54 protein-coding genes and 2 other annotated features (1 of these 56 running past the window's edge) are annotated in these 57,671 nt (G+C 42.3%); of the genes, 49 read left to right on the top strand and 5 right to left on the bottom strand.

The annotated features are described in order from the left end of the window. The 4 genes from accA to J0K78_RS13770 form a co-directional block, all read left to right on the top strand. On the top strand, positions 1–59 hold the final stretch of the coding sequence (accA, locus tag J0K78_RS13785; protein ID WP_206947583.1) for an acetyl-CoA carboxylase carboxyl transferase subunit alpha. The gene continues 904 nt to the left of window position 1, outside the view; the window shows 59 of its 963 coding nt (coding positions 905–963); its start codon lies off the left edge, out of view; its stop codon occupies positions 57–59. A 219-nt stretch (positions 60–278) separates the two neighbouring features. Continuing rightward, the gene (gene pfkA, locus J0K78_RS13780; RefSeq protein ID WP_206947582.1) at positions 279–1,238 is read left to right on the top strand and encodes a 6-phosphofructokinase; all 960 of its coding nucleotides are present in this window, start codon (positions 279–281) and stop codon (positions 1,236–1,238) included. Between the two features lie 28 nt (positions 1,239–1,266). Continuing rightward, positions 1,267–3,030 (top strand): pyruvate kinase, encoded by a 1,764-nt coding sequence (gene pyk / locus J0K78_RS13775; protein WP_160916216.1) that lies wholly within the window; start codon positions 1,267–1,269, stop codon positions 3,028–3,030. 111 nt (positions 3,031–3,141) lie between these two features. Further along, positions 3,142–3,534, top strand: coding sequence for an FxsA family protein (locus J0K78_RS13770; RefSeq protein WP_160916215.1), 393 nt, complete (start codon positions 3,142–3,144; stop codon positions 3,532–3,534). A 148-nt stretch (positions 3,535–3,682) separates the two neighbouring features. Here J0K78_RS13770 and ytvI read toward each other — a convergent pair whose 3' ends face one another. Further along, entirely contained in the window at positions 3,683–4,795 is a 1,113-nt protein-coding gene (gene ytvI, locus J0K78_RS13765) for a sporulation integral membrane protein YtvI (RefSeq protein WP_206947581.1), read from the bottom strand. 263 nt (positions 4,796–5,058) lie between these two features. On the opposite strand from ytvI, the gene citZ reads away from it, so the two are divergent. The 25 genes from citZ to J0K78_RS13640 all read left to right on the top strand — a co-directional run bounded on the left by citZ (position 5,059) and on the right by J0K78_RS13640 (position 31,415). Next, on the top strand, positions 5,059–6,177 hold the full coding sequence (citZ, locus tag J0K78_RS13760) for a citrate synthase (protein WP_206947580.1): 1,119 nt from the start codon (positions 5,059–5,061) through the stop codon (positions 6,175–6,177). A gap of 110 nt (positions 6,178–6,287) precedes the next feature. Further along, the gene (gene icd, locus J0K78_RS13755) at positions 6,288–7,562 is read left to right on the top strand and encodes an NADP-dependent isocitrate dehydrogenase (protein WP_206947579.1); all 1,275 of its coding nucleotides are present in this window, start codon (positions 6,288–6,290) and stop codon (positions 7,560–7,562) included. 23 nt (positions 7,563–7,585) lie between these two features. Then, positions 7,586–8,524 carry a malate dehydrogenase gene (gene mdh / locus J0K78_RS13750; RefSeq protein WP_206947639.1) on the top strand — a complete coding sequence of 313 codons (939 nt, stop codon included), beginning with the start codon at positions 7,586–7,588 and terminating at the stop codon, positions 8,522–8,524. Between the two features lie 75 nt (positions 8,525–8,599). After that, entirely contained in the window at positions 8,600–9,076 is a 477-nt protein-coding gene (locus J0K78_RS13745; RefSeq protein ID WP_206947578.1) for a MaoC/PaaZ C-terminal domain-containing protein, read from the top strand. Between the two features lie 263 nt (positions 9,077–9,339). After that, the gene (locus J0K78_RS13740; protein ID WP_206947577.1) at positions 9,340–10,035 is read left to right on the top strand and encodes a response regulator transcription factor; all 696 of its coding nucleotides are present in this window, start codon (positions 9,340–9,342) and stop codon (positions 10,033–10,035) included. After that, positions 10,036–11,790, top strand: a complete 1,755-nt coding sequence (pnpS, locus tag J0K78_RS13735; RefSeq protein WP_206947576.1) for a two-component system histidine kinase PnpS — start codon at positions 10,036–10,038, stop codon at positions 11,788–11,790. Positions 11,791–12,623: 833 nt separating this feature from the next. Continuing rightward, entirely contained in the window at positions 12,624–13,580 is a 957-nt protein-coding gene (gene hflK, locus J0K78_RS13730; protein ID WP_206947575.1) for an FtsH protease activity modulator HflK, read from the top strand. Then, complete coding sequence (hflC, locus tag J0K78_RS13725) at positions 13,577–14,503, top strand: protease modulator HflC (RefSeq protein WP_206947574.1); 927 nt, start codon at positions 13,577–13,579, stop codon at positions 14,501–14,503. The genes hflK and hflC overlap by 4 nt, the downstream gene beginning before the upstream one ends. 190 nt (positions 14,504–14,693) lie before the next feature. Further along, on the top strand, positions 14,694–17,333 hold the full coding sequence (gene polA, locus J0K78_RS13720; RefSeq protein WP_206947573.1) for a DNA polymerase I: 2,640 nt from the start codon (positions 14,694–14,696) through the stop codon (positions 17,331–17,333). Between the two features lie 15 nt (positions 17,334–17,348). Continuing rightward, the gene (gene mutM, locus J0K78_RS13715) at positions 17,349–18,188 is read left to right on the top strand and encodes a DNA-formamidopyrimidine glycosylase (protein WP_206947572.1); all 840 of its coding nucleotides are present in this window, start codon (positions 17,349–17,351) and stop codon (positions 18,186–18,188) included. 47 nt (positions 18,189–18,235) lie between these two features. Next, complete coding sequence (ytaF, locus tag J0K78_RS13710; protein WP_206947571.1) at positions 18,236–18,838, top strand: sporulation membrane protein YtaF; 603 nt, start codon at positions 18,236–18,238, stop codon at positions 18,836–18,838. 12 nt (positions 18,839–18,850) lie between these two features. Continuing rightward, entirely contained in the window at positions 18,851–19,450 is a 600-nt protein-coding gene (gene coaE / locus J0K78_RS13705; RefSeq protein WP_206947570.1) for a dephospho-CoA kinase, read from the top strand. Between the two features lie 133 nt (positions 19,451–19,583). Continuing rightward, entirely contained in the window at positions 19,584–20,618 is a 1,035-nt protein-coding gene (locus J0K78_RS13700) for a glyceraldehyde-3-phosphate dehydrogenase (RefSeq protein ID WP_206947569.1), read from the top strand. 244 nt (positions 20,619–20,862) lie between these two features. Further along, the gene (gene speD, locus J0K78_RS13695; protein ID WP_115824217.1) at positions 20,863–21,240 is read left to right on the top strand and encodes an adenosylmethionine decarboxylase; all 378 of its coding nucleotides are present in this window, start codon (positions 20,863–20,865) and stop codon (positions 21,238–21,240) included. Between the two features lie 254 nt (positions 21,241–21,494). After that, positions 21,495–21,869, top strand: coding sequence for a cytosolic protein (locus tag J0K78_RS13690; protein WP_206947568.1), 375 nt, complete (start codon positions 21,495–21,497; stop codon positions 21,867–21,869). 38 nt (positions 21,870–21,907) lie between these two features. Continuing rightward, entirely contained in the window at positions 21,908–22,372 is a 465-nt protein-coding gene (gene nrdR / locus J0K78_RS13685) for a transcriptional regulator NrdR (protein WP_160915579.1), read from the top strand. 133 nt (positions 22,373–22,505) lie between these two features. Continuing rightward, on the top strand, positions 22,506–23,864 hold the full coding sequence (locus J0K78_RS13680) for a replication initiation and membrane attachment family protein (RefSeq protein WP_206947567.1): 1,359 nt from the start codon (positions 22,506–22,508) through the stop codon (positions 23,862–23,864). A gap of 16 nt (positions 23,865–23,880) precedes the next feature. Continuing rightward, a complete protein-coding gene (gene dnaI / locus J0K78_RS13675; protein ID WP_206947566.1) occupies positions 23,881–24,813 on the top strand; it encodes a primosomal protein DnaI in 933 nt (310 codons plus the stop codon). Positions 24,814–24,991: 178 nt separating this feature from the next. Continuing rightward, positions 24,992–25,810 carry a sporulation protein YtxC gene (gene ytxC / locus J0K78_RS13670; protein WP_206947565.1) on the top strand — a complete coding sequence of 273 codons (819 nt, stop codon included), beginning with the start codon at positions 24,992–24,994 and terminating at the stop codon, positions 25,808–25,810. Between the two features lie 327 nt (positions 25,811–26,137). Next, entirely contained in the window at positions 26,138–28,084 is a 1,947-nt protein-coding gene (gene thrS / locus J0K78_RS13665) for a threonine--tRNA ligase (protein WP_206947564.1), read from the top strand. Positions 28,085–29,036: 952 nt separating this feature from the next. Next, positions 29,037–29,160 (top strand) — a sequence feature (ribosomal protein L20 leader region). An 82-nt stretch (positions 29,161–29,242) separates the two neighbouring features. Beyond that, positions 29,243–29,746 (top strand): translation initiation factor IF-3, encoded by a 504-nt coding sequence (gene infC / locus J0K78_RS13660; RefSeq protein ID WP_160915569.1) that lies wholly within the window; start codon positions 29,243–29,245, stop codon positions 29,744–29,746. 32 nt (positions 29,747–29,778) lie between these two features. Continuing rightward, a complete protein-coding gene (gene rpmI / locus J0K78_RS13655; RefSeq protein WP_035509568.1) occupies positions 29,779–29,976 on the top strand; it encodes a 50S ribosomal protein L35 in 198 nt (65 codons plus the stop codon). A 30-nt stretch (positions 29,977–30,006) separates the two neighbouring features. Continuing rightward, entirely contained in the window at positions 30,007–30,363 is a 357-nt protein-coding gene (rplT, locus tag J0K78_RS13650; RefSeq protein ID WP_089650567.1) for a 50S ribosomal protein L20, read from the top strand. 159 nt (positions 30,364–30,522) lie between these two features. After that, on the top strand, positions 30,523–30,804 hold the full coding sequence (locus tag J0K78_RS13645) for a DUF1294 domain-containing protein (protein ID WP_160915567.1): 282 nt from the start codon (positions 30,523–30,525) through the stop codon (positions 30,802–30,804). 38 nt (positions 30,805–30,842) lie between these two features. Continuing rightward, positions 30,843–31,415 carry a TVP38/TMEM64 family protein gene (locus J0K78_RS13640; protein WP_206947563.1) on the top strand — a complete coding sequence of 191 codons (573 nt, stop codon included), beginning with the start codon at positions 30,843–30,845 and terminating at the stop codon, positions 31,413–31,415. Positions 31,416–31,424: 9 nt separating this feature from the next. On the opposite strand, the gene J0K78_RS13635 is transcribed toward J0K78_RS13640, so the two are convergent. Next, positions 31,425–31,850: a sigma-w pathway protein ysdB gene (locus J0K78_RS13635; protein WP_160915563.1), complete on the bottom strand. Its 426-nt coding sequence runs from the start codon at positions 31,848–31,850 to the stop codon at positions 31,425–31,427. A 260-nt stretch (positions 31,851–32,110) separates the two neighbouring features. Here J0K78_RS13635 and J0K78_RS13630 point away from each other — a divergent pair, with 260 nt between their 5' ends. After that, a complete protein-coding gene (locus J0K78_RS13630) occupies positions 32,111–32,593 on the top strand; it encodes a dUTP diphosphatase (protein ID WP_206947562.1) in 483 nt (160 codons plus the stop codon). 84 nt (positions 32,594–32,677) lie between these two features. Beyond that, the gene (locus tag J0K78_RS13625) at positions 32,678–33,763 is read left to right on the top strand and encodes a M42 family metallopeptidase (protein ID WP_160915559.1); all 1,086 of its coding nucleotides are present in this window, start codon (positions 32,678–32,680) and stop codon (positions 33,761–33,763) included. Between the two features lie 46 nt (positions 33,764–33,809). Here the strand turns inward: J0K78_RS13625 and sspI are convergent, their stop codons facing one another. Further along, positions 33,810–34,025, bottom strand: a complete 216-nt coding sequence (sspI, locus tag J0K78_RS13620) for a small acid-soluble spore protein SspI (RefSeq protein WP_035509556.1) — start codon at positions 34,023–34,025, stop codon at positions 33,810–33,812. Positions 34,026–34,140: 115 nt separating this feature from the next. Between sspI and J0K78_RS13615 the strand changes: the two genes are divergently transcribed. The 3 genes from J0K78_RS13615 to pheT all read left to right on the top strand — a co-directional run bounded on the left by J0K78_RS13615 (position 34,141) and on the right by pheT (position 38,727). Further along, the gene (locus tag J0K78_RS13615; protein ID WP_206947561.1) at positions 34,141–34,875 is read left to right on the top strand and encodes a TrmH family RNA methyltransferase; all 735 of its coding nucleotides are present in this window, start codon (positions 34,141–34,143) and stop codon (positions 34,873–34,875) included. 57 nt (positions 34,876–34,932) lie between these two features. Beyond that, positions 34,933–35,149 (top strand) — a binding site (T-box leader). A 101-nt stretch (positions 35,150–35,250) separates the two neighbouring features. Beyond that, positions 35,251–36,285, top strand: coding sequence for a phenylalanine--tRNA ligase subunit alpha (pheS, locus tag J0K78_RS13610; protein WP_206947560.1), 1,035 nt, complete (start codon positions 35,251–35,253; stop codon positions 36,283–36,285). 15 nt (positions 36,286–36,300) lie between these two features. Continuing rightward, complete coding sequence (gene pheT, locus J0K78_RS13605; protein ID WP_206947559.1) at positions 36,301–38,727, top strand: phenylalanine--tRNA ligase subunit beta; 2,427 nt, start codon at positions 36,301–36,303, stop codon at positions 38,725–38,727. A gap of 62 nt (positions 38,728–38,789) precedes the next feature. Here the strand turns inward: pheT and rnhC are convergent, their stop codons facing one another. Then, on the bottom strand, positions 38,790–39,725 hold the full coding sequence (rnhC, locus tag J0K78_RS13600) for a ribonuclease HIII (protein WP_206947558.1): 936 nt from the start codon (positions 39,723–39,725) through the stop codon (positions 38,790–38,792). 147 nt (positions 39,726–39,872) lie between these two features. Between rnhC and zapA the strand changes: the two genes are divergently transcribed. The 12 genes from zapA (at position 39,873) to uvrC (ending at position 53,583) form a co-directional block, all read left to right on the top strand. Then, the gene (zapA, locus tag J0K78_RS13595; protein WP_089650576.1) at positions 39,873–40,157 is read left to right on the top strand and encodes a cell division protein ZapA; all 285 of its coding nucleotides are present in this window, start codon (positions 39,873–39,875) and stop codon (positions 40,155–40,157) included. A 1-nt stretch (position 40,158) separates the two neighbouring features. Continuing rightward, positions 40,159–40,701, top strand: a complete 543-nt coding sequence (locus tag J0K78_RS13590) for a CvpA family protein (protein WP_146812625.1) — start codon at positions 40,159–40,161, stop codon at positions 40,699–40,701. Between the two features lie 103 nt (positions 40,702–40,804). Further along, positions 40,805–42,526: a DNA polymerase/3'-5' exonuclease PolX gene (gene polX / locus J0K78_RS13585; protein WP_206947557.1), complete on the top strand. Its 1,722-nt coding sequence runs from the start codon at positions 40,805–40,807 to the stop codon at positions 42,524–42,526. 18 nt (positions 42,527–42,544) lie between these two features. Next, positions 42,545–44,890, top strand: a complete 2,346-nt coding sequence (locus J0K78_RS13580) for an endonuclease MutS2 (RefSeq protein ID WP_206947556.1) — start codon at positions 42,545–42,547, stop codon at positions 44,888–44,890. A gap of 23 nt (positions 44,891–44,913) precedes the next feature. Continuing rightward, a complete protein-coding gene (locus J0K78_RS13575) occupies positions 44,914–45,321 on the top strand; it encodes a DUF350 domain-containing protein (RefSeq protein ID WP_160915545.1) in 408 nt (135 codons plus the stop codon). 813 nt (positions 45,322–46,134) lie between these two features. Next, positions 46,135–47,838, top strand: a complete 1,704-nt coding sequence (locus tag J0K78_RS13570; RefSeq protein WP_206947555.1) for a long-chain-fatty-acid--CoA ligase — start codon at positions 46,135–46,137, stop codon at positions 47,836–47,838. A 101-nt stretch (positions 47,839–47,939) separates the two neighbouring features. Next, complete coding sequence (locus J0K78_RS13565; RefSeq protein WP_206947554.1) at positions 47,940–48,530, top strand: fatty acid metabolism transcriptional regulator FadR; 591 nt, start codon at positions 47,940–47,942, stop codon at positions 48,528–48,530. 16 nt (positions 48,531–48,546) lie between these two features. After that, on the top strand, positions 48,547–49,320 hold the full coding sequence (locus J0K78_RS13560) for an enoyl-CoA hydratase (RefSeq protein WP_206947553.1): 774 nt from the start codon (positions 48,547–48,549) through the stop codon (positions 49,318–49,320). 18 nt (positions 49,321–49,338) lie between these two features. Next, positions 49,339–50,112, top strand: a complete 774-nt coding sequence (locus J0K78_RS13555) for an electron transfer flavoprotein subunit beta/FixA family protein (RefSeq protein WP_206947552.1) — start codon at positions 49,339–49,341, stop codon at positions 50,110–50,112. A gap of 25 nt (positions 50,113–50,137) precedes the next feature. After that, complete coding sequence (locus J0K78_RS13550; RefSeq protein ID WP_206947551.1) at positions 50,138–51,118, top strand: electron transfer flavoprotein subunit alpha/FixB family protein; 981 nt, start codon at positions 50,138–50,140, stop codon at positions 51,116–51,118. Positions 51,119–51,251: 133 nt separating this feature from the next. After that, on the top strand, positions 51,252–51,566 hold the full coding sequence (gene trxA / locus J0K78_RS13545) for a thioredoxin (RefSeq protein ID WP_160915536.1): 315 nt from the start codon (positions 51,252–51,254) through the stop codon (positions 51,564–51,566). Between the two features lie 217 nt (positions 51,567–51,783). After that, positions 51,784–53,583: an excinuclease ABC subunit UvrC gene (gene uvrC / locus J0K78_RS13540; protein WP_206947550.1), complete on the top strand. Its 1,800-nt coding sequence runs from the start codon at positions 51,784–51,786 to the stop codon at positions 53,581–53,583. A gap of 25 nt (positions 53,584–53,608) precedes the next feature. Here the strand turns inward: uvrC and J0K78_RS13535 are convergent, their stop codons facing one another. Beyond that, the gene (locus J0K78_RS13535; RefSeq protein WP_242517882.1) at positions 53,609–54,043 is read right to left on the bottom strand and encodes a YslB family protein; all 435 of its coding nucleotides are present in this window, start codon (positions 54,041–54,043) and stop codon (positions 53,609–53,611) included. A 291-nt stretch (positions 54,044–54,334) separates the two neighbouring features. On the opposite strand from J0K78_RS13535, the gene J0K78_RS13530 reads away from it, so the two are divergent. The 3 genes from J0K78_RS13530 (at position 54,335) to sdhB (ending at position 57,548) form a co-directional block, all read left to right on the top strand. Beyond that, complete coding sequence (locus tag J0K78_RS13530; protein ID WP_160915532.1) at positions 54,335–54,955, top strand: succinate dehydrogenase cytochrome b558 subunit; 621 nt, start codon at positions 54,335–54,337, stop codon at positions 54,953–54,955. 62 nt (positions 54,956–55,017) lie between these two features. Next, complete coding sequence (gene sdhA / locus J0K78_RS13525) at positions 55,018–56,769, top strand: succinate dehydrogenase flavoprotein subunit (RefSeq protein ID WP_160915530.1); 1,752 nt, start codon at positions 55,018–55,020, stop codon at positions 56,767–56,769. Positions 56,770–56,783: 14 nt separating this feature from the next. After that, a complete protein-coding gene (gene sdhB, locus J0K78_RS13520; RefSeq protein WP_160915528.1) occupies positions 56,784–57,548 on the top strand; it encodes a succinate dehydrogenase iron-sulfur subunit in 765 nt (254 codons plus the stop codon). The last annotated feature ends 123 nt before the right edge of the window (positions 57,549–57,671 follow it).

Below are 57,671 nucleotides of genomic sequence, written 5' to 3'. Positions count from 1 at the left end.
TAGAAAAACGTTTCTTAAAGTACAAAAATATTGGCGATTACACGTATCTTGATTTATAATAGGATGGTTCAAAATAATAAGTCCGTAAAGAAAGGTCGCACTTGGGTGCGGCTTTTCGCATCTTAACAGGATGGTAACGCTATCATTGATGAATGGAATGTTGAAGTTTTATTAATTGTATAGACTAGAGGATAGGCTATCCTTATGAAAATAGACGGAGGTTTCGATTCATCTTTGGTTGGGGACAACATAAATAGAAAACTTTTGAGGTGATGAGAATGAAGAAAATCGGAGTACTTACTAGTGGGGGCGACGCTCCTGGAATGAATGCAGCGATTCGTTCAGTCGTTCGTAAAGCGATTTATCATGGTATTGAAGTCTATGGGATCAAATATGGCTACCAGGGTTTGATTGATGGGGACATTGAAAAGATGGAGCTTGGTTCAGTCGGGGACATCATTCAGCGAGGAGGTACGAAGCTTTATTCTGCTCGTTGTGAAGAATTCAAAACTGAAGAAGGTCAGCTTAAAGGGATCGAACAAATGAAAAAACATGGCATCGAGGGCTTGATAGCCATCGGTGGCGATGGTACCTTTATGGGGGCAAAAAAAATTACGGAAAAAGGATATCCATGCATTGGTGTTCCAGGAACGATTGATAATGACATCCCTGGAACTGATTTCACAATCGGGTTCGACACAGCCCTGAATACAATCATTGATGCTATTGATAAAATCCGTGATACGGCTACATCCCATGAACGTACATTTATTATCGAAGTTATGGGTCGTGATGCCGGTGATCTTGCACTTTGGGCAGGACTTGCGGACGGAGCTGAGAGTATCATCATTCCAGAATTTGACGATGATTTTGAAGATATCATCGATCGTTTGAAGCGCGGACATGACCGTGGCAAAAAGCACAGCATCATTATTGTAGCGGAAGGTGTCGGAAGTGCTGTAGACCTTGGCCAAAAGATTGATGAGGCCGCTGGATTGGAATCACGCGTGACTGTTCTTGGTCACACGCAGCGTGGTGGTTCTCCAAGTGCCGCTGACCGTGTACTGGCAAGTCGTCTCGGTGCTTATGCGGTAGACTTATTATTGAACGGACACGCCGGTCGTATGGTAGGTATACAGCAGAATAAATTGGTGGATCATGATATTGTAGAAATATTGAATTCGAAGCATGAGATCGACTTTGATATGTATCGTCTCTCCAAAGAATTATCTATATAATGCAAGAGGCACTTGAGGAGGAAATAAAATGTTTAGAAAAACAAAAATCGTAAGTACAATCGGACCTGCTTCTGAGTCTGTAGAAAAATTGACCCAGCTGATCGAAGCAGGGATGAATGTCGCTCGTTTGAACTTCTCTCACGGAGATTTTGAAGAGCACGGAGCTAGAATAAATAATATTCGTGAAGCTTCGAAAACGACTGGAAAGACTGTAGCTATTTTACTTGATACAAAAGGTCCGGAGATTCGTACAGGTACACTTAAAGATGGAGAAGTCTATTTGGAAAAAGGCTCTACGACTTATGTATCTATGGACGAAATTGAAGGGGATGCCGAACGCTTCTCTGTCACTTACCCTGGATTGATTAATGATGTTCATCCAGGCTCCAAAATCCTGTTGGATGATGGCCTTGTTGAACTTCAAGTAGAAGAAATTGATAAAGAGAATAATGAAATCAAGACGACTGTATTAAACAATGGCCCATTGAAGAATAAAAAAGGTGTCAATGTTCCTAATGTAAGTGTCAACTTGCCTGGAATTACGGATAAAGATGCGAAAGATATCGAGTTCGGAATCGAGCAAGGGGTTGACTTTATTGCTGCATCTTTCGTACGTCGTGCATCAGATGTCCTGGAAATTAAAGAACTTCTTGAGAAGCATAATGCCAGTCACATTCAAATCATTCCAAAAATCGAAAACCAAGAAGGTGTCGATAATATCGACGATATTCTTGAAGTCAGCGATGGGTTGATGGTTGCTCGTGGAGACCTTGGTGTTGAAATTCCAGCTGAAGATGTACCACTTGTACAGAAGCGCTTGATTCGTAAATGTAACGAAGCTGGAAAGCCTGTCATTACAGCTACCCAGATGCTTGACTCTATGCAGCGTAACCCACGTCCGACACGTGCAGAAGCCTCTGACGTTGCGAATGCCATCTTCGATGGCACAGATGCGATCATGCTATCTGGGGAAACAGCAGCAGGAGATTATCCTGTTGAGGCTGTTCAAACGATGCATAATATTGCGAGCAAAACAGAAACCGGCTTAAACCACATGGCTCTATTACAAGAACGCTCTAAGCATAGCGATATGACAATAACGGATGCGATCAGTCAATCGGTTACTCATACAGCGATTAACTTGAACGCAGCAGCCATTGTTACACCTACAGAAAGTGGTCACACAGCCCGCATGATTTCTAAGTATCGTCCGAAAGCTCCAATTGTAGCGATCACTTCTGATGAAGAAGTAAATCGTAAGCTATCTCTCGTTTGGGGTGTTTATGCTGTAATGGGTCCACGTGCTTATTCTACGGATGATATGCTGGATGTTGCGGTTGAACGTAGTCTTGCATCCGGTCTTGCCATTCGCGGAGACCGTGTAGTCATCACTGGTGGTGTACCTGTTGGTGAGAGTGGTACGACGAACTTGATGAAAGTTCACGTTATTGGTGATGTACTTGTCAAAGGACAAGGCGTTGGTCAGAAGAGTGCTTATGGACGTGCCATCGTTACAAAAAATGCACAAGAAGCGATCGACCGCGTCGAAGATGGAGACATCCTGGTCACGCAAGGAACAGATCGGGACATGATGCCAGCGATTGAAAAAGCTGCCGGAATCATTACCATGGAAGGAGGTCTTACTTCTCACGCAGCTGTTGTGGGATTAAGCCTTGGAATTCCAGTAATTGTTGGAGTTAATGATGCTCTTGAATTAATTAAGGATGGTTCTGATATCACGATTGATAGTTCACGCGGGGATATTTACGAGGGTCACGCAAGCGTATTATAAAATGGAAACAAAATAAAAAAAAGGCAGAGGAGTATTTACTTCTCTGCCTTTTCTTTTCATTGTATCTGTAAAAAAGGTATAATAGAGGAAATGGAAAGAAGGGAAGATTCTATGTTTCGTTGGTTATTGCTTTTTATTTTAGTAGTACCCGCCTTAGAAATTGGTGTACTCATATGGACAGGAAACTTAATCGGACCCATCTGGGTCATTCTTTTAATTATACTGACAGGCGTTTTAGGTGCATGGCTGGCCAAAAAGCAGGGGCTAGAAACAATCAGGAACTTCCAGCAATCCGTTCAATACGGACAAATGCCTCAAGATACACTTTTGGATGGTGCCTGCATACTTGTTGGTGGAGCTGTATTGCTCACCCCTGGTTTCATTACGGATGCTATTGGATTTCTATTGTTGTTTCCGGCAACGAGGTTGCCGATCAAACGGGTCATACGAAATGCGATTCAAAAAGCTATGCAAAAAGGGACGATTACAATTTACAGAAAATAAATGCAAACTCAGAGAATCATTTCTCTGAGTTTTTTGTTTTTTTATAGACGGATGTGCTCCCGATTGTGGGTGACTCATTTATCTAAATGTTTCTGGGTTCTTTACCCGAGTAAATGACCATCAACTTTTCAAATTTTCCTCTCAATGGCTATGGTTTCCCAATGATGTAACTCCAAATTTCTTTCGTCACTCCTGTTTTCACTAATGTCTGTACCGTCATGAGGGCGATGGGACTGATCAACATTCCTAATCCACCAAACAATTGAAAACCGAGAAAAAGGCTAATGAGGAGGATGATAGGAGGGACCCCAAAATGATCGGCGAGCAATTTTGGTTCCATTGTTTGTCTTGTCAGTATCACAACCATATAAAGAATGGATAAACCGATGGTCATCATGAATTCTCCTGTGAGAAATTGATAAATGATCCACGGGATAAAAATGATCCCTGTACCGACATAAGGAATGAAATCGACAAGTGCAGCAAGAAATGTTATGGTCAAAGGGTGTGGTGCTCCAATGATTAATAAACCTGTAGCGATGATAGAAGTTGAAATCATAACGAGCATGCACTGTGCTCGGATCAGTCCTTTGATTGTTTGAATAAATTCGTCCTGGAAGATGTACATACGTGCCGACAGTGTTTCAGGAAAAACTTTCTTTAAAAACTTCACAATAATATCCCAGTCTTTACATATGAAAAAAGTAGCAAGCAGAGTAATGAAGACAAAAGCGAAAGAGGATGGAAGCTCTGCAAGAAAAATGCCTGTAGCTTCAAGTGCACTGTTTAACAAGGAGAGGCTTGTCTCACTGAATTTGTCCTGAGCCACCTTCAGATATTCTTCCAATGTTTGCTGCTGATTTACACTTAATTTGTCGGTGAATGCTTGGCCTTTTGATAATAAGGGGCTTAAGAAATTCATAACTTTTTGAGTCAAGTAATTCGTTAGTAAAGATAAGTGACCAGGAACTCCGGCGGCCAAATACTGAATACCACGAATAATTTCAGCCACCAATAAAGCCACCAGCCCTCCCGCAAGCCCACCGAAAATAAACAAGACTAGCAATATAGACATGCCTCTTGGGATCCTGAGGTGTGTGTTAAATAATTGAATAAAGGGTTGGAAGAAGATAGATAATAGAATAGCAAAGATGAATGGCTGCAAGTATATCCAGGAAAAATAAGTGAATAATAGAAGGCTGATTGTACTAAGGATGACTAGAATAGAACGATGAATCATTTTTAATATTTGGTTATCCATATTATCCACCTCCCCTTTATGAAAATGAGTATGTTTTTTAATTGCAGTGAAAGAGATAGGAACGAATGTATAAATTCTAATAATTATGTAGGAATATTCGATAAAATCCTGCAAAATTAAACGGTTTCAATTCACATTCTCTTCAGAATACTTTATAATTGTCTGTGGGGTAGTTTTCCTATAAGGGTAATTAAGCAAATAGTAAAGCGTTTTCTTATTTGAGAGTATTAAGGAAAAAGGAATTTTTGAAAGGGAGAGATTGTATGTCATCATCAACTAAAGGTCTTGAAGGAATTACAGCAACTGAATCATCCATAAGTTCAATCATCGACGATAAACTGACATATGTCGGATATGATATCGATGACCTGGCAAATAACTCCAGTTTTGAAGAAGTTGTCTACCTTCTCTGGAACCAAAAGCTACCAAACAAAAAAGAATTGGATGCTTTTAAAGAAGAACTTATTTCAAATATGGCCATTCCGACTGAAGTTGTCGATCATCTGAAGTCTTATGATCTATCGACGGTACACCCTATGGCTGCTTTACGTACAGCTGTTTCCATGCTTGGACTCTATGATCCAGAATCTGATGTCATGGAAGAGGAAGCGAACAAGCGGAAAGCACTGCGTTTACAAGCGAAAATCCCTACAGTTGTAACTGCATTTGCTCGTATCCGTAAAGGAGAAGAGCCGGTTGCACCTAAAAAAGATTTAAGTTTTGCAGGAAATTTCCTTTATATGCTCAACGGAAAAGACCCGGAAGATTTGGAAGTGGAAGCTTTTAATAAAGCACTTGTTCTTCACGCTGATCATGAACTGAATGCATCTACCTTTACAGCTCGTGTCTGTGTAGCTACGCTTTCTGATGTCTACTCTGGTGTAACGGCTGCTATTGGAGCTTTGAAAGGTCCATTGCACGGCGGTGCGAATGAACGCGTCATGAAGATGCTGACGGAAATCGGAAGCGTCGAGAACGCGATTCCAGCCATTGAGAAAAAACTGGAAAATAAAGAGAAAATCATGGGAATGGGGCACCGTGTCTATCGTTCTGGTGATCCACGTGCAAAACACCTGAAAGAAATGTCCCGTGAATTAACAGGACTCACAGGTCATTCTAAATACTATGAAATGTCTATTAAAATTGAGGATTATATCAAAGAAAATAAAGGACTTCCAGCAAACGTGGACTTTTATTCAGCTTCTGTATATCATAGTCTTGGAATCGATCACGATATTTTCACACCAATCTTTGCTGTTTCCCGAGTGTCCGGCTGGTTGGCGCATATTCTCGAGCAGTACTCCAACAACCGTCTGATTCGTCCTCGTGCGGAATACGTAGGACCTAAAGGACAAACTTATACACCAATTGAGGATCGATGAGAGCGCTGCCGTAATACCGGCAAGCCTCCCTTTTTATTCAACCTATTTTAACGTATGATAGAAAAGGATGATCCATCCATGTTTCTTACAAAATATTAGGAGGGTTTATTGTGACACAAGCACAAAAAATTACAGTAGAACAAAACGGATCACTAAATGTACCAGAGCGTCCGGTTATTCCTTACATCGAAGGTGATGGAATCGGTCCTGATATTTGGGCAGCCGCAAGCCGCGTCATCGAAGCTGCCGTGGATAAAGCATACAATAGTGAGAAATCCATCGAATGGAAAGAAGTACTTGCTGGTCAGAAAGCATATGATGAAACAGGTGAGTGGCTTCCAGAAGCGACTTTAGATACGATCAGAGATTACAAGATTGCAATTAAGGGTCCTTTGACAACTCCAATTGGTGGAGGAATCCGTTCATTGAACGTAGCCCTTCGTCAAGAGTTGGATTTGTTTACATGCCTTCGTCCTGTACGTTATTTCGAAGGAGTACCTTCTCCAGTTAAACGTCCAGAAGATACGGACATGGCAATCTTCCGTGAAAACACTGAAGATATTTATGCAGGTATTGAGTGGCAAAAAGGAACACCAGAAGTGAAGAAAGTCATCGACTTCCTTCAAAATGAAATGGGTGTACATAACATTCGTTTCCCTGAAACTTCCGGAATCGGAATTAAGCCGGTATCCGAAGAAGGTACAAAGCGTCTAGTTCGTGCAGCAATTGATTATGCATTGAACGAGGGACGTAAAAACGTCACGCTTGTACACAAAGGAAACATTATGAAGTTCACAGAAGGCTCCTTCAAAGCATGGGGTTATGAAGTTGCTGAAGAAGAGTATGCTGATAAAGTATTCACTTGGGCAGAATATGACCGTATCGTAGAAAAAGAAGGAAAAGAAGCAGCAAACAAAGCTCAGGATGCAGCAGAGGCTGAAGGTAAGATCATCGTAAAAGATGCCATTGCAGATATCTTCCTTCAACAGATTCTTACTCGTCCGAAAGAGTTCGATGTTGTTGCAACGATGAACCTGAATGGAGATTACATCTCTGATGCACTCGCTGCACAAGTCGGTGGAATCGGGATTGCTCCAGGGGCAAACATCAACTTTGAAACAGGACATGCGATCTTTGAAGCGACACATGGTACAGCTCCGAAGTATGCGGGTCTTGATAAAGTGAATCCGTCTTCTGTTATCCTTTCTGGTGTGCTTATGCTTGAGCACCTTGGTTGGAGAGAAGCGGCTGACTTGATCACGAAATCTATGGACAAAACGATCGGAAGTAAAGTGGTCACATATGATTTCGCTCGTATGATGGAAGGTGCAACAGAAGTGAAATGCTCCGAATTCGGTGACGAACTGATTAAAAATATGGATTAATCAATAAGGGAGAGTGGGTCATGATGGCTATTCGTAGAAACAAAGTATCCGTAATCGGTGCTGGTTTCACTGGTGCTACCACGGCGCTTATGCTCGCACAAAAAGAGCTGGGAGATGTTGTTCTCGTTGATGTTCCTGATATGGAGGATCCGACGAAAGGGAAAGCTCTGGATATGCTGGAAGCGAGTCCTGTACAGGGGTTTGATGCCAAGGTTACTGGAACTTCTGATTATAAGGATACGAAAGATTCAGACCTTGTCATTATCACTGCAGGAATAGCTCGTAAGCCTGGTATGAGTCGTGATGATCTGGTCAATACAAATTCAAAAATCATGAAGAGTGTGACGAAAGAAATTGTCAAAAACTCTCCAGATTGTTTTATCGTTGTGTTGACGAACCCTGTTGATGCCATGACATATTCTGTATTCCAGGAGGCTGGTTTACCTAAGAATCGTGTCATCGGACAGTCCGGCGTCCTTGATACAGCACGATTCCGCACGTTTGTTGCTGAAGAACTTAATGTATCCATCAAAGACGTCACAGGCTTTGTCCTTGGTGGTCACGGTGATGATATGGTGCCCCTTACACGTTATTCCTTCGCGGGTGGAATTCCTTTGGAGAAGTTAATTTCCAAAGAGCGCCTGGATGCAATTGTAGAAAGAACGCGTAAAGGTGGAGGAGAAATCGTCGGTCTTCTTGGAAATGGAAGTGCCTATTATGCACCTGCTGCTTCATTAGTTCAAATGGCAGAAGCGATCTTGAAAGATCAGCGTCGTATTCTTCCTTCTATTGCTTATTTAGAAGGGGAGTATGGATATGACGGAATCTATCTGGGCGTTCCTACTATCCTTGGTGGCAATGGAATTGAAGAGGTCATTGAGCTCGTGCTGACAGAAGAAGAGAAACAACAGTTGGATAAATCGGCGGATTCTGTTAAAAACGTATTAAATGTATTAAAATAAAAGAGAAGGGATTCGAGGAAAACCCTCGGATCCCTTTTTTGACCAGTTTAGAAAACGCTTACAAGAGGTGAGGATATGTTAGGCAAAAAGAGAAAGCTTGGAAAGAAAATCAATGATATAAAATCCGGCGAGAAATTCGAAACTTCCTTTACAGTCGAAGATCGTGATTTACTTATGTATCTAGGCTTGACGAATGATGCAAATCCTTTGTACATCCAACATGATTATGCTTCACAAACTCCCTTTAAACGCCCAGTGGTCCCAACAGTAATGGTCTTTGGTATGGTGTCTTCCATTGTATCCATGCATTTGCCTGGTCCAGGTAGTCATATCATCCACCAGAATCTAGAATACCCTAAACCCGTGTATCATTATGGAGAAGTTCGCTTTCAAGCTGAAGTAACAGCTATTCATAAAGAAGAGCATGAAGTGGAACTTCATGTCACAGGGTATGATGAAGAAGGTGATGAGGTAGTCAAAGGAACGCTTATCGTCCGTCCTCCGTACGAACCTGATTCCATGAATGCCATCTCCCTTGAAAACTTTTATTAAACAATAGAATGTAGATTAGGTATCATTTATAATGACAAGCCGCTTGTACTCGAGAGAGACTAGCGGCTTGTCCTCTTTTTTAACATCTATGATCCATCCGGATGCTTCACCACACTTCGTAAGAATGAAACATTTGAGTGTATTCAAAGGGATGAAGAGAAACTTAATGTCTATATTAAGATTAAGTAAAAATAGTAAAGTTCCGTATTCAAATTGTAAACTTCGTTGTATGATGAAAGTAACTTGTAGTAGAGGTGATGGCAGTGGAACAAAAAATTTTAATTGTAGATGATGAAGAATCTATTGTGACTTTATTAAAATATAATATCGATCAAGCTGGATTTGAGACAGACGTGGCCTATAACGGTACGGATGCGCTTGAAAAAGCATCGAAGAATCATTTTGATTTAATCGTTCTTGACGTTATGCTCCCGGGAATGGACGGAATGGAAGTATGTAAGAAATTAAGGCAAATGCAAGTGAATACACCTGTACTCATGTTGACAGCTAAAGACGATGAATTTGATAAGGTTCTGGGTCTTGAGCTTGGGGCTGATGATTACTTAACCAAACCATTTAGCCCTAGAGAGGTTGTAGCTAGAATCAAAGCAATCTTAAGAAGAATGGTTCGTGAAAATGTTGTAAACGATCAAAAGATTATTCAGATTGCCGATCTATCTATTTACCCTGAACAATACGAGGCAACCATTAAGGATGAACCTTTAACATTTACGCCGAAAGAATTTGAGCTTCTCCTTTACCTTGCACAAAATCTGGGTCGTGTTCTTTCCAGAGACCAACTTTTAAGTGCTGTATGGAATTATGATTTCGCCGGCGACACTCGTATTGTTGATGTCCATGTGAGCCATTTACGTGAGAAAATTGAACCCGAGACAAAAAAACCAGTGTATATAAAAACCATACGCGGGCTTGGATATAAAATGGAGGAGCCTAAGTAAATGGGTTCTAATACTAGGCCACTGATGACCTATGCGGTTTTAGTGGTCATTGTCATGCTTGGGCTGGGAATTATCCTAGCACAGCTGACCCGTGGCTATTTTATTAATATATTTGAACAGCGTGTAGAGTTAGAAAGTCAATATTTCATCACGTACTTGGATCAATTTACCGAAGACCGGGAAGTAAGTCAGGATGAGTTGTATAACTTTAGTGAACAGTTGAATACAGGTATGATTTTTATATCGGATTCAGGAGAAACAATGATTGATACAGTTGGGGCTGTACCTGTCATTAGTGATGACGAAAAGCAGGAAGTCATTGCAAGGGTAGAAGGTGGTACTTCGCAGGTGAATGAAGGGCAAATGCTCGATGATATTTTCTATTACCCTGTGAATAACAGTGTAGATGACATAAATGGCACCCTTATCCTCCTCTCACCCGTCGAAGCTTTGACCAATATTACAAAGAATATTTGGCTTTTAATCGGTTTTACGTTACTTCTTGGTCTTTTAGTCATTTTTGTTATTGGGTTTAACGTATTCTCTAAATATATTCGTCCTATTCGTTCAGCCGCTAATGTAGCCACACAACTTGCGAAAGGAAATTATAAAGCAAGAACTTATGAGGGGCACTTTGGTGAAGCAGGTCAATTAAGCCAGTCAATTAATATTCTTGCCAGAAACCTGCAGGAAATGACGAGTACAAAGGGGATGCAGGAGAATCAGTTAGAAGCAGTTATTAATAACATGGGGAATGGGTTAGTACTCATTGATGAAAAAGGCTATATTCTCCTTACAAATCGTGCGTTCTTAGAAACGTTTAAAGGAGTACAAAACGATTTTATTGGTCATTTGTATCACGATGCTATCCCTTATACAACGATTCACGAAACCGTACAGAAAATTTATATGTTTGAAGAAACGATAAGCGAAACATTTGTGTTGCCTGTTAATATCGACAGGAAACACTTGGAGGTAACCGGAGCACCCATCTTTAGCGAAGACCGAAAGTGGAGAGGGGTTGTCTTAGTATTTCATGATATATCAGAGCTGAAGCAACTGGAGCAAATGAGAAAAGATTTTGTAGCTAACGTATCTCATGAATTAAAGACACCTATTACTTCCATCCGCGGATTTTCAGAAACATTGCTTGATGGGGCTATGAAAGATGAGAAGATGCTCGAACAGTTTTTACAAATCATTTTAAAAGAAAGTGGTCGTCTGCAGTCCTTGATTCAAGACCTTTTGGAATTGTCCAAACTTGAAAGAGATGACTTCCTTTTAAATGTTGAACAGATTGAAGTTCAACGGTTATTAAATGATTTACTGCCGATTGTGGAACAACATGCTGACCAAAAACAAGTGAAACTCCATGCTTCCGTGCAAGGAAATACGAAAATACAGGGTGATTCCAGCCGCTTGAAGCAAGTGTTTATGAACTTGCTTACAAATGCCATTAATTATTCAGGTGATGAAGGGGAAGTTACATTAGAATTTCAAGAATCAGAAAACCATGTAACGATTAAAATTACTGATAATGGCGTAGGAATACCAAAGGAAGAAATATCACGGATCTTTGAAAGATTCTATCGTGTGGATAAAGCGAGAAGCAGGAACTCCGGAGGCACCGGACTCGGTCTTGCCATTGTTAAACATATCGTGGAAGCACACGAAGGGACCATCCATGTAGAAAGTGAAGTGGATGTCGGGACCGCGTTTTATGTTGAGATTCCTAAGAAGTTTACGGAAAATTAATATTTAATTAAATTAAGGTTAACAATACTTCGATAGAATACCAATGAAACCCTTTCATCCAAGGTGTTTTCTCTTTTTGGCAGAAGCTTCCCTCGCTTCTGCCTTTTTTTGTCTTCATTTAGTTAACTTCTTGTAAAAATACACCTCAGTTTTTCTTTCTATCCAAGGCGTAATTCGTAATTAACATTCCACTATATGGCAGGTTTCTTTAAGACTCAGTTTCGAGACTTTACGGGGTTCGTTGCCCGGATTGAGCGTCAGGGGTGGCTGGGAAGCTACTCGCTTTCCTGCGGGGATGACGGCAAGTCTCCTCGTGCTTCGCACTGTGGGGTCTTGCCAGCCAATCCATTCCCGCGGGTGTCTCGCAGCTTCCCAACCACCCCAATCGATGTATGAGTGTAACGAACCCCTTTACCAAGTTTGATGGTCTTCTACTATCCAACTGTTAGGGTAAAAGCGCTCTGGATTAGGCTTTTCTTTGCTAGGGGAGGCGTTCTTTCATCCATTTCTAATAATCATACGAGCTGTCCTTATAGTAGTGGTTTCGAGAACCTTTTATGATAAAGGGGCGGAGGGGAATGGCGAGACTCCTGCGGGAAAAAAGTGCTTGGTGAGACCCCACAGGACGCAGTCCGAGGAGGCTCACCGCGCTCCCGCGGAAAGCGAGCTATTCCCCGCAGCCCCCATCCACCCAACAGAAGTCTCGAAACTTCGCTTCATTTTTCAACTAAAGGGAGCTTTAGTTGAAAAATGAAGCGAAGTTTACTTTTTTGAAACCTTTTTGTTACATAAACGTAATTATAGTATCCAGAAAAGGTAAAGGGGAAGTCGATATGAGTCTTAAACAAATTTATAAATGGACGGGCCTGGTGGTAGTGGCTGTGTTGTTGATTATTGCGCTTATCACGACATGGTACACCGTGGATGAATCGGAACAGGCGGTGGTCCTTACGTTCGGAAAGGCTGAAGATGGCATAACAGAACCGGGGTTGCACTTCAAAATGCCGTGGCCGATTCAAGAAGTAGAAAAAATGTCGAAAGAAACCTTCAGTTTGGATTTTGGTTTCGATGACAGCGGAGAAGAAACGGATAAGGTAACGATGATTACAGGGGATGATATGATTTTACAGGCCGATCTCGTGGTTCAGTGGAAAATCACGGATCCAGCAGCCTACTTGTTTGCTTCTGAGAATCCTGAACAAGTGTTGTTCAATGCCACATCTTCTTCACTTAGAGGTGTCATAGGAAGTAGTGAGATTGATGAAGCTCTAACTTCCGGTAAAGCAGAAATCGAAAACGAGGTCCGGGAAGGCTTGGTCAGTTTGGTTGAAGGCTATGAAATTGGTGTTTCTATTATAGATGTGCGCCTTCAGGAGGTCGATCTTCCGAATAAGGATGTGCGATCTGCGTTTACAAAGGTGACAGATGCCAGAGAACAAAAGCAAAGTAAAGTGAATGAAGCTGAAAAATATGCCAACCAGAAACGTGAGGAAGCACTCGGGGAAAAGGATGCGATCATACAACGATCAGAAGGTGCGAAAGTAGAGAGAATCCAACAGGCTACCGGAGCTGTTGCGAGTTTCAATGCATTGCTTGAAGAATACCAGGGCAACGAAGCGATTACGCGTGAGCGTCTGGTCATGGAGACACTTGAGGAAGTGCTTCCAGAGGCTAATGTATACATTATGAATGATGATGGAAACACGATGAAATACCTGCCTTTAAACCAAGGAACGGTTCAAAATGTAGTACCTGGTTCGACGGAGGACGAGGAGGGTGAAGAATCATGAGTGAAGAAATATTCAATGAAAATGAAAAACAAAAGAAAGACCTTAAAAAGTATGTAAAAGCCGGGATCACATTACTTGTCATTATCGGAATCCTTCTTGTAGGTATAAATTCAATCGTCATTGCTAAAGAAGGCGAATATAAGGTGGTTCGTCAATTTGGCGATGTTGTTAAAATTCACGAAGAACCCGGACTTAAATTCAAGATTCCATTAGTACAAGAAGTTTCCACACTCTCTAAAAAGAAAATGGTCTACGATGTAGATGAAAAAGAAATCACCACATTAGATAAAAAGCGGATGATTATCGATAATTATGCGATATGGAGCATCACTGACCCAGAAAATATGATAGCTAACGCCCGTACTGAAATGAATGCAGAGGCGCGAATGGGAGAGTTTATTTTCTCCATTGTGCGTTCGGAGTTAGGGAAGATGAATTTCTCTGAGATCATTAATGAAGAAGAGAGCTCCAGAGGAGTATTGAATGAAGAAATCACGGCCAAAGTTAACGAATACCTGCAAAGAGATAATTACGGCATCGTTGTAGATGACGTGCGGATTAAACGATCTGATCTTCCGGAAGCGAATGAAGAAGCAGTCTTTAATCAAATGATTACCGACCGCGAAAAAATTGCTCAACAGTACTTGTCAGAAGGGGAAGCGGATAAGAGTAGAATTCGGGCGGAAGTGGATCGGGAAGTGCAGGAAATGCTGTCCACAGCTCGAGCAAATGCTGAAAAAATCCGGGCAGAAGGTGAACAGGAAGCTGCCCAGATTTATAACAATGCGTTTGCTCAAGATCCAGAATTCTATCAACTTTATCGCACCTTAGAATCCTATAAAAAGACAATCGATGGGGAGACAACTATTATTCTCCCGCAGGATTCCCCTTATGCTGAATTGCTTTTAGGGTATTTTGAATAACAGAAAAGGCGCGCCTTTTTCCTCTCTACAGTAAACATGGTAGAATGGTGAAAAAGGCGTTTTTTATCGAGCATTGGGACCTCAGATTCCATTGAAGAAGCATACATTGATTCATTAAATGAACGAAGACTAAGTGAAAGAAACAGATGAAGATCTCCTTTGAGCATCTTCTAAAATGAGGAGTGAGCCAATGGCAGAGAAAGTTGTATTAATTGATGGAAACAGTATTGCATACCGGGCATTTTTTGCACTGCCCCTGTTGAATAATGATAAAGGGGTTTACACGAACGCCGTTTATGGTTTTACCACCATGTTGTTAAAAATTCTTGAAGAGGATCAACCGGATCATCTGCTTGTTGCATTTGATGCTGGTAAAACAACATTCCGCCATAAAACATACGAGGATTATAAGGGTGGACGGCAGAAAACTCCTTCAGAACTATCCGAACAGTTTCCTGTCCTCAAGGAGCTTCTGGATGCGTTTGAAGTCAATTATTATCAGCTTGAGAATTATGAAGCGGACGATATCATCGGTACCCTTGCTACGCAAGCGGGAGATAAGGGCTTGGAAGTGAAAGTGATTTCCGGAGACAAGGACCTTCTACAACTAGTGAATGAGCAGATCACTGTGAGCCTCACTAAGAAAGGGATTACCAATGTTGATACATACACCCCCTCTTTCCTTATGGAAAAGATGGAAGTCCGTCCCGATCAAATCATTGATTTGAAAGCGCTTATGGGAGATAGTTCCGATAATATCCCTGGTGTACCTGGTGTCGGGGAGAAAACAGCGGTAAAACTCTTGAAACAGTTTGATACGCTTGAAAACCTCTATGAGCATTTAAATGATGTGAGCGGTAAGAAATTGAAAGAAAAGCTGGAGACGAATAAAGAAGATGCATTAATGAGTCAACAGCTTGTTACTATCGAACGCGCAGCTCCGATTGAAATAAGCATTTCTGATATCGGCTATGCCGGTTACCAATCACAAAAAGTGAGTGAGTTTTTTAAAGATCTCGGCTTCCAATCGTTGCTCTCCCGTGTTCAGGAAGGCGGTGCATCATCTGAGGAAGCTCAAGAACTCCCTGAAATTGATATAGAAGTTGTGGAGGATATTCAATCAGACCTTTTCACTGGAAGAGAGTCGGTCGTTGTTGAAATGCTTTATGATAATTATCATACGGCTCCGGTCGAAGGGATTGCTATTGTAAACGATCAAAGGAAGTTCGTGCTCTCTATGGAGGATGCTAAAAAATCGGACGTTTTCCAAACATGGGCGGAGAGTGCAGAAAATGAAAAATGGGTGTTCGATGCCAAAAGGACGTGTGTCGCTCTTTTACGTCATGGTATTGAAATGAAAGGAATCACGTTTGATCTATTACTGGCTTCTTATTTAATCAACCCCGCTGAAAATAATCATGATATTCCTGCGATTGGCCACCGATTGGGTGAAACAGCTGTCAAATATGATGAAGAAGTGTATGGAAAAGGCGCAAAAATGAAACGCCCAGATGATGATGATGTGTTCTATGAGCACATCGGCAGAAAAGCAGATCTTCTTTATCACTTGAAAGAGGATATGGAAATGAAATTGGAAGAAAATGAACAATATCACTTGTTCAGAGAACTCGAAATGCCTTTAGCGCTTATTCTTGGGCGGATGGAGCACCGCGGAGTTTGTGTGGACGTCCAGAGGTTAGAGAATATGGGAGAAGAACTGGAAGAACGGTTGAATAAGGTTGAGCAGGAAATCTACGACCTTGCAGGAGAAAGTTTCAACCTGAATTCTCCTAAGCAGCTAGGTCCGATATTATTTGAAAAACTAGAGCTTCCGGTGATTAAAAAGACCAAGACGGGTTATTCCACTTCTGCAGACGTTTTAGAGCAGTTGGAGGATCAACATGAGATCATTCCTAAAATTCTTCTTAACCGTCAGCTCAGGAAGCTGAAGTCGACTTATATTGAAGGCCTTCTTAAGGTGGTTCATGAAGATACAGGGAAGATTCATACACGCTTTAACCAAGCCCTGACACAAACCGGTCGATTAAGTTCCACAGATCCTAACTTGCAGAATATCCCGATTCGTCTTGAAGAAGGACGTAAAATAAGGCAGGCTTTTATCCCATCCCAAAAAGAGTGGGTCATGTTTGCCAGTGACTATTCTCAAATTGAACTTCGTGTCCTTGCACATATTGCTCAGGATGAAAAGCTTATGCAGGCATTTAAAGAAGGGGAGGATATCCATACCCAGACAGCAAGTGAAGTTTTTGGTGTATCAAGTAGCGAAGTGACAAGTGAAATGAGAAGACAGGCGAAGGCAGTAAACTTCGGGATTGTTTACGGAATCAGTGATTATGGCCTGTCCCAGAGCCTAGGAATTACGAGAAAAGAAGCACAAGCTTTCATTGATAAATATTTTGAAAGCTATCCTGGAGTCAAGTCTTATATGGACGACACTGTGAGGGAAGCGAAAGAGAAAGGCTATGTATCAACCTTCATGAACCGCAGACGATATCTACCTGATATCACGAGCCGGAATTTTAATAAGCGAAGCTTTGCCGAGCGAACGGCGATGAATACACCGATTCAAGGAAGCGCCGCAGATATTATCAAAAAAGCAATGATCGACCTAGAAGAAAAACTACAGGAAGAGAAAATGCAGGCCAAGGTTCTGCTGCAAGTGCATGATGAATTGATCATCGAAGCACCAAAAGAAGAAGTGGAGCAATTAGAAAAGATTGTATCATCTGTCATGGAAAATACCGTGGATTTAGATGTCCCTTTAAAGGTCGATTCTTCCTATGGGGACACATGGTATGATGCAAAGTAAGAGGAGAATGCAACGATGCCAGAGTTACCGGAAGTAGAAACAGTCAGAAAAACATTGAAACACCTCGCCTTAGGAAAAGAGATTGAAAAGGTCTCCATCTTTTGGGGGAACATTATTAAACAACCTCAAGACCCTAAGGAGTTTGAACAGCTATTGGTGGGTCAGACCATTCAGGACATTGATCGGAAAGGGAAGTTTCTGATCTTTCATATGGATGACATTGCCCTTGTTTCACACTTGCGAATGGAAGGGAAATTCGGTGTGTACGAGGGGACGGTCGAAAGGCCGAAGCACACACATGTGATTTTTCATTTTACGGATGGAACAGAACTGCGCTACAACGATGTACGTAAATTCGGTACCATGCATGCTTTTCCTAAAGGAAGGGAGCTTGAAAATAAACCGCTTATTCAATTAGGACCTGATCCATTCAATGAAGCGTTCACCTCGGAATATTTCTATGAGAGACTTAAAAAGACGACTAGAAATATGAAAGCGGTCCTTCTTGACCAATCGATTGTAGCTGGCTTAGGAAATATCTATGTAGACGAAGCCCTCTACAGGGCGGGAATTCACCCTGAAAGAATTGCAAATACACTGACGAAAGCGGAAGTTGAAAAGATTCGTGAAGCTAGTATTTCTGTCATCCTCGAAGCGATTGAACAGGGAGGAACAACGATTCGCTCTTACTTGAACAGTCAGGGGGAGATTGGAATGTTTCAACAGAAGCTTCGGGTGTACGGGAAGCAGGATACGGAATGTATTCAATGTGGTACTCCGATTACAAAGTTGAAAGTCAGCGGCAGAGGGACTCATATTTGTCCTAATTGTCAGCCTTTACACACTACTAGGTAAACCCCCATATACTATCCCACAGCTTAAGTTATGAAGGTGTGGGATACATGGGAATTGGCATGTTTATTTTTTTGTTCGTTACGGCAGTCAGCATCGATAGTTTTGGAATCGGCTGCGTATTAGGCTTGAAAAAGGTTGGCCTTACTTTAAGAGGCGTCTTTCTAATTTCGGGTGTCTCTGGAATTGTGTTTCTGTTGTCCTCCTATTTTGGACATTTACTGGCAGCAGTAGTGGCAGCAGAAGACGCCGAACGTGTGGGAGCACTTGCGTTAATCGCCATCGGTATCTATTTTTTATGGCAGTTTTTTAGGAAAGAGAAGGATCGTGAAGAAAAGAAAGAGCCATGGCTTAATCCAGCGAAAGTATTGAACGATCCTTTAGCTGCAGATGTTGACCACTCTGGTGGCATCCGCGGAAAAGAAGTATGGCTGCTTGGAGCGGCACTATCTCTTGATACTATAGGAGCCGGAATCAGTGGAGCGCTTATCGGAATTCCTATTTTATTTACAGCGGTTATGATTACCGTAGCCACTTTTTGCATGCTCGGGTGTGGGATGTTAAGCGGAGCAAAGCTAAGTGATAAAGCGGAAAGTTTATCCATTTTACCCGGAGTGTTACTTATTATCATTGGACTGATCAAGTTGTCATAAGGAGGTGTCGGGATGACTGTAGTCATCGGATTAACAGGAAGTATTGCAAGTGGAAAAAGTACCATAGCAAACATGTTCAGTGATATGGATATTCCTGTTATTGATGCAGATCAAATATCAAGGGATGTCGTTGAGCCGGGAGAACCTGCCTATCAGGAAATTGTAGCAACCTTTGGAGAACAGGTGCTTGCAGAAGGCGGCGATTTGGATCGGAAAAAGCTTGGCAAGATTATTTTTGCTGACGAGACAAAGCGTAAGCAATTGAACGGCATTGTTCACCCTAAAGTAAGGGAAGAGATGATCAGGCGGCGTGAACTGTATAAAAACCAACAATATCGAGCGGTCGTCCTGGATATCCCATTGCTGTTTGAAAGCAACTTAACCGATTATGTAGAAAAGATTCTCGTTGTGTATGTGGATGAAGAAACACAACTGCAGCGTTTGATGGAAAGGGACCAGTCAGGGAGGGAAGATGCTGAAGAACGGATCCATGCGCAGATCCCTGTGAAAAAGAAAGCAGAAATGGCGGATGCCGTCATTGATAATACCGGAACAGTTGAAGGAAGTTTACAACAATTAAATGACATACTTCACGGTTGGGACATCGTATAATATAACACGTCTAAGCAGGCGTGTTATTTTTTGTAGAAAGTTTTCGTTCTTTATGTAAAAGCGCTTGCAATATGTTATACTAATCTAGGAATTGAAGAGTAAAAGTATATCATATATAGGGGGCTGGAACAGCATGGGGAAAACAAAGATTGCTATTAATGGTTTGGGAAGAATTGGTCGCATGGTTTTTAGAAAGGCTGTGGCGGATGAATCTATGGAATTGGTTGCCGTTAATGCAAGTTATCCAGCTGAAACAATTGCTCACATGATTAAATACGATAGTGTGCATGGTCGTTTTCAAGGAGAGGTCAATGTCGTTGACGGGGATTTAGTCGTCAATCGGAAAAAAGTGAAGCTGTGTTCAACAAGGAACCCATTGGAACTGCCATGGGATGAACTGGATATTGATATTGTTATTGAAGCAACAGGTAAGTTTAAAACGAAAGAAGAAGCAGGTCTTCACTTGGATTCTGGAGCAAAAAAAGTCATCATTACAGCACCGGGAAAACAAGTGGATGCAACGATTGTAATGGGTGTGAATGAAGAGAGCTATATGCCGGGCAGTCACGATGTCATTTCAAACGCTTCCTGCACAACCAACTGTCTTGCCCCTGTAGTAAAAGTGTTGGAGGATGAATTTGGCATTGAAAATGGTTTGATGACAACGGTTCATGCTTTCACCAATGACCAGAAGAATTTAGATAATCCACATAAAGATTTACGTAGGGCCCGAGGATGTACGCAGTCGATTATCCCTACATCCACAGGCGCAGCTAAAGCCTTAGGAGAAGTGATCCCTTCCCTTCAAGGAAAGTTAAATGGTATGGCTTTGCGTGTACCGACTCCAAATGTATCTCTTGTTGACCTTGTCGTCGATTTAAAAAGGGAAGTCACAGCAGACGAAGTGAATGAAACCTTTGAGAGAATGGCTAAGGGAGAAATGAAAGGCATATTGGAATACAGTGATGAGCCACTGGTTTCCGTTGATTATACGACTTCTTCATCTTCAGCAATTATCGATGGGTTATCTACACAAGTCATTGACGACCGTAAAGTAAAAGTACTAGCCTGGTATGATAATGAGTGGGGATATTCCTGCCGTGTGGTGGATCTTGCTAAGTTTGTGGGCAATATGATGAAACAAGAGAAGGAAGCCCGCGTATCATAAGTAACCCGAATCCTGTTGAACCTGAGTCCCCCTGGAAGCATCAAGAGAGTTGTACAAAAGCCAGTAAAATATTTCTTGCAAAATAAGGGTAAACCATATATACTTTCTCTTGAACTTCTGAATTTCATATAAATTCATGTCTACTCAAAGGGTTAGGACCTCTCAGGACTAACTTTCCCCCGTGGTAGTTCATGGCTGTTATTTCAGAGGTATTGAAGTGAATGTACAAAGGGGGATCCTTGATATGGATACAATGGGAAGACACGTAATTGCTGAACTATGGAATTGTAATGAAGAAAAATTGAACGATATGTCGTATATAGAACAAGTTTTTGTAGATGCAGCCCTTAAAGCTGGAGCTGAAGTGCGTGAAGTCGCCTTTCACAAATTTGCGCCTCATGGAGTTAGTGGAGTGGTTATCATTTCTGAATCACACTTGACAATTCATAGCTTTCCAGAGCATGGGTATGCAAGCATTGATGTTTATACTTGCGGAGATCGTATTGATCCTAATGTCGCTGCTCAGTACATCGTCGATGCACTAGAAGCTGGTAAAAACGAAACGGTAGAAGTGCCAAGAGGAATGGGACCTGTAGAAGTACAACAGTCTCGTGCTCTATAATAGAAAATAGAAAAGGAAGCCACGCAGGATCAACCTGTGTGGCTTCCTTTTCTATTATAGAGCGATATAAATGAGGGATGGTGGTTGGAAATTCCTTTTTTTAAAAGGGCTCTCAGAAAGAGTGCATCTAGTACCGTCATGAGCTCTCTTGAATTTATCAAAGAACCTTAGGTTTCAATAATCGTTTCTTATTTTCATAAGTCATGTTAAAATAAAGGGAGATTATGTCGAATGGAATTGAAGGGGTTAGGTAAGTGAAAGCATTTATTTCCAGGTATTTCAGCAACCATTCCGAAACGAGTGAAGAGCATAAGGATTCTGCGCTTGTCACACACTATTATAAAGCCAAGCATGATGATCTGTTCCGTGCTGTTGAAGGATTGTTTTCATCACCTTCAGAAATTGTAGCAAGTTCTAAAGAACGTGGCGAATTGACCGTCAAATATAAAGGGAATAGACGCGCGTTTATAGTGGCGACGGTCATCATGGTCCGCCCTTTTCGAACAGCCGTTGACTTTTCTGTCACTACGGACTCGGGAGGTCCCGTTGATTTTGGACACAGCCGGAATCTAATCGTTCAGCTTTATAAAAAATTGGACAGTCAGTTCACAACGGTGGATCCTTCCTGAGTACTGCCGAAAAGATGATGATGTGGAGTTGATCATACGTGAAGTGCCCGAATTGCCACTATAAAAGTACAAAAGTCCTTGATTCCAGGCCCATCGAAGAAGGACAGGCGATCAGACGACGCAGAGAGTGTGAACAATGCCAATTCAGGTTCACAACTTTTGAACGGATTGAAGAAGTTCCTTTGATTGTCGTGAAAAAAGAAGGCACAAGAGAAGAGTTCAGTCGTGAAAAACTGATGCGTGGACTGATTCGAGCTTGTGAAAAGAGACCTGTGGCCGCAGAGGAACTGGAACGAGTGACTATGGATATCGAAAAGGAATTAAGAAACCGTGGCGTTTCTGAAGTCATGAGTGAGGATATCGGTGAAATGGTGATGGAGCGTCTGTCTGGCATTGATGAAGTTGCTTATGTTCGTTTTGCTTCCGTATATCGACAGTTCAAGGACATCAATGTTTTCATCGACGAATTAAAAGAATTAATTAAACATGAAGACAATGAATGAGCCTGTTCCGGCTCATTTTCTTTTTCTAGGACCCTATATTTTGAAGGCCTTTTGGTTTCAGTTTTGAAATGAATGGTGTCTTTCTGATCGAAATAGAATGAATAAGCTTTAACGATTGAAGGAGGTGGAGGCGGTGAGTTACTCTATTGGCAAACTTCTCCCAGTAGACGGTTTTAAAATCATACGAAATGGAGAGCTGCCTCGAAGTTTTCATCGTTCCTTGTCACATTTATACCAGCCGATTGTTGGGAGGTTGGCGGTTTCTCTATACCATGTCCTTATATCGGAATCGGATATGATTGAAGGGGAACAGGTACAGTCTCACCATACATTAATGTCTTACCTTTCTGCTCCCTTGGATAAAATATATGAGGCGAGGGGGAAATTGGAGGCCATCGGATTACTACGGACGTTCCGTTCGATTGATGAAGATCAGCAGGCCGTATACCTTTACTCTGTGCACCCTCCTTTTTCTCCGGAAGAGTTCTTTCTTGATGATATGCTTTCCTTGCTTCTTCATCATGAGTTGGGAAAGGAAAAGTATGAGCGCTTAAAAAGCCGTTTATTGAACACAGGGCAAACACTTGAGGGCTTTACTGAAGTAACTGCGACTTTTGATGAAGTATTCCATAATAAAATGATCGAAACGGTCCAGAGAGAAACGGAAACCATTGCAAAGCAGCAGAAGCATCAGCAGGAATCCAGAGGGCCGGTAGCATCGATGGACCGAGTGGACTTTCATTGGTTGAATCATGCATTGAAGAAGCGAATGTATCCATCGGAACAAATATTAACGGGGCGAAACAAGAAGTTGATTGTCCAATTGGCAACGTTATATGACCTTTCCAACACAGAGCTTGAAAAAGCCGTCACCTGGGCCATTGATGAAAATCATTATTTAGTGGAAGAAGAGTTGAAGGCAGCCTGTCATGATTTTATGAAAGAGCAAAAAAATGACAAACAAAGAGATACGGCTTTAGATCGCAGAGAGAAAATGAAAGTAGAAAACACAACAACTCAGGGGACTAAAGAGGATCAATTCATACAGATGCTTGAGGAAATATCCCCAAGGGAATTACTTGAAGATGTCTCCAATGGGAATCGTGCGTCTGAACAAGACTTGAAAATGATTCGTGACGTGATGACAGAACAAGGAATTGAGCCAGGGGTCATGAATGTGCTCGTTCATTATGTCCTATTAAAAACCGATATGAAATTGTCAAAGCCTTACCTTGAGAAAATTGCGAGTCACTGGGCGAGAAAAAATGTAACGACCGTAAGACAAGCGATGAACCTTGCCAAAGCAGAACATCAGAAATACCAGCAATGGGGAAAGCAGAAGTCTCAGAAGCGTAAAAACCAAAAAGAAGAAGTGATCCCAGCCTGGTTCAAACAAGAAGAGGGAAAGCCGCATGAGAAGAAAGAAGCCGTACAAGTCAATACGGATGACATAGCGGCAAGGATTAAGAAATTGACGAGCAAAGGCAATTAAAAGGGGGGATAGACCAATGGAACCTATTCAACAATCATTAAAAAAGTGGATGCGTAACAACGAACAGTTTCAAAAGCGAATGAACCACATGAAGGCGGAAGTTATGGAATCCACAGAAGTGAAGAAATTGATGCAGGAGCATGAGGAATTAACAGAGGAAGCGATTGAGAAACAGTTGATTAAACTCTATGAATACCGCACTCAATCAAAAAACTGTGAGAAATGTCCGACACGTGAAGAGTGTATCAACATCCTTCCCGGTTATGTCCCACGAGTAGAAGTGGAAGGTTCTGATGTGAAGTTGATTTATGATAAATGTCGCCGTCAACGAAAACATGAACAACAGGAAGAGCAGAAGTCCCTAGTGAGAAGTCTACACATGCCGCGGGAAATTCTTGAAGCTTCTTTAGAACGGATGGATCTTCAAGATCCTGATCGCGGAGCTGCTGTAGAACGAACCGTGCAATATATTGAAGGTCTGGGTGATGAACTGCCAAGTAAAGGGCTTTACTTTCATGGGCCTTTTGGTGTGGGGAAAACTTATTTCCTTGGGGCTATCGCCAACGAACTGAGCTCAAAAAACATCCCTTCCATGGTTATTTACATGCCGGAATTTGTGAGGGAGATTAAAGCTTCGATTAAGGATGACTCCATGAACGAAAAGATCGAAGCTTTTAAAGAAATTCCTGTACTCATGCTTGATGATATTGGGGCAGAATCTCAATCCGCGTGGTTTAGAGATGAAGTCCTCGGCAGTATTCTCCACTATCGTATGATGGAAAGACTCCCGGTTTTCTTTACCTCTAATTACAACTTGAACGAGTTAGAGAAAGTGTTGATGACGAGTAACCGGGGAGATGTAGAACAAGTAAAAGCAAAAAGAATTACAGAGCGGATCCGTCAACTGAGTGAAGGAGTCCACGTCAATGGACGGAACAGACGAGGATAACGATTACAAAACGGAAGACAATAGCATGATTCCCTCCCCTCTCACATAAATATAACAGGGAATAGCCAACTTTATGTCATAGGTGCGCCATCTTTTAATGGCGGATCCTCAGGGAGCTGTCCTGGGGTCTTCCATAGAACATAGAAGTTGAATGAAGTCGGGACGAGGGGGAATTTTGGTGTTTTGCATTCACTTTTCTAATCGTGCGGAAGCGATCCTATTTTATAACGCGATTGTTTCAGAACAAAAACTTTGGATTTTCAAGGAACATACCGATGGGTTTGATGTGAAGTTGATGCATGCTTCATTGAGTGGAGCGTCTTATGTGGAGGCAATCCGTGCTTTTTTGCAATTAATCCGCAAAAGGAAATTGCTGGGGTGGATGGAAGGCGTATTGAAGCACCGGTACTATTACGAGGATGAACAAGAAATTCAGCGGATGCTTGAAATTGGACAAGACTTCGAAGATAAGCCACCCGCAGGACTTCAACTTCCACCGATCTACCACTATTTACGCGCTTTTATCCAGGATTATCTGGTCGCCAGAAGTTTTGTGGAATTTGACGAACTCAGTGCTGCTTGCTTGCAGTCCGTTCATGAATCGCTTATTGAATACACCGGAAAGATCATTGATGAATATAAGCAGGAAGAGTCCTATCAATTGATGGTGGATTCCTGGCGTCACCGTGTCCATCATAAAGACACAGGCGTGCAGTTGCTTCATCTTCTTGATGATGGTCGTTTAACCTACTATCATGATGAAGGGAATCCCATCAGTGAATCAGAAACTAAATTGTACATGAAGCAATACCCGGATGAATGTATTGCTCACCTTCCGATTGAATGGCCGGTCACAGCTGCGCTTGCTCATGCACCTGATGAGTTGATCATCTATTCAGATGAAACGGGCCATTCAAACTTAGAGTTATTGATGAATATTTTTGAAGAAAAAGCTTCGTGGAGGCCCAAATCACAATTTCCTTTCAAAATGGGTTGATTTCCTTTTCTTAAATGGATATAATAACGTACATATCTAAACAACGGCTTGGAAAAGGACACGAACATAAAGTGACGCAAGACCAGAGAGAGGAGCCACCGGCTGGAAGCTCCTCGTTGACGGCTTTATTGTTTACCACCTTGGAGCTCTGTCTGTGAACAAAAGATTAGTAATAGACAGCGTCTGATCCGCGTTAAGGAGAATGAAGCCGCATGGTCTTACTTTGCGGGAATTTGGGTGGAACCACGAGTGATAACGCTCGTCCCTTAGCTTATATGCTGAGGGGCGGGCGTTTTTTATATTATTTTAGATAAAGGAGTGTTAAACATGTCGAATGCGATTCAAATCAAATTTCCAGACGGTAACATGAAGGAGTTTGAGAGAGGTACGACAGGTGAAGAAATCGCACAATCGATTTCCCCTGGCTTAAAGAAACAAGCCTTGGCCATCAAATTAGATGGCGAGCCTTATGATTTGAGAAGGCCGATTGAACAAGATGGAGCTGTTGAAATTTTGACATATAAAAATCCTGAAGGTTTGGAAGTGGTGCGCCACTCTTCCGCTCACTTGATGGCTCAGGCGGTCAAACGCCTATATGGCAATGTGAAACTTGGTGTTGGCCCTGTGATTGAAAACGGATTTTATTATGATATCGACATGGAAGAATCTCTTACTCCAGAGGACCTTCCGAAGATTGAAAAAGAAATGCAGCGCATTGTCGATGAGAATCTAGAGATCGAACGCATCGAGCTTTCTCGGGAAGAAGCGATTGAAAAGTATAAAGAGATCGGTGACGATTTAAAACTTGAGCTCATCGAAGCCATCCCTGAAGGAGAGCAAGTGACCATTTATCAGCAAGGAGAATTTTTTGATCTTTGCCGTGGGGTTCATGTTCCGCAGACAAGTAAAATCAAAGTTTTCAAGCTTTTGAGCATTTCTGGTGCCTACTGGCGTGGAGACAGCGATAATCAGATGTTGCAGCGTATTTATGGTACAGCTTTTGAAAAGAAAGCCCATCTTGATGAGTACCTTCAAATGCTTGAAGAAGCAAAAGAAAGAGATCATCGTAAGTTAGGAAAAGAACTCGACATTTTCACTGTCAACCAAAAGGTTGGTCAAGGATTGCCGATGTGGCTTCCGAAAGGAGCGACCATCCGTCGTACAATCGAACGGTATATTGTAGATACAGAGGAACGTCTTGGATATGACCACGTGTACACACCTGTTCTTGGAAGTGTAGATTTGTATAAAACAAGTGGACACTGGGATCACTACCAGGATGATATGTTCCCAACAATGGAAATGGACAACGAAGACCTCGTCCTTCGTCCAATGAATTGCCCGCACCATATGATGATCTACAAAAATCAATTGCACAGTTACCGTAACCTTCCTGTGCGTATCGCCGAGCTCGGCATGATGCACCGTTACGAAATGTCCGGCGCACTAGCAGGATTGCAGCGCGTACGCGCGATGACATTGAATGACGCCCACATCTTCGCTCGTCCGGATCAATTGAAGGATGAATTCAAACGTGTCGTTCGTCTTGTGCAGGAAGTGTATCGTGACTTTGGTATCAATGATTACTACTTCCGTCTTTCCTACAGAGATCCTGAAGATAAAGAAAAGTATGTTGACAATGACGCGATGTGGGATAAGGCACAGGCGATGTTGAAAGAAACAATGGAAGATATGAAGCTTGAATATGTAGAAGCAGAAGGGGAAGCGGCCTTCTATGGTCCAAAACTCGATGTTCAAGTGAAGACAGCTCTTGGTAAGGATGAAACATTGTCTACTGTTCAGCTTGACTTCCACTTACCAGAGCGCTTCGATCTGACATACGTTGGAGAAGATGGAGAAGATCACCGCCCGGTTGTTATTCACCGTGGAGTGGTATCCACAATGGAACGCTTTGTTGCTTTCCTTATTGAAGAGTATAAAGGTGTCTTCCCAACGTGGCTCGCTCCTGTCCAGGCGAAAATCATCCCTGTATCCGCTGATGTCCATCTTGATTATGCGAAGAAAATTGAAGATGAACTTCGTGAAGCAGGAGTACGTGTGGAAGTCGATGAGCGTAATGAGAAAATCGGTTATAAGATCCGTGAAGCTCAAATGCAAAAAATTCCGTTCCAGCTTGTGGTTGGTGACAAAGAAATCGAAGATAATGCGGTCAACGTCCGTCGTTACGGAGAACAAGATTCCGCAACAAAACCACTGGACACATTCAAACAGGAAATTCGCAACGAAATCGATCAAAAGCTTCTGCGCAAGTAAAAGAAGAAAACCCGAAAGTCTTTCACAAGACTTTCGGGTTTTTATTTCGCTAAATGACAGGATTGTTGAAGACTCAGTTTCGAGACTTTTATTGAGTGGCTGGGGGATGCGGGGAATAGCTCGCTTTCCGCGGGAGCGCGGTGAGCCTCCTCGGACTGCGTCCTGTGGGGTATCACCATGCACTTTTTTCCCGCAGGAGTCTCGCCATTCCCCTTCGCCCCTTAACCAAGAATGGTTCTCGAAACCACTATTTAAAAAATCAGCTTGTATGGTTAAGAGAAGTGAATGATATAATCTCTACCCCATTGACGTTTAGCATACGTAAATGCTTGATACTACGCACTATATGCCCGTCTAGGGGAGAAGAATTGGAAGCTTACTAATGAATACAGGTGTTCTAATCATCCGCTTCATTCAACCATTCAAGCTCACCCTTTTAAAAGTGGCTTCGAGACACTTATAAGGTAAAGGGGCGGAGGGAAACGGTGAGACTCCTATCCTTTAGTGTGGAGGTGTCTTGGTCAGCGGCGTATGGACTGGACTGAGCTGGCGGAGATAAAGGAAACACGGAGAGCGTAGCGATTCGATGTTGACTTATCGTACAGAAGCGAGGGAAGTCTCACTAGCCGCTAGCGCCGGAACCGGATAACCAAAAGGACGTGTGGGACAGGTGAGCCCCCAGAAGGCGTAGCCTGAGGAGGCTCACCGCCCGCCCCATGGAAAGCGAACTTTTTCCCGGAGCCCCTAGAATCACACAACATCTCGAAACTGAGCCTTCAAGAAAAGGGAGCTTTAGTGGAAGAAGGTGGATTGTCGGGACTGGCTAAAAAAGCCTTGATTTTTGTGGGTGCATGGCTTATCCTAGTTTAAGTAGTCATGTCGGCGGAGTTTAGTTGTTGACATGCATCATAAGGCATGCTATTATAATTTAGGTAACTGAATGAACGGATCTAGAGACAAGTAGGAGCACCCGCTTCTCACCTGATCGACGCACAGCGCAGTTGGCAGGTCACTTATTCCTTTGATTATTAGGAGTCGTGTGGGTGCAGTATGTGTACCGACACTTTTTTTATTTGCATCAGGAAATCTTGTCGATGACAGATCTCATATAAGTTTTCTAAAATTTGTTGGAGGTGGCTCGATATTAGCAAGGATAACATGAACGTTAATGAAAAAATCCGTGCCCGTGAAGTTCGTCTGATCGACGTGAATGGTGAGCAACTTGGAGTTAAATCACGTAACGAAGCTCTTGATATTGCAGCGAATGCAAATCTTGACCTTGTTATGGTGGCACCAAATGCGAAGCCTCCGGTTTGCCGAGTGATGGACTACGGTAAATATCGTTTCGAGCAGCAGAAGAAAGAAAAAGAAGCTCGTAAGAAACAAACGGTCATCAAAGTCAAGGAAGTTCGTCTCAGCCCTGGGATTGAAGACCATGACTTCAACACGAAATTGCGTAATGCGCGTAAGTTCTTGGAGAAAGGTGACAAAGTGAAAGCATCTGTCCGTTTCCGTGGTCGTGCAATCACTCACAAAGAACTTGGACAAAAAGTACTTGAACGCATGGCGGATGAGTGCAAAGATATTGCCCAAGTAGAGACCAAGCCTAAAATGGAAGGTCGTAGTATGTTCTTAATGCTTGCTCCTCTTAACGAGAAGTAAGTCACTGTATCAAGTAAAAGGAGGAAATTCACATGCCAAAAATGAAAACCCATAAAGGTTCTCAAAAACGCTTCAAAAAGACTGGAACAGGTAAAGTGAAACGTTCCCACGCATTCACAAGCCACTTGTTCGCGAACAAATCTACAAAACAAAAGCGTAAGTTGCGTAAAGATGCACTAGTTTCTGCTGGAGACTACCGCCGCATCAAGCACATGCTTCCAAAAGACTAATAAAGAACGACATAAATAGGAGGGATTACCATGCCACGAGTAAAAGGTGGAACAGTGACACGCCAACGTCGTAACCGTGTCCTTAAACTAGCAAAAGGTTATTATGGTTCAAAACATGCACTATTCAAAACTGCAAAACAACAAGTAATGAAATCAGGTCAGTATGCTTACCGTGACCGTCGCCAGAAAAAACGCGACTTCCGTAAGCTATGGATCGCTCGTATCAACGCTGCAGCGCGTTTGAACGACATTTCTTACAGCCGTCTAATGCACGGTTTGAAGCTTGCAGGTGTTGAAGTTAACCGTAAGATGCTAGCTGATCTTGCTGTCAACGATGAGCAAGGTTTCGCAAGCCTAGCAGAGCAAGCTAAATCTGCACTTAAGTAATAAAATGACAAAGATAAAGAGCCATTTCCGATCGGTAGGAAGTGGCTCTTTTTTATACTCGTATACTTAGGAATTTACATAGGAGTTATACATTCCTTAGGAAGGTTCATTTTCAATCCATTTGTTTCCTGCAAATGGTCTGGAGGAGGGAGAGATTTTATGGATGTTGTTATCCTTGTTGGTATATATGGGATTGTCATCAATCTGGTCCTTTTCATTATGATGGGCGTGGATAAACGTCGTTCTAAAAAAGGATCTTGGCGTATTGAAGAAAAGAAATTATGGGGAATAGCTTTAGCAGGAGGAGTCCTTGGGGGATGGTTTGGGATGAGTGTATTCAGGCATAAAACAAAACACACCTCATTCAAATTTGGTTTCCCAATCCTAAGCCTCTTTTATATCGCTGGAGCAGCCTACCTGGTGTATCAGTTCTATCTCTAACTCTCCTGTCATATTATGTAGACAGGGAGGAGGATGAGATGGGCGAAACAACAAGTACCATTTTTGCATGGTTAGAGCATCAAGAAGCCTGGGCACCGCTCTTATTCATTGCTATTCATTTGTTACGACCTTTTTTATTTTTACCCGTTATGCTTGTTTGTATCACGGGTGGGGTTTTATTTGGTCCTATTGCTGGGAGTGCATATTCGGTGGTGGGTACAATGCTCTCAAGTTTATTATTCTATCGCACCATCAGGCTCGTACCTTCCGGTTTAAAGAAATTGGGGTCGTTAAAAGAAAAATGGCTAAGGAGAAACTCTCATTTGACGGTGAAGCAGGTCGCGGTCTTAAGACTTGTACCCTTTATTCATTTTCATTTACTTTCCTATTGCTTATTGGAAATCAGTGCAGATTTTAAAGAATATGCGAAGTCATCATTATTTGCGAATTTACCTTTGGCCGTGGTTTATACGTCTGTCGGACAATGGATATCCTTGTTTTCCATTCCCATGATGATTCTTTTTTCAGGAGCTTTAATTGGGGTGTGCTTTTTGATACGGAAAAAATACGAAGTTTTTCTATGGAAAGATTTTTTCCAGACGACTTCATAAAGGAAAGCCTCACTCGAAAGAGTGGGGCTTCTTTTCATCGTAATTCTTTAAGGGATGAATGATTAAGCGGTTCATCGGGTATTTCCATTCGATGGAAGCATAAGGATAGCGGATCAATATTTCTTTTTCCATAAAGTAAAGGTCCTCTCTGTCCAATCCCTGTAACTTTTCCGGATTGTGCACACTCACACTAATGTTAATAACTTCAAACGAATCCTCTGTGGTCCCTAAGTATTTCTCCCCTTCAAAAACATGTCCTTTTAAAGTCATCAAAAAGTTTTCTTTTGTATTTTCCTTGTTATCATGAAAATAAAATTCTTTCTTGTCTCTTGCAAGTTCTAATTTTCTTCTGGGATTGACAATGAATTTATAGGCGGTATAAATAATGAAGGCTATGGCAATCAGTAAAAGCAACCGGAATAATAAGATGATCATTTCTTTCATCTCCCTGTAAACTGTTCTTTTGCTTCCATACGTATGAACGTATCCTTTTGTTTCAAAAAATGATACATTAAATGAGAAAAATTTTAAAGAGTGCTCGGTTAGAAACTGATGTTGCTATTAAAATATATGCAAAGAAGGTAGTAGACTCGATTTCGGGGCAAAGACGTTTCAGAATGGTGTCTTGAAGTATAGAGCTTATATAAAATCATCACGGTGAGCTGATTAAACAAAAGATGAAGGAGATATTTAGTATGGATTGGAAGAGTTTGTATGACATGCAGCGGAAATTAGATCTTTATATAGAGCAGCAGCACGAAATTGAAAAAGGACAGATGGTTGATGAAAAAATATTAGCTATGCTTGTTGAGTTAGGAGAGCTTGCTAATGAAACGCGATGCTTTAAATTTTGGAGTACAAAAGGACCTAGTGAGAAATCTGTCATACTCGAAGAGTATGTCGATGGTGTCCACTTCCTTCTTTCTTTAGGTTTGGATTTAGGTTATCGTTATACATCCACTTCCCTGAAGGAAACCGGTTCCCAAACAGCAGCTTTTCTTGCTGTCTATTCGTCGATTGAACATATGAAAAAGGAAAAGGATGAACAATCCTATGTAAAAGCTTTTTATGATTATTTAGTACTGGGACTGACTCTCGGGATTACGGAGAAAGAATTGATTGAAGCGTACGAAAGGAAAAATGCCATCAACTTCGAGCGTCAAAATGAAGGATACTGATGCAGTAGGAAACTGAATTTTTTGTGAAATCGCTTCAAAAGGTTTATAATATCCATTGGATAGGAAAAGGAGGAATTGTTACATATGGCTAAAAAAGATGAAACATTACAAATGCTAAAAGATCTTACGGACGCTAAAGGCGTTCCTGGAAACGAGCGAGAAGCTCGTGATGTGATGAAGCAATATATCGCTCCATACGCAGATGAAGTGTTTACAGATAATCTGGGCAGCTTGATCGCGAAAAAGGTAGGAAATAAAAAAGGACCAAGTGTTATGGTAGCTGGTCACCTGGATGAGGTAGGCTTCATGGTTACCCGTATTGATGACAATGGATATATTTATTTCCAAACTGTCGGCGGCTGGTGGAGCCAGGTGATGCTTGCTCAGCGTGTGACCATCATGACTCGTCAAGGAGATTTGACAGGTGTGATTGGATCCAAACCACCTCATATCCTGCCTCCGGAGCAACGTAAAAAAGCAGTGGACATTAAGGATATGTTTATTGATATTGGTGCTTCAAGTAAAGAAGAAGCGATGGAATTCGGTGTGAAACCGGGAGACTCTGTCGTTCCATATTTCGAATTCACCCAAATGAAAAATGAGAAGATGCTTCTTGCAAAAGCCTGGGACAACCGTATTGGATGTGCGATTGCTATTGAAGTATTGAAACAGTTGAAAGGTGAAAAACACCCGAATATCGTTTATGGTGTTGGAACCGTCCAGGAAGAAGTAGGCCTTCGAGGTGCTCGTACGTCTGCAAATGTGATCAACCCGGATATCGCTTTTGGTGTTGACGTTGGAATCGCTGGCGATACACCTGGGGTATCTGATAAAGATGCTTCAAGCAAAATGGGTGAAGGTCCACAAATCATTCTCTATGACGCTTCCATGATTTCACATAAAGGTCTTCGTGATTTCGTTACAGACACGGCGGATGCCCATGCGATTCCGTACCAATTCGATTCTCTAGCAGGAGGAGGAACGGATTCTGGGGCGATCCACTTAAGTCATGATGGAGTTCCTGCGTTATCCATTACGATTGCAACACGCTACATCCACTCTCATGCAGCGATGCTACATCGTGATGACTTTGAAAATGCGGTACGTTTGATTGTTGAAGTTATTAAAGGTCTTGATGCAGATAAAGTGCAGGAAATAACATTTAATTAATGTTCAATGACGTAAAAAGCCAACCTTTTTCAGGTTGGCTTTTTTATTACTGATTCTGCTTCAATCCCTGTTCTAAAGTATCCAGGATTTCTTGTCTTTCTTGTTCATCAGATTCTTTCCATAACATTTCAAAAAAGACACCAAGGCCAGGAAGCATTTTTTCTTCTCCTTTTTGCAAGGCATCATCGATGGTCGCTTCCAATTGTTCGGCATTATGTCCGCTGACGTTAGAAAGAATGGCTGCTCTTAAATTCAAGTTCATTGTTCATTCAACCTCCTTTTGTACAGAACTTCGAGAATATTCTTCTTTAGTTTGACCAACCATGGTCCTGCTATGTATGATGAATGAGAAATAAACACGCAAATGAGGGACTACTATGTTGACTTCCTTACAAAATACAAAGGTGAAGGAATGGAAAAAACTACATAAACGTAAATATAGAAATCAAACGGGCACTTTTATCGTAGAAGGGTTTCATCTCGTGGAAGAGGTGCTTAAAAGCAATTGGGAGATCGTTGAAATGATTGTGCGTGAAGGAACGGACTTTACAATCCCTGAAGATATTCCTACGGTAATGGTCAATCATTCCGTGTTTCGGGCAATAGCAGAAACGGAATCTCCTCAAGGTATTGCGGCAATTGTCAAACAGAAGGAGACATCTGTAAATCAAGCGGCATTAACATTAATGCTGGACTCCGTTCAGGACCCTGGTAATGTAGGTACACTGATCCGGACCGCGGATGCAGCAGGATTTGACCAGGTTATTTTAGGTTCAGGTACAGTGGATGCTTATAATGATAAAGTCATTCGTGCTACCCAAGGGTCGATCTTCCATATTCCTGTCATCACGGGGGAACTTGAGGACTTTGTTGAATCACTGAAAGAAGAAGGCGTACAGATTTGGGCTTCTGCTCTTAAAGATGCTGCCCCTTTTCAAGAACTACAGGCCCCTTCTAAAGCTGCCCTTATTGTAGGGAATGAGGGACAGGGTATTCAGGAGAACCTTTTGAATCAAGCGGATCAACGGGTCTATATCCCGATTTATGGACAGGCAGAGTCCTTGAATGTAGGAATTGCAGGTGCTGTTCTTATGTATCATTTAAAGGGATGAGGTTGCATACACAGCCTTCTTTGACTATAATATATTCAGTTGATAAAAATTAAAAAATGAAAAGCTTAGAAAGAGCAAAGTAGATGAATGTAAATCGTTTTAGGGAGGAAGCATCTTGGACTGGAAGTGCTTCTAACGTGGCATGTATCGAAATTTCACTCTGGAGCTGGCCATTTGGCCCGGATAATATCCGTTATTCTCATCAAAGTGGGCACATGTCAATGTGTCAACAAGGGTGGTACCGCGAAACGACCATACAAGTCTCGTCCCTTTTCAGGGATGGGGCTTTTTTTATTTTCCAGCCGTTTTTTTACCCGAAAAGTTCTGAAACGTAAAAGGAAAATGAGTCGAAACGATTTTAAAGGAGGAATAAGCATGAAGGAACGTTTAGAAGAGCTGCAACAGGAAGCCCTTGCGAAAGTCGAACAGGCGGATTCTGTTCAAGGCTTGAAGGATGTAAGAGTCGAGTACTTAGGAAAAAAGGGCCCGATTACGGAAGTTCTGAGAGGGATGGGCAAATTGTCCAAGGAAGAGCGACCTGTCATTGGACAATTGGCTAATGATGTGCGGGAAAATATTGCGCAAGCGATTGAGAAGAAGCAAACCGCACTTGAGGATGAAGCCTTAGAAAAGCAGTTGGAAGAAGAAAGCATTGATGTCACTCTTCCTGCCCGCCCTGTAAAAATTGGAGGCCCTCACTTATTGACGAGTATCGTAGAAGAAATTGAAGATCTTTTCATTGGGATGGGCTTTGAAATTAAAGAAGGTCCTGAAGTGGAAACGGATTATTACAACTTTGAAGCACTGAATTTACCAAAAGGCCATCCGGCGCGGGACATGCAGGATTCGTTCTACGTTACGGAAGAGCTTTTGATGCGTACCCATACTTCCCCAGTACAAGCCCGGACTATGGGAGCTAAAGATGGTAGTGAACCCGTTAAGATGATTTGTCCTGGTAAGGTATACCGCCGCGACACAGATGATGCGACACACTCTCATCAGTTCACTCAAATTGAAGGACTATTAGTCGATAAGAACGTGCGGATGAGTGATTTGAAAGGCGTATTGAATGCATTCGCAAAGCAAATGTTCGGAGCGGACCGTGAAATACGTTTGCGTCCAAGCTTCTTCCCCTTTACAGAACCATCCGTTGAAATGGATATATCCTGTAAAGTATGTGGAGGAAAAGGCTGTTCGGTATGTAAAGGAACGGGTTGGATTGAAATTCTTGGAGGCGGAATGGTACATCCTAACGTCCTTGAGATGGCGGGATATGACCCGAAAGAATATTCCGGATTTGCATTCGGTATGGGACCAGAGCGGATCGCGATGTTGAAGTATGGAGTAGATGATATCCGTCACTTCTACACCAATGATATTCGATTCTTAGAACAGTATCACAAGGCTTAAAGGAGGAATGAAACCATGCTTGTATCATTGAATTGGTTGCAAGAATATATTGATGTCAGTCATTATTCGCCAGAAGAGCTGGCAGAAAGCATTACGAAGACCGGAATTGAAGTGGAAAGTGTAGAACCTGTAGCGGAAGAGGTCACAGGCGTTGTCGTTGGGTACGTCCAATCTTGCGAACAGCATCCGAACGCCGATAAATTGAACCTCTGCCAGGTGGACGTTGGTGGAGAAACGCTCCAGATCGTCTGTGGAGCACCGAACGTTGCAGAAGGTCAAAAAGTTCCTGTAGCTACACCCGGAGCGGTCCTTCCTGGCAACTTCAAAATTAAAAAGACCAAACTGCGTGGAGAAGAATCGAACGGGATGATTTGTTCTCTTCAAGAGCTTGGTGTTGATGAAAAAGAGGTCCCGAAAGAATTCGCTGATGGTATTTTTGTATTCCCTGAAGACGTGGAAGTCGGGGCAAATGCCATATCCTTGTTGAACCTTGATGATTTGATTATCGAGCTTGGATTGACACCAAACCGTTCAGATGCTCTAAGTATGGCTGGCGTAGCTTATGAAGTTGCAGCGGCGATTGATGGCACGTATGAATTGGCTGATGAAAATGTCCAAACTTCTGATGAGAAAACAGCAGATCATGTCTCTGTAGTCGTGGAAGATTCGGAAGCGAACCCTTATTATGGAGCTTTCATAATCAAGGATATTCAAGTCGGACCATCTCCGCTATGGATGCGAAACCGTTTGACTGCAGCAGGCATCCGTCCAATTAATAATGTCGTGGATATTACGAACTATGTACTTATGGAATATGGACAGCCGCTTCATGCTTTCGATTTTGACCGTTTTGGTTCGAATACCATTGTTACGCGTCGTGCAAAAGACGGAGAGAAAATAACGACCCTTGATGACCAGGAGCGTACGCTGAAAAGCGATCACCTCGTCATTACGAATGGGGAAAAAGCTCATGCCATTGCTGGTGTTATGGGTGGGGCTGAGTCTGAAGTGCAAGATGATACGACGACGATCATTTTAGAAGCAGCATTTTTCCATCCATCTGTTGTACGTGAAGCTTCCAAAGATCATGGGCTTCGCAGTGAATCAAGCACACGGTTTGAAAAAGGTGTCGATCCAAACCGCGTAGAACGTGCCGGCTTTAGAGCCTGCGAACTTCTTGCAGAGTATGCAGGAGGGACTGTTTTAGATGGAGTTGTGTCCCATGACGAACTCGACCGATCTGAAAAGCAAGTCACAGTAAACACAAACACCATTAACGAACGACTTGGTACTGAAATTAACAATGAAGATATCGCCGACATTTTCCGTCGCCTTCAATTCAACTATGATCAAAACGGGGATGAGTTCCATGTGTCTGTTCCGACACGCCGTGGGGACATTACCATCTTTGAAGATATGCTTGAAGAAGTGGCGCGCATTTATGGGTACGATAATCTTCCTTACACTCTTCCACAAGGAGCGTCACAAGCAGGAGGTCTGACACTTGAGCAACTGTTGAAACGTAAAGTGAAAGCCTACTTTGAAGGTGCAGGACTTCATGAAACCATCACTTATTCTCTTACTCATAAGGATAAAGCTCAAATGCTTGTTAGTCCTGAAGTGAAGGAAAGATCCGTAAGCCCTGTCGCTTTAGCTATGCCAATGAGTGAAGATCATGGCACACTTCGGTTAAGCATGGTACCTGAGTTGTTGGAATCCCTATCCTATAATGTGGCACGTAAACAGGAAAACCTTGCTTTCTATGAAGTGGGTACTGTGTTTATCAGTGAAGAAGAAAAAGTAACGAAACAGCCGGAAGAAATGCTGCGTGCATCAGGTGCATTGACAGGGGAGTGGCTCTCACACCCATGGCAGCAGGAGAAAAAAACGGTCGATTTTTTCGTTGCTAAAGGTATATTGGAAGGGCTGAGCGAACAGCTGGATCTTCCTTTCACTTATGAAAAAACGAAGTTGGATCATATGCATCCAGGACGTACGGCAACGGTGTCGGTCAATGGAAAAGTCATCGGTTTCGTCGGGCAGGTACATCCGAAGCTTCAAAAGCAGCTTGGATTGAAAGAAACCTATGTCTTTGATGTGAACTTGGAAGTTCTCATTGAGGAATATAAGAAAGAAGAGAAATTCCAGACCATCCCTCGCCACCCATCCGTTTCTCGTGACATTGCACTTGTCGTAGATGAGCATGTAACTGCAGGATCGATTGAGGCGACGATTGGTGAGGCAGGAAGTCCGCTAGTGAAGGATGTTCAAGTATTCGACCTTTACCAGGGGGAACATTTGGATGAAGGGAAGAAATCTCTCGCTTTCCGTCTGCTTTATTTAGACCCCCTTCGTACTTTGAAGGATCAAGAAGTGGAAGAGACGCACAACGCTATCCTGGAAGCGGTGAAAAGTCAGCATCAGGCTGAACTTCGTGGATAAATCAAATGATAAACAAAAAGCTCAGAGTTTTTCTTAACTCTGAGCTTTTTGTATAAGCAGCATTATTTAACAAATTTTTTCGCTTTTTCTGTGGTGGCAAAGTGTACTTTGGCTAATTCCTCCAGTTTTTCTTCGCCGTAGGCTTCAATGATAGCTGCAGCAGCACGATCCACTTTTCCTGAAGCCCCTTTAGGTATCGGAAGGCCTGTATCGAATTCCATCTGATTCATCGCCTTTACAAAAGCAGATCTTGCAATGATGGAAGCTGTTGCGACAGCGATCGAATAACTTTCTGCTTTTGTCATAAAGTAAACATGTTCTTGAAGCTGCTGATTCTCACTTCTCAGGTGTTTTTCGTAAACATGAGGTTCTGAAAACTGGTCGATTAAGATGCCATCTGGTTTTTGTGGAGCGATTTTCTCAAGGAGACGATTCAAGGCTTGATGGTGGAGCATAGTTTTCATTTTCCCCTGGCTCCACCCTTTCCGCTGCCACTGGTTATATTTTTTATTTGGCAGTCTGAGTAGACTATATGGGATTTTCATAGCTACTATGTCTTTCGCCAGGTTGGTAATTTGTGCATCCGAAAGATTTTTTGAATCTTTAACACCGATTGCCTTCAATTGTGAGATTTGTTCTTTTGTGACAAAAGCAGCTGCTACGGTGATGGGGCCGAAATAGTCCCCTGTCCCTGCTTCATCGGATCCAATATGGGAGCTTGCGAAAAGCTGGTCATCAGGATGAAAGGCATGACGGTTGTTCTTACGTGGCTTTCCATCTCCTGAGGTTGTCGAAGGTACGGTTCCCCATTTTTCAGCTTCTGTCTCTGGTTTCTGACCTTGAAAGAGCACTTTGCCTGATTTGTAGGCTGTAATGGTGCAGTTGGGTGTTTTAGCTGCGAATACCGCTGCTGGCGGACTGTTTTTCAGACTTGAGGTGTAATATTTCTTCATGTTCTCTAGTGTTGACGCAGGTAATTTCAATACAACTTGGGGCATAATGGATTCCTTTCTGTCTAAAATGATAGGATTAGTATAGCAAAATGGATGACAAAAGAGAACATTTGCGAAAAACATCCATATTGGTTTCCCATTTGTCAAGCTTCGTGTTAATATAAAGTTTAGGATTGAGAGAAACTAGGGGGTATGAATGTGTCGCAGTCAGACCAAGAGAAAAAAAGAATTACAGTGGAGATCAACAAACGATCTTACACTATAGTTGGTCATGAAGAGCCCCATCATATCCGTATGGTATCCAGTCTGGTGGATCAAAAAATGCGAGAGATCCATGAAGCGAATCCTAGTCTGGATACGGCAAAGCTCGCCGTTTTGACCGCTGTGAATACGATGAATGAATATATGAAATTAAAGGAAGAATGTACAGAACTTATGAATTATATTGAAAAGAAAGAGAAAGAGGATAGAGGGTAAAATGATTGATTTATTGTTGTTGTTTATTTTGTTTATTGGTGTAATAACGGGGTTGAAAAGAGGTTTTATCCTTCAGCTTTTCCATCTCATTGGATTTATTGTAGCTTTTGTACTCGCTGTTATCTACTATGATGACCTCGCGCCGAAACTGACGTTATGGGTACCCTATCCTGAATTGCCACAAGATTCTTCCTGGGCGATCTTCTTAGAAAATCTGCCTTTGGAACAAGCCTTTTATAACGCTGTTGCTTTTGCTATTATCTTTTTTGGAGCCAAAATCATCTTACATATTATTGCGTCCATGTTGGACTTTGTTTCAGAATTGCCGATCCTGCATTCTTTGAATACGTTGTTAGGTGGAATTTTAGGCTTTATCGAAAATTATGTCATCTTATTCGTGGTGCTGTACATAGCGGCGCTTGTACCTCTGGCTGGGGTGCAAAGTGCTTTGGACGGATCGATACTTGCACAGCTGATCATCGAACACACACCAGTCTTTTCAGAACAATTGAAAACGCTGTGGATTGAACATGTAGCTGGCTGAGTAAGACGTTAGGATGAAAGTACAGGTAGAGCCGCTATGATTATGATCATGGCGGCTCTTTTTCATCTTGAAAACAGGTTAAAACGTGAAGGAGTCGATAATCATGGCTATCGATAAAAAACAAGTCATTAAACTATTGGAGAAAATTGCTGTTTACCTAGAGTTGAAAGGGGAAAACCCTTTTAAAATTTCTGCTTACCGTAAGGCTGCGCAAGCTTTAGAGCGTGATGACAGATCATTAAGTGAGATTGATGATTTCACTAAAATGAAAGGAATCGGAAAAGGAACGGCAACGGTCATTGATGAATACTTAGAAAACGAAGAATCAGATACATTAAAACAATTACAGGCAGAAGTTCCTGCCGGCCTAGTCCCATTACTTGACCTTCCAGGTCTCGGCGGTAAGAAATTGGCGAAGCTTTACCAACAATTAGGTGTGACCGATGCAGAAACATTGAAAGAAGCTCTGGAAGCTGGGAAAGTGGAAGAATTGGACGGTTTCGGGAAAAAGTCTGCAGAAAAGATGTTGAAGGCGATTGAAGAAGCGGGAGCACGTCCAGAACGCCTGCCGATTGCTGTCATGCTTCCACTAGCAGAAAAAATCGAGCATTTTCTTGAACAGGGAAAAACTTTCACCCGTTTCTCAAGAGCGGGAAGTTTAAGGAGAATGCGTGAAACGATTAAAGATATTGATTTCATCATTGCTTCTGAAAATGCCGTTGAAACTCGAGATGAACTGCTGGCGTATCCAGATATAAAAGAAGTGATTGCCTCAGGTGAGACGAAAGTTTCTGTGGTCGTTAATGAGGGTTATGATATAGGTATTGATTTCCGTATTGTTGCACCAGAAGAGTTTGCTACGACCTTACACCACTTCACAGGGTCCAAAGATCATAATGTTGCAATGAGACAGCTGGCAAAAGAGAACGATGAAAAAATAAGTGAGTATGGTATTGAAAAAGTGGAAACGGGAGAAGTCCAAACGTTTGAAACGGAAGAAGAATTTTTCCAACACTTTGGTCTTCATTTCATTCCCCCTGAAGTAAGAGAAAATTATGGAGAAGTTGAGAAATTCAAGGAACCTATCGAACTCGTGGAATTGGAGAATATTCGCGGGGATCTTCATATGCACTCGACTTGGAGCGATGGAGCACAGTCCATCAAAGAGATGGCTGAGAGAGCAAAAGCGAAAGGGTATGAATACATCGCGATCACCGATCACTCGAAATATTTGCGTGTAGCAAATGGGTTGAATGAAGAACGTTTACGCTTGCAAAGGAAAGAGATTGACAAGGTGAATGCTGAAATGGAAGATTTCCATATCTTTGCTGGCATTGAAATGGACATTCTTCCAGATGGAACCATGGATTTTGATGATGAGTTCCTGAAAGAAATGGATTTTGTCATCGCATCCATCCACTCAAGCTTTCAGCAATCCCAGGATCAAATTATGGAAAGGTTGACCAACGCTCTAGAAAACCCTCATATTCATATGATTGCTCATCCGACAGGACGTTTAATCGGCCGTCGCGAAGGCTACGATGTGAACCTTGAAGCATTGATTGAAGGGGCGAAGAGAACAGGAACGATTCTTGAACTTAACGCGAATCCTAACCGGTTAGATTTGAGTTGGGAATGGTTAATGAGAGCTCAGGAAGAGGGCTTGAACATTGCTGTTAATACAGATGCACATAGTTACCCTATGTTGGAGCATATGGAAATAGGAATTGGTGCAGCGCGAAAAGGTTGGCTTAGAAAAGATACAGTCATCAATACGTGGACGAAACAACAGTTGATGGATAAGTTCAACAGCCATAAGGAGTAATAAAGGAGACGGTTACACATGAATCAACGCATCCTTCATGTACTAGAATTTAAAAAAATCATAGAACAATTGAACGAACAAGCGGCTTCTTCCTTAGGGAAAGAAAAAACAGCCGCCTTAAAACCATCTTCTGATTTAGAAGAGGTCCGCCATTTACAATTGGAAACGGATGAAGCTGGCCAAGTCCTGCGTCTGAAAGGTCATGTCCCACTTGGCGGTATCTTTGATATCAAGCCAAGCTTGAAGCGGACTACCATCGGCGGCACGCTCAGTGCATTAGAATGCCTGGATGTCGCCAGTACCATATATGGAGGTAGACAACTTAAACGTTTCATTGAAGATATGGAAGAACCCGAGATGCCTATTTTGAGAGAGATGGTATCTTCAATCGCCCCATTAAGGGAACTCGAGAGTGATATCAGAAACTGTATCGATGATCATGGAGGAGTCATGGATGGAGCGTCAGAGAAATTGAGATCCATCCGTTCGAAGATCCGGACCTATGAGAGCCGAGTAAGGGACAAAATGGAGTCTTTCACAAAATCTAAGTCAAAAATGCTTTCCGATGCGATTGTTACCATACGAAATGAACGTTATGTTCTTCCTGTAAAGCAGGAATACCGTGGGTCCATAGGCGGCATTGTCCATGATCAATCATCCTCTGGTGCGACATTGTTCATAGAGCCGCAAACAGTCGTAGACTTGAATAACCAGCTGCAAGAAGCCCGCGTTCAAGAAAAAAATGAGATTGAAAAAATCTTAAAAGAACTTTCTGATGCGATTGCGGAAAATCATGAACCTTTATATGAAAATGTTCAAGTGTTGGGCCATATGGATTTCATGTTTGCCAGAGCGAAGTTAGGTAAGCAGATGCGAGCAGCCATGCCTAAGATGAATGATGAAGGTCGTATCGATATGAAACAAGCAAGACATCCACTTATTTCTGAGGATGAAGTCGTTCCGAATGACATCGAAATAGGTACGGATTATACATCGATTGTTATTACTGGACCTAATACTGGAGGAAAAACAGTTACTCTCAAACTTGTAGGCTTGTGCACACTGATGGCACAGTCCGGGTTACAGGTACCTGCTTTGGATGGATGTGAGATGGCTGTATTCAAAGAAGTTTATGCAGACATTGGTGATGAACAGTCCATTGAACAAAGTTTATCAACTTTTTCTTCTCACATGACCAATATTGTAGACATTTTAGACAAAGTCGATGATCAGTCCCTTGTTTTATTTGATGAACTAGGTGCAGGCACGGACCCACAAGAAGGAGCAGCTCTTGCGATGTCGATCTTAGATGAGGTAGTTACCCGAAAGGCCCGTGTCATCGCGACGACGCACTATCCGGAATTGAAGGCTTATGGCTACAATCGTCCGGATGTGATCAACGCTTCTGTCGAATTTGATATTCAAACACTTAAACCGACATACCGCTTGTTGATTGGCGTTCCAGGTCGGAGTAATGCATTTGAGATTTCCAGGCGTCTCGGCTTAAGAGAATCAGTGATCGAGTCGGCGAAAGGCCATATCGGTGTGGATTCTCAGAGTGTTGAAAATATGATTGCTTCCTTAGAAGAATCCAAGCGGGGAGCAGAGCAGGATTATGAAGAAGCAGAACGATTGCTTGCAGAAGCGGAAGCATTCCGAAATGAATTGAAGCAGAAATGGGACCAATTTGAAGATCAGCGTGAAAAGTTGTATGAAAAAGCAGAGCAAAAAGCAGAAAAAGCCATTCGTCAGGCTAGAGAAGAAGCAGAAACGATTGTTGGCGAAATACGGAACATGAAATCACAGGCACAAATGAAAGAGCACGAATGGATTGAAGCGCGCAAGATGTTTGATGAAGCGCAGCCTGAACTTGCAAAGAAGAAACCGAAAGCAGCTCCTGCACCTAAGAAAGAGTCGAGAGAATTGAACCCGGGAGATGAAGTGAAGCTACTGACTCTCAACCAGCAAGGAACCATTGTGGAACAGACAGGTAAGAACGAATACCAGGTTCAGGTTGGTGTAATGAAAGTAAAAGCTAAACGAAAAGAGCTTGAATTTGTGAAGGCAAAGCAACCCTATAAGGAAAAGCCGATGGCGACAGTTAAAGGCAAGAACTTTCATGTGAAAACAGAACTTGACTTACGGGGCGAGCGCTACGAAGATGCGTTAAACCGGTTAGAAAAGTATATTGATGACGCTCTATTAGCTGGTTATCCTCGAGTATCCATTATTCACGGAAAAGGAACGGGAGCTCTTCGCACAGCTGTGCAGAACTTTGCAAAGAACCACCGCAGTATCTCCAGCCATCGGGCGGGAGGTATGAATGAAGGTGGAAGTGGAGTGACCGTATTAGAGTTTCGATAATTCGTTAAAAAGGGAGCGGAGGAATGAGTAATTTTTGGGAATACACGTTAGTGGAAACCGCCGCTCGTTACAGTGTGGTTGTCTTGTGTTTAGTTCTTTTTATGGCGATTTTTGAGATCGTAACTTCTTATAATAACTGGGAAGAAATCAAAAGGGGCAACATTGCTGTAGCGATGGCTACCGGGGGTAAACTATTTGGAATCGCAAATATTTTTCGTTTTTCAATTGAACATAATGACTCGCTCACTCAAACGATGGGCTGGGGCCTGTATGGATTTGCTCTTCTCCTTTGCGGTTATTTCATCTTTGAATTCTTAACCCCATCTTTTAAGATTGATGAGGAAATTGCAAATGACAACCGTGCCGTAGGGTTCATATCCTTAGTCATTTCCATCGGGCTTTCGTATGTGATTGGAGCGAATATCATTTAAGGAGAGAGACAGTGGAAACCTTAGCCAAAATATTAATGGTCGTTGCCGCAGTATTTCTCATCGTCGGCATCCTGTTTTTTATCATATAAATAGAAATTATCATCAAACAAGAAGCCAAAACTAAACGGGCTTCTTGTTTTTTTGTTCATGTAAATAGTAGTTATTAAAGTATATGGCAGGATTGTTGAAGGCTCAGTTTCGAGATGTTTTCGGGGTTCGTTTGCCAAAATGGGAGTCAGGTGTGGCTGGGAAGCTACTCGCTTTCCTGTGGGGGAGTGGCGAGCTTCCTCGGGCTACGCCCTGCGGGATCTCGCCGATCTCCTTTCTCCCACGGGAGTCTCGCAGCTTCCCAACCACCCCATACAATAAAGGTGAGAAACGAACCCCTTTGCCTGGTACGAGTGTCTTTCACAGATCCTGAATCTATAGTGATAAAGCGCTCTATAACAGGCATTATCATTCAAAATGCGGTTGGAGAATCCATGTTGCTTCCCTTTCCTGGAAGTGGTTTAAAGATAATTATATGACAAAGGGCGGAGGGGAATGGCGAGACTCCTGCGGGAAAAAAGTGCATGGTGAGACCCCACAGGACGCAGTCCGAGGAGGCTCACCGCGCTCCCGCGGAAAGCGAGCTATTCCCCGCAGCCCCCATCCACCCAACAAAAGTCTCGAGTCTTCCAAAATCGGGAGCTTATGTACAAGTAGGTGTGTGATTTTCAGGGTAATATTTTCAATTTTTTAAATAATAATTCAAATATGAGCCTTTAGTCGTTATAATAGGAGAGAAGACAATTATTAGGGAGGTCTGTCAAAATGAGTGATTTTCAACGTCCATGGCACAAGTTGTATCCACCAGAAGTCCCTGTCACCATCGATTACAAAGAACAACCACTCCATGATTACCTTAAGGAAAGTGCTGAAATGTACGGAGAAAAGAAAGCGCTTTATTTTATGGGGAAGGAGTTGGATTATAAAGAAATCTATGAACAGGCGCAGGCATTAGCGAGCTATTTGCAAGACCTAGGGTTGGAAAAAGGCGATCGTGTTTCCATCATGCTGCCGAACTGTCCTCAATCTGTCATCTCCTATTATGGGGTTTTGATGGCTGGAGGAATCGTTGTCCAGACGAACCCTCTCTATATGGAAAGGGAATTGGAGTATCAAATGAAGGATTCCGGCGCCAAGATGATTATTTGTCTTGATGTCCTTTATCCGAAGGCTGCCAATATCAAGCCTGATACCCCTCTTGAACACATCATCGTGACAGGTATTAAAGATTACCTTCCTTTCCCTAAAAACAAAATATATCCTTACATCCAAAAACGTCAGTACCAAGTGCTTGTTAAACCGGAGCAATCTACTGACACCCATCTGTGGTCTCATATCTTGAAAAACGCAAGTGGAATTGTAGAAGAGGTAGAGATTGATCCTAAAGAGGATCTCGCGTTATTGCAATACACCGGAGGAACGACCGGATTTCCAAAAGGTGTCATGCTTACTCATTACAACTTGATTGTTAACACACAAATGTCTAAGAAATGGTTGTACAAGTGCAAAGACGGTGAAGAAACTGTTCTCGCCATTTTGCCGTTCTTCCATGTTTACGGAATGACCTCGGTTATGAACCTGTCTGTCATGATGGGGAACAAAATGATACTTATGCCAAAGTTTGAGCCTGAAGATGTTTTAAAAGTGATCGATAAACAAAAACCAACGTTATTCCCTGGAGCCCCGACGATTTATATCGCATTATTGAACCATCCGAATTTGAAAAAATATGACCTCTCTTCCATTGAAGCCTGTATCAGTGGTTCAGCACCATTACCTGTTGAAGTACAAGAACGCTTTGAAGCTGTAACTGGTGGACGTCTTGTTGAAGGATATGGGTTGACCGAAACCTCTCCAGTTACCCACTCAAACCTAGTATGGGGGCAGCGTATGAGCGGAAGTATCGGGGTACCATGGCCAGATACAGACGCGAAGATCTACAAGATGGATGCTGATGAAGAGGCTGAGAACGGGGAAATTGGAGAAATTGTCGTGAAAGGTCCTCAAGTGATGAGAGGTTATTGGAACAAACCTGAAGAAACGGCCCAAGTACTCAGTGAAGATGGCTGGTTCCGTACTGGAGATATGGGGTATATGGATGATGCCGGTTACTTTTATATTGTAGATCGGAAAAAAGATATGATTATCGCAGGTGGGTATAACATCTACCCTCGTGAAGTGGAAGAAGTCCTTTATGAGCATTCTGAAATTCAGGAAGCTGTGGTTGTAGGAGTTCCTGATCCGTACCGTGGGGAAACCGTAAAAGCCTTCATTGTTAAAAAACAGGGCAGCGAAATTACAGAAGACGAACTAAATGAATACTGCCGTAAAAATATCGCTTCTTACAAAGTCCCAAGATTGTATGAATTCAGAGACGAGTTACCGAAAACAGCGGTCGGTAAAATCTTAAGGAGGACTCTGATCGATGAAGAAAAGCGTAAGTATGAGGAATCCGAGAGTGTTCAATAAATTCCAAAAAGAAAGTTGACAGAATATTTCTTTGCTTGTAGAATAATAAGTGAATGATGATTCATTCATTTTTCAGTTCGCAATAGCAAGGAGATATACCATTGAAGAAAAATAAACCGAAATTCAAGCAAATCATTGATGCGGCTGTCGAAGTCATTGCTGAAAATGGCTACCACTCTTCTCAAGTTTCTAAGATTGCAAAGAAAGCAGGAGTGGCAGATGGAACCATCTATCTTTATTTTAAAAACAAGGAAGATATCCTTGTATCATTGTTTCAAGAAAAAATGGGGCAATTCATAGAAAAGATTGAGCAGGAAACCACCTCAAAGCAGTCAGCGGAACAAAAACTTCTGACATTAATCCAAACACATTTTGAACAGCTGGCTGCCGATCACCATCTGGCAATTGTGACACAGTTGGAATTGCGCCAATCGAATAAAGAATTGAGGCAAAAAATCAACTATGTATTGAAGCGCTATTTGAACGTCATTGATCAAATTGTCGAAGAAGGTATCGAAGAGGAGTTGTTCCGAAGTGGCCTGGATCGCCGTCTTGTACGTCAAATGATTTTTGGGACGATGGATGAGACGGTGACAAACTGGGTCATGAACGAGCAGCGATATAACATAGAAGAGCAGGCTGAAGAAGTCCATAGCTTAATTGTGAATGGATTAGCCCGTCATGATAAGTGAGAAAGGTGATGATGATTTGTCGACTTTAACTTCACAAGTGAAAGGCAATGTAGCAGAAATTACAATTCAGAGCCCGCCAGCAAATGCTCTGTCCAGTTCCATTCTTCAAGACCTTTCCAAGGAACTGGATCAAATCGAAAGCGACCCTTCCATAAAAGCTATCCTTCTTAAAGGGGAAGGGCGCTTCTTCTCTGCAGGAGCAGATATCAAAGAATTTACATCTCTCCAAGGAGAAGATGATTACAAAGGATTGGCAGCTAAGGGGCAGCAATTATTCAGCAGGATTGAAAATTTCCACATCCCCGTAATTGCTGCTATTCATGGGGCGGCCCTTGGCGGGGGACTCGAACTCGCCATGTCCTGCCACATCCGGTACGTAGCCGATGATGCAAAGTTAGGATTGCCTGAATTGAATCTTGGGATAGTCCCTGGCTTTGCAGGCACCCAACGGTTACCAAGGTACGTTGGTACAGCAAAAGCTTATGAAATGATTCTGACAGGTGTTCCGATTAGTGGGGAAGAAGCTGCCCGGTTAGGTCTTGCTAATCAAAGTTTTTCCAGTGAGGAACTTTTTGAGAAAGCCGAAAATTTGGCTCAAACGATCTCAGAGAAAAGCGGGCCGTCCATTCATCATGTCATGAAGTTGATCCCGTATGCTCACACTTCTCAGTTTGAAGCGGGTAACAATGCAGAAGCAGAAGCCTTTGGAGAAGTATTTGGGAATGAAGATGCTAAAGAAGGCATCCAGGCTTTTATTGAAAAAAGAAAACCAGAATTTAAAAATCAATAGTCCAGGAGGTATATAGACATGAATATTTACGTTTTGTTGAAAAGAACATTCGACACAGAGGAAAAAATCTCTGTTAGTAATGGAGCAATTGCTGATGATGGGGCAGAGTACATCATCAACCCATACGATGAGTATGCGGTGGAAGAAGCGATTAACCTTCGTGACGAGCATGGCGGAGAAGTGACAGTCGTGACAATCGGAGAAGAAGAAGCAGAGAAACAGCTTCGCACAGCTCTTGCTATGGGAGCGGATAAAGCAGTTCTGATTAATACAGAAGATGACCTTGAAGAAGGCGATCAATTTACAACGGTTAAGATTCTTGAAGCGTTCTTTGAAGATAAAGAAGTCGACATTATTCTAGGAGGAAACGTAGCCATTGATGAAGCAAGCGGCCAAGTAGGTCCTCGTCTTGCCGAACGTCTGGATATGGCTTGTGTGACGACAATCACGGATATCAAAGTTGATGGTACGACCGTAAATATTGAGCGTGATGTTGAAGGGGATGTCGAAAAGGTTGAAACGACACTTCCTGTCCTGGTGACATGTCAACAAGGTTTGAATGAGCCGAGGTACCCTTCTTTGCCTGGAATCATGAAAGCGAAGAAGAAGCCGCTTGAGGAACTTGAAATTGATGATTTAGATTTGGATGAAGACGACGTAGAACCAAAAACCAAGACGACTGAAATTTTCCTTCCACCTGAAAAAGAAGCAGGGAAAGTACTCGAAGGAGAAGTCGACGATCAAGTAAAAGAACTTGTATCTTTATTAAAAACAGAAGCCAAAGTACTGTAAATAGACAAGGGAAAGGAGAATCTTTATGAGTAAAAAAGTGTTGGTGATCGGGGAAGCTAGAGAAGGATCTCTTCGTAATGTTACATTTGAAGCCATTGCGGCAGCAAATATCGTCAGTGACGGGGGAGAAGTCGTGGGTGTCCTATGCGGAGATGGCGACTTGAAAGAAATGGGCCAGGAAATGGTTTACTATGGAGCATCCAAAGTAATCACTGTTTCAAACCCAGAATTGAAAACGTATACATCTGATGGTTACAGCCAAGCCGTCTATCAAGTGATCCAGGATGAATCACCAGAAGGAATAATCATGGGCCATACAGCAATTGGTAAGGACTTGACTCCTAAACTTGCCAGTAAGCTGGAATCCGGACTTATTTCAGACGCTACTGAGGTAGTCGCGGAAGGTGGAGACATTGTTTTCACACGTCCCATCTATTCAGGAAAAGCTTTTGAAAAGAAAATGGTTACAGAGGGACTCGTGTTTGCGACGATTCGTCCAAATAACATTCCACCTCTTACACGAGATGATTCCTTAGCTGGAAACATATCCGAAAAAGAAGTGCAGATTTCAAATATCCGTACAATTATAAAAGACGTCCTGCGCAAGTCTTCGGATGGCATCGACCTTTCAGAAGCGAAAGTGATCGTCGCCGGTGGTCGTGGTGTGAAGAGTGCGGAAGGTTTTGAACCACTTGAGAAACTCGCTGAGGTTCTTGGTGGTACCGTCGGTGCCTCACGCGGAGCCTGTGATGCGGGTTACTGTGACTATTCTTTACAAATCGGTCAAACTGGTAAAGTCGTTACGCCAGACTTATATATTGCATGTGGTATATCCGGGGCGATTCAACACTTAGCCGGAATGTCGAACTCAAAAGTCATTGTGGCGATTAACAAGGATCCGGAAGCGAACATTTTCAATGTTGCTGATTACGGAATCGTTGGTGATTTGTTCGATGTCGTTCCTAAATTAATTGAAGAAATTAAAGAAATGAAAGTCAACGCCTAACCATAAAGCCGAAGCCAAATATTTGGCTTCGGCTTTATTCCATGTTTAAATAAGGTATAAACAAATTGTTAGTCACTAAAAATAGATAGTGATATACTCTTAACAGACTATTAGGTCGAGGAGGAATTATACAATGGCAATTGTAAAAGCAACTGATCAAAACTTTACTGAAGAAACAGGCCAGGGTCTTGTCCTAGCTGACTTCTGGGCACCATGGTGTGGCCCTTGTAAGATGATTGCACCCGTATTAGAGGAATTGGATGCGGAAATGAGCGATCAAGTAAAAATCGTCAAACTGGATGTTGACGAAAACCAAGAAACAGCTGGTAAGTTCGGTGTTATGAGTATCCCGACACTTCTTCTTTTCAAAGATGGTCAAGTCGTGGATCAGGTCATCGGCTTCCAACCGAAAGAAGCCCTTGCTGAATTGATTCAAAAACATTCCTAATGATCGAAATTACTTTGAAAGCCGCGTTGCCAAGCAGCGCGGCTTTCATCATCTTTCAGGATATACTCAGGTTCAAGATCTTAAGCAGCTTCTTGATATTTACTTTCAATAAATCGAGACGTTGCTTAAGTTGGTTTTGTGCGCATTGAGCCTGCATACTTGTTCCATAGTTGTGGTATTTTTTCAATATATAATCTACGTCATGGAGTGAACTTATATGAACTCAACGATAAAAGAAAAGCTGGCTGTACTACCGGACCAGCCCGGTTGCTACCTTATGAAGGATAAAAATGATACCGTTATTTACGTAGGGAAGTCTAAAGTATTAAAAAATAGAGTGCGCTCCTATTTTACCGGGGCACATGACGGTAAAACGCAAAGACTTGTACGTGAAATCATCAACTTTGAATATATTGTGACCAATTCAGAGATTGAAGCTCTAATTTTGGAAATGAATTTAATTAAAAAATATGACCCTAAATACAACGTTTTATTAAAAGACGATAAAACGTATCCCTATCTAAAGGTGACAGCAGAAAGACACCCTCGGCTGATTGTCACAAGAAATGTGAAAAAAGATAAAGGAAAGTATTTTGGTCCCTATCCCAACGTCATTGCAGCAAGAGAAACGAAAAAGCTCCTGGATCGATTGTATCCATTAAGAAAATGTAATACCATGCCCGACCGTGTTTGTCTTTATTACCACATGCATCAGTGCCTGGGCCCATGCGAGTATAAGGTCTCCAAAAAAACCAATGAAGATATTGTTCAAAATATAACGTCTTTTCTAAATGGCGGTCATACAGAAATCAAAAAAGATTTGAAAAAGCGAATGCTTGAAGCGTCTGAAGAACTTGATTTTGAACGTGCCAAAGAATTAAGAGATCAAATTGAACACATTGAATCTGTCATGGAACAGCAGAAGATGACAATGAATGATCAAGTGGACAGAGACATTTTTGGCTACTCCTATGATAAAGGATGGATGTGTGTTCAGGTCTTCTTCGTCCGCCAGGGCAAACTCATTGAACGGGATGTCACGCTGTTTCCATTTTTCGACGACCCAGAAGAAACTTTCATCAGCTATATCGGACGCTTCTACCTGCATCAAAACCATCCATATCCTAAACAGGTTCTCGTGCCAGTCGCGACCGACGTGGATGTCTTGGAGGGAGCCTTAGACACAAAAGTTCTTATCCCTATGCGTGGTAGAAAAAAAGAATTGGTCGAGCTTGCCATGAAAAATGCCAAAATATCTCTGGAAGAAAAATTCGCCTTAATCGAACGGGATGAAGAGCGGACTATCAAAGCCGTTGAATCACTAGGAGAGCATCTGCATATTGAAACGCCGCATCGGATCGAAGCTTTTGATAACTCCAATATTCAAGGGGCAGACCCTGTTTCTGCGATGGTTGTTTTCATTGATGGAAAACCGCAGAAGAAAGAGTATAGAAAGTATAAGATCAGGGATGTAGAAGGTCCTGACGACTATGAAACCATGAGAGAAGTGATTCGAAGGAGGTATAAGCGGGTGTTAAAAGAAGACCTGCCCCTTCCAGACTTAATCGTCGTTGATGGAGGAAAAGGTCAAATGACGGCAGCTCTTGATGTACTTGAGAATGAACTGGGGGTGGATGTTCCTCTATGCGGTTTAGCTAAGGACGATAAACACAAAACCAGTGAGTTATTATACGGTGAGCCCCCGAGCCCTATCGATCTTGATCGTCAGTCTCAAGAATTTTATCTAGTCCAGAGGATACAAGATGAAGTACACAGATTCGCTATTTCCTTTCACCGTCAGCTTCGTGGAAAGGGTGCCATTCAATCTGAACTGGATCGTATTCCAGGTGTGGGACAGAAGCGCAGGCGGCTGTTGCTTAAACACTTTAAATCTGTAACAGAGATAAAAAATGCAGATATTGAGGATATTACCAAATTAGGTGTTCCGGAACCTGTAGCTAACACCATTCTTATCCACCTTAATCAAGATAACGTAGAAGAACCAGCTGAAGAATAACAGCTGGTTCTTTATTTTTCTTTATTTATCCTTTTAACGCTGTAATCTCGACGTAGTTTTCTTTGTGATTTTTCTCTTCAAAACATTCATATGTATGATCATAAATTTGGCAGATGATTTCTGCCATGAAGCCACACTCCATGCGGAAGTCGACCTCGAACATCTTCTGGTTCAGCCGCTTTTCTATCATGTGGCCGCTCAAATTGAAAATCAATTCTTTTCTTTTTTCTTTGACTAAAACAAGTTCCCCCCAGCCCATGTACTGGAAAAATTCATAGAGCTCATCCAGGGTACTGATCTCTGTCTGTCTAGCCATGTTTTTCCCCATATAATAAAGGAGGTAGGGGGCATCTTTCCCTAAGAAATCCGGGAGGGTATAATAACGCATCAGATCAAAACCTGCGCCTGTCCCTACAAGCGATGAAATGTTGCCGGTTGTTAGCTTCGTAGATTCTTTCAAAACGCTCAGTCCTTTCTCTCCTTATTATCACTCGAAAAGAGGTTCGGTGCAATAAAAATTGTTCCTTTTGGTCGAAAGGAAATAAATGTGTATTTTTGAGCAAATAATGAACGTGCTTTCTTGACGCTCATACGGGATAGAAGTACAATAAACATGTCACAAATTGTACATTGGTCAGACGAGTAGTAATGGGAGAGGGGCTTTTCCTATTATTTTTAACGCTAAATTAAAGCGCTTAACTGTCTGAAAAATGTTCATATTCACACTGTTATCATCTTGAGGGGGGTAAATATGGCGGGAACACGCGGATACGTTAATCGAAGATTGCATTCACTTTTGGGAGTCGTCCCAATCGGGATCTTTTTGATCCAACACTTGACTGTGAACTATTTTGCAACACGTGGACCAGAAGCATTTAACGCTGCAGCTCATTTTATGGAGAGCTTGCCATATCGTTATGTACTGGAGATTTTCATTATCTTTTTACCACTGTTGTTCCACTCTATTTACGGAGTGTATATTGCTTTCACAGCGAAAAGTAATTTATCTAACTTCGGTTATTTTAGGAACTGGATGTTCATCTTCCAAAGGATCACTGGAATCATCACACTCATATTCATTGCATGGCATGTATGGGAAACGAGAATTGCTATTGGTTTCGGTTGGGCAGAATTGAACTATTCGTTGATGGAAGGCATCCTTACTGAACCTTTCTTCTTTTGGTTCTACATAGTAGGGGTCGTTTCTACGACTTTCCACTTCTCAAATGGTCTTTGGTCGTTCTTTGTCAGCTGGGGAATCACAGTATCACCTCGCTCACAGAAGATTATGACCTATGCAAGCATCATCATTTTCCTTGCGATTTCTTATGTTGGTGTTCGTACACTTATTCAATTCGCATATGGCATATAATTAATGAAAATTTCAATCATGAAACGGTAGATTTTTAGTATTCAAGGGAGTGAGCTTCAATCATGACAAACCGTAATATTGTTGTTGTCGGTGGTGGTTTAGCCGGCCTAATGGCAACAATTAAAGCAGCAGAACAAGGGGTTCACGTGGACTTGCTTTCCATTGTTCCTGTTAAGCGTTCTCACTCTGTATGTGCCCAAGGCGGAATTAATGGGGCAGTTAATACGAAAGGGGAAGGCGATTCCCCATGGGAACACTTTGACGATACAGTTTATGGAGGAGACTTCTTAGCGAACCAGCCTCCAGTAAAAGCGATGTGTGATGCAGCACCAGGAATTATTCACTTACTGGATCGTATGGGTGTAATGTTCAACCGTACTCCAGAGGGATTGCTCGACTTCCGTCGCTTTGGTGGAACTCAGCACCACCGTACAGCCTTTGCCGGAGCAACTACCGGACAGCAGCTTCTCTACGCTTTGGATGAGCAGGTGCGACGTCACGAAGTGAATGGTCTGGTAACCAAATATGAAAATTGGGAGTTCTTATCCGCAATCGTTGATGATAATGGTGTAGGACGAGGCATCATTGGTCAGAATCTGAGCGACCATGAAATCAAAGCCTTCCCAGCAGATGCTGTCATCATGGCCACAGGGGGACCAGGAATCATCTTCGGTAAGTCCACCAACTCTGTCATCAACACAGGTTCTGCAGCCGGTGCGCTTTATCAGCAAGGCGTAAACTATGCAAACGGTGAATTCATCCAAATTCACCCGACAGCGATTCCAGGCGATGACAAACTGCGCCTTATGAGTGAATCAGCCCGAGGTGAAGGTGGGCGCGTATGGACATATAAAGATGGAGAGCCTTGGTATTTCTTAGAGGAAAAATATCCGGCTTATGGTAACCTTGTCCCGCGTGATATTGCAACACGCGAAATCTTTGATGTTTGTGTGAATCAAAAGCTAGGGATCAATGGGGAGAACATGGTTTACCTTGATCTATCTCATAAAGATCCGAAGGAATTAGACGTCAAGCTTGGCGGAATTATTGAAATCTATGAAAAATTCGTAGGGGACGATCCGAAAAAAGTACCGATGAAGATTTTCCCTGCCGTTCACTATTCCATGGGCGGTATGTGGGTCGACTATGACCAAATGACCAATATCCCGGGAATTTTCGCTGCCGGAGAATGTGATTACACACAACACGGTGGGAATAGACTTGGGGCCAACTCACTGCTTTCTTCCATTTTTGGAGGAATGGTAGCTGGGCCGAATGCCGTTAAATATATTGATGGATTGGAAACGCTGGCAGATGACATGACAGCCAAGCTGTTTGAAGAGAAAGTAAAAGAAGAACAGGATAAATTCGAAGCGATTATGAATATGGATGGTGACGAGAATGCTTACCAGATCCATAAAGAGCTCGGAGAATGGATGACGGACAACGTTACAGTTGTTCGGGAAAACGAAAAGCTCCTGAAAACCGATGAAAAAATCGTTGAATTGATGGACCGTTACAAGCGAATCAATATCAATGACACTTCTCGCTGGAGTAACCAGGGAGCGATGTTCACACGACAACTTTGGAACATGCTTCAACTGGCTCGTGTAATTACTCAAGGCGCATACAACCGTAATGAAAGCCGTGGCGCCCACTACAAGCCTGAATTCCCTGAACGTAATGATGAAGAATGGCTGAAGACGACGGTTGCTAGCTTTGATAAGGAAAACAATAAGCCGGTATTCCGTTATGACGAAGTCGATACATCCTTAATCGAGCCTCGTAAACGTGATTACTCGAAAAGTAAATAAAGGAGGTAACGATCATGAGCGAAAATAAAACGATCACGATGATCATTACTCGTCAGGACCACCCTGATGAATCATCTTATGAAGAGAAATTCGAGATACCGTATCGTGAAAATATGAACGTCATCTCTGCGCTTATGGAAATTCGTCGTAACCCTGTCAATGCAGATGGTGAACCGACGACTCCTGTTTATTGGGATATGGGTTGTCTGGAAGAGGTATGTGGTGCTTGTTCTATGGTGATTAACGGGACGCCTCGTCAATCCTGTACAGCACTCGTTGATCAACTTGAACAGCCTATCCGTTTGGCTCCGATGACGACATTCCCAGTCAACCGTGACCTCGCTGTTGACCGCAGCCGTATGTTTGATTCATTGAAGAAAGTAAAAGCCTGGATTCCAATTGATGGAACATACGATCTTGGACCAGGTCCTAAAATGCCAGAAAGTAAGCGTCAATGGGCTTATGAGCTATCCAAATGTATGACATGTGGAGTATGCTTGGAAGCTTGCCCTAACGTCAATAGCAAATCGGACTTCATTGGACCTGCTCCATTATCTCAGGTTCGTTTATTCAACTCTCATCCTACAGGGGAAATGAACAAGAGTGAACGTTTGCAGACAATTATGGATGAAGAAGGACTCATGGGCTGCGGAAACGCACAAAACTGTGTGCAGTCTTGTCCAAAGGGAATTCCTTTAACGACTTCCATTGCTGCACTTAACCGTGACACAGCTATTGAATCTTTCAAAAGCTTCTTTGGAAGCGACCAACGTGTCTAAAATGAATACGAAAGAAGCCTCCATTTTTCATGGAGGCTTCTTTTTTTACGCCAACCTCTAATACTAACCTCTTTCACAAACGCTCCCTTTAGTTGAAGCTCAGTTTCGAGACTTCTGTTGGGT

It is taken from the genome of Halobacillus sp. GSS1, assembly GCF_017307035.1.
Lineage (GTDB): Bacteria > Bacillota > Bacilli > Bacillales > Halobacillaceae > Halobacillus > Halobacillus litoralis.
The sequence above is the reverse complement of the archived record's forward strand: the minus strand, read 5'-3'. Positions and strand labels throughout refer to the sequence as shown.

Bases quoted from the DNA above. Each gene is read 5' to 3' on its own strand.
- pfkA (WP_206947582.1), top strand. From the start codon at position 279: ATGAAGAAAATCGGAGTACTTACTAGTGGGGGCGACGCTCCTGGAATG.
- pyk (WP_160916216.1), top strand. From the start codon at position 1,267: ATGTTTAGAAAAACAAAAATCGTAAGTACAATCGGACCTGCTTCTGAG.
- J0K78_RS13770 (WP_160916215.1), top strand. From the start codon at position 3,142: ATGTTTCGTTGGTTATTGCTTTTTATTTTAGTAGTACCCGCCTTAGAA.
- ytvI (WP_206947581.1), bottom strand. From the start codon at position 4,795: ATGGATAACCAAATATTAAAAATGATTCATCGTTCTATTCTAGTCATC.
- citZ (WP_206947580.1), top strand. From the start codon at position 5,059: ATGTCATCATCAACTAAAGGTCTTGAAGGAATTACAGCAACTGAATCA.
- mdh (WP_206947639.1), top strand. From the start codon at position 7,586: ATGGCTATTCGTAGAAACAAAGTATCCGTAATCGGTGCTGGTTTCACT.
- J0K78_RS13745 (WP_206947578.1), top strand. From the start codon at position 8,600: ATGTTAGGCAAAAAGAGAAAGCTTGGAAAGAAAATCAATGATATAAAA.
- pnpS (WP_206947576.1), top strand. From the start codon at position 10,036: ATGGGTTCTAATACTAGGCCACTGATGACCTATGCGGTTTTAGTGGTC.
- hflK (WP_206947575.1), top strand. From the start codon at position 12,624: ATGAGTCTTAAACAAATTTATAAATGGACGGGCCTGGTGGTAGTGGCT.
- hflC (WP_206947574.1), top strand. From the start codon at position 13,577: ATGAGTGAAGAAATATTCAATGAAAATGAAAAACAAAAGAAAGACCTT.
- polA (WP_206947573.1), top strand. From the start codon at position 14,694: ATGGCAGAGAAAGTTGTATTAATTGATGGAAACAGTATTGCATACCGG.
- mutM (WP_206947572.1), top strand. From the start codon at position 17,349: ATGCCAGAGTTACCGGAAGTAGAAACAGTCAGAAAAACATTGAAACAC.
- ytaF (WP_206947571.1), top strand. From the start codon at position 18,236: ATGGGAATTGGCATGTTTATTTTTTTGTTCGTTACGGCAGTCAGCATC.
- coaE (WP_206947570.1), top strand. From the start codon at position 18,851: ATGACTGTAGTCATCGGATTAACAGGAAGTATTGCAAGTGGAAAAAGT.
- J0K78_RS13700 (WP_206947569.1), top strand. From the start codon at position 19,584: ATGGGGAAAACAAAGATTGCTATTAATGGTTTGGGAAGAATTGGTCGC.
- speD (WP_115824217.1), top strand. From the start codon at position 20,863: ATGGATACAATGGGAAGACACGTAATTGCTGAACTATGGAATTGTAAT.
- dnaI (WP_206947566.1), top strand. From the start codon at position 23,881: ATGGAACCTATTCAACAATCATTAAAAAAGTGGATGCGTAACAACGAA.
- thrS (WP_206947564.1), top strand. From the start codon at position 26,138: ATGTCGAATGCGATTCAAATCAAATTTCCAGACGGTAACATGAAGGAG.
- infC (WP_160915569.1), top strand. From the start codon at position 29,243: ATGAACGTTAATGAAAAAATCCGTGCCCGTGAAGTTCGTCTGATCGAC.
- rpmI (WP_035509568.1), top strand. From the start codon at position 29,779: ATGCCAAAAATGAAAACCCATAAAGGTTCTCAAAAACGCTTCAAAAAG.
- rplT (WP_089650567.1), top strand. From the start codon at position 30,007: ATGCCACGAGTAAAAGGTGGAACAGTGACACGCCAACGTCGTAACCGT.
- J0K78_RS13645 (WP_160915567.1), top strand. From the start codon at position 30,523: ATGGATGTTGTTATCCTTGTTGGTATATATGGGATTGTCATCAATCTG.
- J0K78_RS13640 (WP_206947563.1), top strand. From the start codon at position 30,843: ATGGGCGAAACAACAAGTACCATTTTTGCATGGTTAGAGCATCAAGAA.
- J0K78_RS13635 (WP_160915563.1), bottom strand. From the start codon at position 31,850: ATGATCATCTTATTATTCCGGTTGCTTTTACTGATTGCCATAGCCTTC.
- J0K78_RS13630 (WP_206947562.1), top strand. From the start codon at position 32,111: ATGGATTGGAAGAGTTTGTATGACATGCAGCGGAAATTAGATCTTTAT.
- J0K78_RS13625 (WP_160915559.1), top strand. From the start codon at position 32,678: ATGGCTAAAAAAGATGAAACATTACAAATGCTAAAAGATCTTACGGAC.
- sspI (WP_035509556.1), bottom strand. From the start codon at position 34,025: ATGAACTTGAATTTAAGAGCAGCCATTCTTTCTAACGTCAGCGGACAT.
- J0K78_RS13615 (WP_206947561.1), top strand. From the start codon at position 34,141: ATGTTGACTTCCTTACAAAATACAAAGGTGAAGGAATGGAAAAAACTA.
- pheS (WP_206947560.1), top strand. From the start codon at position 35,251: ATGAAGGAACGTTTAGAAGAGCTGCAACAGGAAGCCCTTGCGAAAGTC.
- pheT (WP_206947559.1), top strand. From the start codon at position 36,301: ATGCTTGTATCATTGAATTGGTTGCAAGAATATATTGATGTCAGTCAT.
- rnhC (WP_206947558.1), bottom strand. From the start codon at position 39,725: ATGCCCCAAGTTGTATTGAAATTACCTGCGTCAACACTAGAGAACATG.
- zapA (WP_089650576.1), top strand. From the start codon at position 39,873: ATGAATGTGTCGCAGTCAGACCAAGAGAAAAAAAGAATTACAGTGGAG.
- J0K78_RS13590 (WP_146812625.1), top strand. From the start codon at position 40,159: ATGATTGATTTATTGTTGTTGTTTATTTTGTTTATTGGTGTAATAACG.
- polX (WP_206947557.1), top strand. From the start codon at position 40,805: ATGGCTATCGATAAAAAACAAGTCATTAAACTATTGGAGAAAATTGCT.
- J0K78_RS13580 (WP_206947556.1), top strand. From the start codon at position 42,545: ATGAATCAACGCATCCTTCATGTACTAGAATTTAAAAAAATCATAGAA.
- J0K78_RS13575 (WP_160915545.1), top strand. From the start codon at position 44,914: ATGAGTAATTTTTGGGAATACACGTTAGTGGAAACCGCCGCTCGTTAC.
- J0K78_RS13570 (WP_206947555.1), top strand. From the start codon at position 46,135: ATGAGTGATTTTCAACGTCCATGGCACAAGTTGTATCCACCAGAAGTC.
- J0K78_RS13555 (WP_206947552.1), top strand. From the start codon at position 49,339: ATGAATATTTACGTTTTGTTGAAAAGAACATTCGACACAGAGGAAAAA.
- J0K78_RS13550 (WP_206947551.1), top strand. From the start codon at position 50,138: ATGAGTAAAAAAGTGTTGGTGATCGGGGAAGCTAGAGAAGGATCTCTT.
- trxA (WP_160915536.1), top strand. From the start codon at position 51,252: ATGGCAATTGTAAAAGCAACTGATCAAAACTTTACTGAAGAAACAGGC.
- uvrC (WP_206947550.1), top strand. From the start codon at position 51,784: ATGAACTCAACGATAAAAGAAAAGCTGGCTGTACTACCGGACCAGCCC.
- J0K78_RS13530 (WP_160915532.1), top strand. From the start codon at position 54,335: ATGGCGGGAACACGCGGATACGTTAATCGAAGATTGCATTCACTTTTG.
- sdhA (WP_160915530.1), top strand. From the start codon at position 55,018: ATGACAAACCGTAATATTGTTGTTGTCGGTGGTGGTTTAGCCGGCCTA.
- sdhB (WP_160915528.1), top strand. From the start codon at position 56,784: ATGAGCGAAAATAAAACGATCACGATGATCATTACTCGTCAGGACCAC.